47 protein-coding genes, 1 tRNA gene and 2 pseudogenes are annotated in these 47,745 nt (G+C 44.4%); 15 read left to right on the top strand and 35 right to left on the bottom strand.

What is annotated here, in order from left to right; translation table 11 throughout:
* A partial coding sequence (locus MMY95_RS11290) for a BRO family protein (protein ID WP_277602009.1) occupies positions 1 to 409 on the bottom strand: 409 nt, incomplete at its 3' end.
* Positions 410 to 421: 12 nt separating this feature from the next.
* Complete coding sequence (locus tag MMY95_RS11285) at positions 422 to 637, bottom strand: hypothetical protein (protein ID WP_003644552.1); 216 nt, start codon at positions 635 to 637, stop codon at positions 422 to 424.
* Between the two features lie 256 nt (positions 638 to 893).
* On the opposite strand from MMY95_RS11285, the gene MMY95_RS11280 reads away from it, so the two are divergent.
* The 7 genes from MMY95_RS11280 to MMY95_RS11250 all read left to right on the top strand — a co-directional run bounded on the left by MMY95_RS11280 (position 894) and on the right by MMY95_RS11250 (position 4,776).
* A complete protein-coding gene (locus MMY95_RS11280) occupies positions 894 to 1,220 on the top strand; it encodes a helix-turn-helix transcriptional regulator (RefSeq protein WP_003641361.1) in 327 nt (108 codons plus the stop codon).
* Positions 1,221 to 1,250: 30 nt separating this feature from the next.
* Complete coding sequence (locus tag MMY95_RS11275) at positions 1,251 to 1,640, top strand: ImmA/IrrE family metallo-endopeptidase (protein ID WP_003641360.1); 390 nt, start codon at positions 1,251 to 1,253, stop codon at positions 1,638 to 1,640.
* A 62-nt stretch (positions 1,641 to 1,702) separates the two neighbouring features.
* A complete protein-coding gene (locus MMY95_RS11270) occupies positions 1,703 to 2,581 on the top strand; it encodes an HIRAN domain-containing protein (RefSeq protein ID WP_241277647.1) in 879 nt (292 codons plus the stop codon).
* Between the two features lie 14 nt (positions 2,582 to 2,595).
* Positions 2,596 to 2,796: a hypothetical protein gene (locus MMY95_RS11265; protein WP_022638735.1), complete on the top strand. Its 201-nt coding sequence runs from the start codon at positions 2,596 to 2,598 to the stop codon at positions 2,794 to 2,796.
* A gap of 190 nt (positions 2,797 to 2,986) precedes the next feature.
* Positions 2,987 to 3,079, top strand: a tRNA-Trp gene (locus tag MMY95_RS11260).
* A 51-nt stretch (positions 3,080 to 3,130) separates the two neighbouring features.
* Positions 3,131 to 3,445: a hypothetical protein gene (locus MMY95_RS11255; RefSeq protein ID WP_087509054.1), complete on the top strand. Its 315-nt coding sequence runs from the start codon at positions 3,131 to 3,133 to the stop codon at positions 3,443 to 3,445.
* Positions 3,446 to 3,612: 167 nt separating this feature from the next.
* The gene (locus MMY95_RS11250; protein ID WP_016510998.1) at positions 3,613 to 4,776 is read left to right on the top strand and encodes a site-specific integrase; all 1,164 of its coding nucleotides are present in this window, start codon (positions 3,613 to 3,615) and stop codon (positions 4,774 to 4,776) included.
* 537 nt (positions 4,777 to 5,313) lie between these two features.
* On the opposite strand, the gene MMY95_RS11245 is transcribed toward MMY95_RS11250, so the two are convergent.
* Together MMY95_RS11245 and MMY95_RS11240 are read right to left on the bottom strand one after the other, a co-directional pair.
* Positions 5,314 to 5,520, bottom strand: a complete 207-nt coding sequence (locus MMY95_RS11245) for a hypothetical protein (RefSeq protein ID WP_003640763.1) — start codon at positions 5,518 to 5,520, stop codon at positions 5,314 to 5,316.
* 174 nt (positions 5,521 to 5,694) lie between these two features.
* Complete coding sequence (locus MMY95_RS11240; protein ID WP_003645641.1) at positions 5,695 to 6,456, bottom strand: methyltransferase; 762 nt, start codon at positions 6,454 to 6,456, stop codon at positions 5,695 to 5,697.
* Positions 6,457 to 6,567: 111 nt separating this feature from the next.
* Here MMY95_RS11240 and MMY95_RS11235 point away from each other — a divergent pair, with 111 nt between their 5' ends.
* The gene (locus tag MMY95_RS11235; RefSeq protein ID WP_003640765.1) at positions 6,568 to 6,915 is read left to right on the top strand and encodes a heavy metal-binding domain-containing protein; all 348 of its coding nucleotides are present in this window, start codon (positions 6,568 to 6,570) and stop codon (positions 6,913 to 6,915) included.
* A 216-nt stretch (positions 6,916 to 7,131) separates the two neighbouring features.
* Here the strand turns inward: MMY95_RS11235 and MMY95_RS11230 are convergent.
* Positions 7,132 to 8,223 (bottom strand): annotated as a pseudogene (locus MMY95_RS11230) (MFS transporter); the annotation flags it as partial.
* 115 nt (positions 8,224 to 8,338) lie between these two features.
* Here MMY95_RS11230 and MMY95_RS11225 point away from each other — a divergent pair.
* Complete coding sequence (locus tag MMY95_RS11225; RefSeq protein WP_045351400.1) at positions 8,339 to 8,914, top strand: helix-turn-helix domain-containing protein; 576 nt, start codon at positions 8,339 to 8,341, stop codon at positions 8,912 to 8,914.
* A 142-nt stretch (positions 8,915 to 9,056) separates the two neighbouring features.
* Here MMY95_RS11225 and MMY95_RS11220 read toward each other — a convergent pair whose 3' ends face one another.
* From MMY95_RS11220 to rnz, 5 genes are read right to left on the bottom strand one after another with little or no spacing between them, the layout of a single operon-like run.
* Positions 9,057 to 9,575 carry an adenine phosphoribosyltransferase gene (locus tag MMY95_RS11220; protein WP_003640768.1) on the bottom strand — a complete coding sequence of 173 codons (519 nt, stop codon included), beginning with the start codon at positions 9,573 to 9,575 and terminating at the stop codon, positions 9,057 to 9,059.
* Between the two features lie 18 nt (positions 9,576 to 9,593).
* Positions 9,594 to 11,930, bottom strand: coding sequence for a single-stranded-DNA-specific exonuclease RecJ (gene recJ / locus MMY95_RS11215; protein WP_003645643.1), 2,337 nt, complete (start codon positions 11,928 to 11,930; stop codon positions 9,594 to 9,596).
* 21 nt (positions 11,931 to 11,951) lie between these two features.
* The gene (locus tag MMY95_RS11210; RefSeq protein ID WP_003644563.1) at positions 11,952 to 12,302 is read right to left on the bottom strand and encodes a LapA family protein; all 351 of its coding nucleotides are present in this window, start codon (positions 12,300 to 12,302) and stop codon (positions 11,952 to 11,954) included.
* Positions 12,303 to 12,314: 12 nt separating this feature from the next.
* On the bottom strand, positions 12,315 to 13,106 hold the full coding sequence (locus MMY95_RS11205) for an SDR family NAD(P)-dependent oxidoreductase (RefSeq protein ID WP_087509059.1): 792 nt from the start codon (positions 13,104 to 13,106) through the stop codon (positions 12,315 to 12,317).
* Positions 13,107 to 13,115: 9 nt separating this feature from the next.
* On the bottom strand, positions 13,116 to 14,051 hold the full coding sequence (gene rnz, locus MMY95_RS11200) for a ribonuclease Z (protein ID WP_003645644.1): 936 nt from the start codon (positions 14,049 to 14,051) through the stop codon (positions 13,116 to 13,118).
* A 432-nt stretch (positions 14,052 to 14,483) separates the two neighbouring features.
* Here rnz and MMY95_RS11195 point away from each other — a divergent pair, with 432 nt between their 5' ends.
* A complete protein-coding gene (locus MMY95_RS11195; RefSeq protein WP_003644565.1) occupies positions 14,484 to 14,768 on the top strand; it encodes a hypothetical protein in 285 nt (94 codons plus the stop codon).
* A 146-nt stretch (positions 14,769 to 14,914) separates the two neighbouring features.
* Here MMY95_RS11195 and obgE read toward each other — a convergent pair whose 3' ends face one another.
* Positions 14,915 to 16,210 carry a GTPase ObgE gene (gene obgE, locus MMY95_RS11190; RefSeq protein ID WP_003644566.1) on the bottom strand — a complete coding sequence of 432 codons (1,296 nt, stop codon included), beginning with the start codon at positions 16,208 to 16,210 and terminating at the stop codon, positions 14,915 to 14,917.
* 247 nt (positions 16,211 to 16,457) lie between these two features.
* Between obgE and MMY95_RS11185 the strand changes: the two genes are divergently transcribed.
* From MMY95_RS11185 to MMY95_RS11170, 4 genes are all read left to right on the top strand, one after another.
* Positions 16,458 to 17,213 (top strand): DeoR/GlpR family DNA-binding transcription regulator, encoded by a 756-nt coding sequence (locus MMY95_RS11185; protein WP_003644567.1) that lies wholly within the window; start codon positions 16,458 to 16,460, stop codon positions 17,211 to 17,213.
* Positions 17,210 to 18,127 carry a 1-phosphofructokinase gene (gene pfkB / locus MMY95_RS11180; RefSeq protein WP_015380517.1) on the top strand — a complete coding sequence of 306 codons (918 nt, stop codon included), beginning with the start codon at positions 17,210 to 17,212 and terminating at the stop codon, positions 18,125 to 18,127. Before MMY95_RS11185 ends, pfkB begins: the two co-directional genes overlap by 4 nt.
* A 21-nt stretch (positions 18,128 to 18,148) precedes the next feature.
* A complete protein-coding gene (locus tag MMY95_RS11175; protein WP_202861044.1) occupies positions 18,149 to 20,119 on the top strand; it encodes a fructose-specific PTS transporter subunit EIIC in 1,971 nt (656 codons plus the stop codon).
* A gap of 139 nt (positions 20,120 to 20,258) precedes the next feature.
* On the top strand, positions 20,259 to 21,581 hold the full coding sequence (locus tag MMY95_RS11170; protein WP_202861045.1) for a metallophosphoesterase: 1,323 nt from the start codon (positions 20,259 to 20,261) through the stop codon (positions 21,579 to 21,581).
* A gap of 107 nt (positions 21,582 to 21,688) precedes the next feature.
* On the opposite strand, the gene MMY95_RS11165 is transcribed toward MMY95_RS11170, so the two are convergent.
* The 14 genes and pseudogenes from MMY95_RS11165 to MMY95_RS11100 all read right to left on the bottom strand — a co-directional run bounded on the left by MMY95_RS11165 (position 21,689) and on the right by MMY95_RS11100 (position 36,059).
* Positions 21,689 to 23,140 (bottom strand): polysaccharide biosynthesis C-terminal domain-containing protein, encoded by a 1,452-nt coding sequence (locus MMY95_RS11165; RefSeq protein ID WP_202861046.1) that lies wholly within the window; start codon positions 23,138 to 23,140, stop codon positions 21,689 to 21,691.
* Positions 23,141 to 23,219: 79 nt separating this feature from the next.
* Positions 23,220 to 24,188, bottom strand: a complete 969-nt coding sequence (locus tag MMY95_RS11160; RefSeq protein ID WP_003645648.1) for a glycosyltransferase — start codon at positions 24,186 to 24,188, stop codon at positions 23,220 to 23,222.
* Positions 24,173 to 25,447, bottom strand: coding sequence for a hypothetical protein (locus MMY95_RS11155; RefSeq protein WP_053267820.1), 1,275 nt, complete (start codon positions 25,445 to 25,447; stop codon positions 24,173 to 24,175). Before MMY95_RS11155 ends, MMY95_RS11160 begins: the two co-directional genes overlap by 16 nt.
* Positions 25,444 to 26,473, bottom strand: a pseudogene (locus MMY95_RS11150) (glycosyltransferase). Before MMY95_RS11150 ends, MMY95_RS11155 begins: the two are co-directional and overlap by 4 nt.
* Before the next feature lie 15 nt (positions 26,474 to 26,488).
* On the bottom strand, positions 26,489 to 27,580 hold the full coding sequence (locus tag MMY95_RS11145) for a glycosyltransferase family 4 protein (RefSeq protein WP_241277645.1): 1,092 nt from the start codon (positions 27,578 to 27,580) through the stop codon (positions 26,489 to 26,491).
* Positions 27,580 to 28,245 (bottom strand): sugar transferase, encoded by a 666-nt coding sequence (locus tag MMY95_RS11140; protein ID WP_003640784.1) that lies wholly within the window; start codon positions 28,243 to 28,245, stop codon positions 27,580 to 27,582. Before MMY95_RS11140 ends, MMY95_RS11145 begins: the two co-directional genes overlap by 1 nt.
* Entirely contained in the window at positions 28,232 to 29,173 is a 942-nt protein-coding gene (locus MMY95_RS11135; RefSeq protein ID WP_003640785.1) for an NAD-dependent epimerase/dehydratase family protein, read from the bottom strand. The genes MMY95_RS11140 and MMY95_RS11135 overlap by 14 nt, the downstream gene beginning before the upstream one ends.
* 15 nt (positions 29,174 to 29,188) lie before the next feature.
* On the bottom strand, positions 29,189 to 29,968 hold the full coding sequence (locus MMY95_RS11130) for a CpsB/CapC family capsule biosynthesis tyrosine phosphatase (protein WP_003644575.1): 780 nt from the start codon (positions 29,966 to 29,968) through the stop codon (positions 29,189 to 29,191).
* On the bottom strand, positions 29,949 to 30,656 hold the full coding sequence (locus MMY95_RS11125) for a CpsD/CapB family tyrosine-protein kinase (RefSeq protein WP_015640554.1): 708 nt from the start codon (positions 30,654 to 30,656) through the stop codon (positions 29,949 to 29,951). Before MMY95_RS11125 ends, MMY95_RS11130 begins: the two co-directional genes overlap by 20 nt.
* 17 nt (positions 30,657 to 30,673) lie before the next feature.
* Positions 30,674 to 30,871: a hypothetical protein gene (locus MMY95_RS11120; protein WP_225870351.1), complete on the bottom strand. Its 198-nt coding sequence runs from the start codon at positions 30,869 to 30,871 to the stop codon at positions 30,674 to 30,676.
* A gap of 2 nt (positions 30,872 to 30,873) precedes the next feature.
* Positions 30,874 to 31,431 carry a Wzz/FepE/Etk N-terminal domain-containing protein gene (locus tag MMY95_RS11115; RefSeq protein WP_016527126.1) on the bottom strand — a complete coding sequence of 186 codons (558 nt, stop codon included), beginning with the start codon at positions 31,429 to 31,431 and terminating at the stop codon, positions 30,874 to 30,876.
* Between the two features lie 422 nt (positions 31,432 to 31,853).
* Positions 31,854 to 33,668 (bottom strand): excinuclease ABC subunit UvrC, encoded by a 1,815-nt coding sequence (uvrC, locus tag MMY95_RS11110; RefSeq protein WP_003640789.1) that lies wholly within the window; start codon positions 33,666 to 33,668, stop codon positions 31,854 to 31,856.
* Between the two features lie 182 nt (positions 33,669 to 33,850).
* Positions 33,851 to 34,591, bottom strand: coding sequence for an amino acid ABC transporter ATP-binding protein (locus MMY95_RS11105; RefSeq protein ID WP_003640790.1), 741 nt, complete (start codon positions 34,589 to 34,591; stop codon positions 33,851 to 33,853).
* On the bottom strand, positions 34,584 to 36,059 hold the full coding sequence (locus tag MMY95_RS11100; protein WP_003640791.1) for an ABC transporter substrate-binding protein/permease: 1,476 nt from the start codon (positions 36,057 to 36,059) through the stop codon (positions 34,584 to 34,586). Before MMY95_RS11100 ends, MMY95_RS11105 begins: the two co-directional genes overlap by 8 nt.
* Positions 36,060 to 36,264: 205 nt before the next feature.
* Here MMY95_RS11100 and MMY95_RS11095 point away from each other — a divergent pair, with 205 nt between their 5' ends.
* Positions 36,265 to 36,435 carry an SPJ_0845 family protein gene (locus MMY95_RS11095; protein WP_003640792.1) on the top strand — a complete coding sequence of 57 codons (171 nt, stop codon included), beginning with the start codon at positions 36,265 to 36,267 and terminating at the stop codon, positions 36,433 to 36,435.
* A 57-nt stretch (positions 36,436 to 36,492) separates the two neighbouring features.
* Here the strand turns inward: MMY95_RS11095 and MMY95_RS11090 are convergent, their stop codons facing one another.
* The 10 genes from MMY95_RS11090 to MMY95_RS11045 all read right to left on the bottom strand — a co-directional run bounded on the left by MMY95_RS11090 (position 36,493) and on the right by MMY95_RS11045 (position 47,598).
* Positions 36,493 to 36,900, bottom strand: a complete 408-nt coding sequence (locus tag MMY95_RS11090; protein WP_003644577.1) for an iron-sulfur cluster biosynthesis family protein — start codon at positions 36,898 to 36,900, stop codon at positions 36,493 to 36,495.
* Positions 36,901 to 37,146: 246 nt separating this feature from the next.
* Positions 37,147 to 37,443 carry a nucleoside triphosphate pyrophosphohydrolase family protein gene (locus MMY95_RS11085; RefSeq protein WP_003640794.1) on the bottom strand — a complete coding sequence of 99 codons (297 nt, stop codon included), beginning with the start codon at positions 37,441 to 37,443 and terminating at the stop codon, positions 37,147 to 37,149.
* A gap of 1 nt (position 37,444) precedes the next feature.
* Positions 37,445 to 38,038, bottom strand: a complete 594-nt coding sequence (yihA, locus tag MMY95_RS11080) for a ribosome biogenesis GTP-binding protein YihA/YsxC (protein WP_003640795.1) — start codon at positions 38,036 to 38,038, stop codon at positions 37,445 to 37,447.
* Positions 38,039 to 38,196: 158 nt separating this feature from the next.
* Entirely contained in the window at positions 38,197 to 39,462 is a 1,266-nt protein-coding gene (gene clpX / locus MMY95_RS11075; RefSeq protein WP_003640796.1) for an ATP-dependent Clp protease ATP-binding subunit ClpX, read from the bottom strand.
* Positions 39,463 to 39,756: 294 nt separating this feature from the next.
* Positions 39,757 to 41,079, bottom strand: coding sequence for a trigger factor (tig, locus tag MMY95_RS11070; RefSeq protein ID WP_003645655.1), 1,323 nt, complete (start codon positions 41,077 to 41,079; stop codon positions 39,757 to 39,759).
* A 203-nt stretch (positions 41,080 to 41,282) separates the two neighbouring features.
* Positions 41,283 to 42,470 (bottom strand): elongation factor Tu, encoded by a 1,188-nt coding sequence (gene tuf / locus MMY95_RS11065; protein ID WP_003640798.1) that lies wholly within the window; start codon positions 42,468 to 42,470, stop codon positions 41,283 to 41,285.
* Positions 42,471 to 42,684: 214 nt separating this feature from the next.
* Positions 42,685 to 43,599, bottom strand: coding sequence for a hypothetical protein (locus MMY95_RS11060; RefSeq protein WP_241277644.1), 915 nt, complete (start codon positions 43,597 to 43,599; stop codon positions 42,685 to 42,687).
* A 62-nt stretch (positions 43,600 to 43,661) separates the two neighbouring features.
* A complete protein-coding gene (locus MMY95_RS11055) occupies positions 43,662 to 45,386 on the bottom strand; it encodes a ribonuclease J (RefSeq protein ID WP_003640800.1) in 1,725 nt (574 codons plus the stop codon).
* 19 nt (positions 45,387 to 45,405) lie between these two features.
* On the bottom strand, positions 45,406 to 46,278 hold the full coding sequence (gene dapA, locus MMY95_RS11050) for a 4-hydroxy-tetrahydrodipicolinate synthase (protein ID WP_003640801.1): 873 nt from the start codon (positions 46,276 to 46,278) through the stop codon (positions 45,406 to 45,408).
* Between the two features lie 117 nt (positions 46,279 to 46,395).
* Complete coding sequence (locus MMY95_RS11045) at positions 46,396 to 47,598, bottom strand: MFS transporter (RefSeq protein ID WP_085439395.1); 1,203 nt, start codon at positions 47,596 to 47,598, stop codon at positions 46,396 to 46,398.
* Positions 47,599 to 47,745 lie beyond the last annotated feature (147 nt).

Raw genomic sequence — 47,745 nt, 5'->3', positions numbered from 1 at the left:
CTAAGTCCTTTTGTTTGAGCTGGCTGCCTGCCTTCAATAGCAAGTCGCCTAACGCGTCCTTGTCGTGCGTAATGTCGTAGGCTGTCTGGTCAGTCATGTAAACGCCATTCTTGCGGATGGACGGGAGCACGTCATGAGTTACCCAACGGTTAAATCGTTTTGCTTCTGGTTTCCGACTAGCTCCGATTAACTTGTAAAGCCCAGGTTCACTGATGAAGTTTGTATTTCCAGATAAGCCCCCTAAGTTAAACTTAGTTACCTCATCATTGTCTAAAGACTTGATAGCAACGCTTGAATTTGAAAGCCCTAATGACTTAGAAATATCTGGCATTGCAAACCAAATAATGTTTTCACGTTCAATGGTACGTACTTGATGGCCTTCAAAATTAAATGGTGTAATTTGATTCATTGCTAGTCCTCCTTAGATTTTGTATTTTTTAACAAGGTAGTCATACACTTCATTAACTAATCGCTCTGCACCGTTTGTTGTTATCTTTTTATTCAACGCAAGATTTACAAAAGTGATTGATTTTTTGAAATGATCAGCGATAGTCCCTTGACTTTCTAACTGGCGATGATTTGCCAGCCACGATTTAATCGCTTCTGCTTTATTGTTTGTTTCCATACGAATAAACATCAGTTTGCCTCCTTTTAATATTTATTAAGAAAGATATTGCAAAAGTCTATAACATGTCTTAATATATAGACATAACGAAATAGCTGCAAAGCTCTTATTTATCGCCCGCCAAGATGATTAATAAGCTCTTTTAGTTTTGCTAATTTGTTAACAATATTTCTTAACAAAGATAATTCTACAACATGTTTTAGATTTTTACAACTATTTTTTATACATGTTGTAGAATTGTCTTGCCAATCATTGGAGGAACTCTACCATGACGCTGTTTGACAGGATAAAAACAATTTCGAAAGAACGTGGATATTCAATTGCTGAGGTTGAACGTAAAGCCGGGATAAGCGCAAATTATATGTATCAGTGGAAAAAACGTAATCCAAGCCCTAAAGCTTTGGCTTCCGTAGCCGATGTTTTAAATGTTTCTGTTGATTACTTATTAGGCAAAACGGATGACAATTCTACTTCAATGAAGCCCAAACAAGTTGATATTACAGATGACGACTATATTATGACCTATCAGGGTAAGCCTATCCCTCCTGAAGATATGGAGTACATCAAACGCATCTTAAACGGTGGGAAGGACTGATAATATTTGAATATCTACATCAAGCGTTTAATGCAGTATGCTTGGGATCATGGAATATCTTGCATCTTAACAGACAAACTAGATGCATACACTCCGTCGTCAGCCAAACCGGAAAATAACATCGTTCTAATTAACCTAAAATGGCACAATCCGTCTGAAATCGCCTTTCAAATGGCACATGAATTAGGCCACGTTATCAACCATGATGAAGGAATATTATATTTTTCTAGTTTTAGCAATAAATCTAAATACGAGCGCATGGCTAATTTAGAAGCATTGAAAATACTTATTCCAATTTATTTAAGCGAAGTTGATACGTATGCTGACAATAGTGTCATGCCGTTTATGGAAAATTTTGGTATACCCAAACGATTAGAAGATGATGTCGTTAACGCCTTCCGCACTAATGTTAGTAACTAGAAGTTAACTTACAGACCAGATACGGATGTCGGTAAAAGCTGGGGAATTTGGAGGAATGTAATATGTCAAAATGTGTGCTTTGTAAAAATAAGATTGGCTTCTTTGCAAAGTATTTTACCGTCGATACTGGAGAAAAAGTATGCAAAAATTGTCTTTCAAACTCTGAACCAGAAATATTAATCGAAAACCTTTCCTCTGCGGCGGACGTAGCTTTTCATATGGATAATTCTGTTGGTGATACTTATTTATCATCTATTGGTGAAAAGTCTTTGTCAGATTCTCGTAGAGAGAATGAAGAAGCTAATAAGAAGCGCCTCCAACAAGAACTAGACCAAAAACGTCATCTTGAAGAACTGGCTAAAAAGAGAAAAGAGGCCACCGATAAAGCTTCACGACAAGAAATATTTCATTTTAAAGTACGTGGTACCACCCACTATGACCTAGCAAAAATGGTCTCTTACGCACGTAAAAATGATTTGTTTGACCCTTACGATGGATATACCGATGCAGACATCAAAGAATTCTCACCTTACGAAGAAGTGTATGAAACAGACCTTGTAGGATTGATAAGCGCGATAGAATTTAGAACAGACCCAAATAATAAATATGATAAAAATGCAATCAAAGTCATTGCTACGCTTGACGATGGTGAATATATGTTAGGACATGTTCCTGCCGGAAGCACTAAAGATATAAGTGAAATAATAACGAAACAAAACAATGGAAGCATCGCGCTAAAAATAAACTACACACTAACTGGTGGTAAATATAAGATTGCTGAGGAAAAAGAAGAAGAATTCGATTTTGACGAAGATTGGGACGTTGAAAAGGAAATACAGCAAGAGGAAAACGAAACAGATTTTACCAAAAACCTTAGAATTAAGTCTGGAAAGAAAGAGTATGGTTTCAATATCCAATTATTTGATAATAACATTCAATGACGGAGGTTTCGTAAATGGGACTACTAATAATGATCGTCATCTTTCTGGTGCTCTGGAAGATATTAGGAACACTAGGCCACATCTTTTTGCCAATATTAGCCGTACTATTTATCCTGGCAACCTGGATTCCTTCACAAGCAATTGTTATGGTGATTTGGGTGCCAATCGCGATATTATATTTTATCGGCTTAGCCGGGTATAAACATGCTAAGTAGAACTAGTATAAATATATTTTAATCGGGGTAAAAACTATGGAATTGTATGTAGGAACGTACAGCACACACGTGTTCGACTTTACCATTGCAATTGGCATCATTTGCTTCATAGCGCTAGTCGTCATGTTAGTTTACTGGAATCACAAGCGAAAATAGTAACCTCGCCCACTACCATCCTAGCGGGCAACATGCGAGCGTAGTTCAACGGTAGAACATGTACACTCCAAAATAGAGTCTCCCACTCTTAACAACTACTATGCAGGTTCGACTCCTGCCGCTCGCGTTGACCAAATACTGATGTCATTAAAAGCTGACTTGTTTGGGGGTGATTAATATGACATATTTTGATCCTGACGAAATACTTCAAACAAAAGAAGAAGTTTTAGATTACATGGAAGTGCATGGCATTATGACAGATGCCACCTTTCCAAAGCTTAATGATACGGGAAACACTGATAAACACATGGCTCCTGTTTACAAATATCTTAGAGAAAATGGTATGTATATACTTCACACTGGTTTCTATGATAGAACATTTAATTTTGGTGCAATATACTTTATGTTTGATGCAAATCGCTTTGATTATCAAACTGCACCAGCTGAAGTTAAGAAGATTTTGAAAATTTGGTCAAAGTTTCAATCTAATTAAACTAAAAAGCACATCCCCTCCCGCCAAGAAGTAAGATGTGCTACCAATAAAAGCCAGTGGATTGCTCCGCTCTTTTTACATACATAATATTATCACAACTAAGGAGGTGATGCCTGTAAGTCCTTAAAATTCTACCCGCCTAGGTGAAATTTAAGGAGGAAATATAAATGGCAAGTATTAAAAAGAAAAATGGCAAATGGGCCGTTCGCGTTAGTTACTATGATGAATTTGGCAAACGGCACTTTAAAAACAAGAGTGGCTTTTCTCGTAAAAAAGAAGCTGAACAGTGGGCAACTAAATTGGAACAAGCTAAGTTTGACCAATCCATAGGAAAAACCGATACAACGACAGTCTTTACAGATTACTACGAGAAATGGTTAGAAACCTATAAATTTGGCAAAGTTTCCCGAATTACAGAACAAGAATATCGATATACTCTTCGCCAAATTGCTGAGTTACTACCCAACGTTCAACTGTCGTCAATGACAAGGCTGCGTTATCAACAATTTATCAATGAATTTGTGCACGGTAATGCCAAGCAACGTGCACAGCGACAACTGACAGATAATCAACCATATCATAGCAAGTCATCTGTTGAAAAATTGCATGGTCACATTCATGCTGCAATTATCGATGCCGTAGCTGATAATTTAATAAAGACCGATTTCTGCTTACATGTTGAATTAGGTGGCCACTCCGGTAAACCAGCACAACTAAAATACCTTGACGCGAAAGACATGCAAACACTAGCCGCTGAGGTCAATAAAAATATCAAGCTAATTTCTACTGGAAAATCAATGATCTACACCGGCCTACTAACTGGTATGCGAGTAGCCGAAGTTTCTGCGCTCACTTGGACTGATATCGATTGGCAAAATAAGACTATCCGCGTTAATAAGTCATGGGATTATGTTTATGGTCAAAAATTCAAGAAAACTAAAACCGAATCGAGTATTCGGACAATAACCGTAACTGACGATCTTTTAAATCATCTTAAGACGCTACACGCTTTACAGATGGCAGCTAAATTGGACAACCCAGATCATTTAGTTTTCATGAACAAACGTGGTCGTATTCCCTCTCCAGGAGCATGTGATAACCTGCTCAAAAAATACTCCGACTCATTGGGGATTAAACGGATTAGTTTTCACGGGTTACGGCACACCCACGCTAGCTACCTGCTCTACTGTGGCGTAAAGATGGAATACATTTCCAAACGGTTAGGCCATAAGAACAGTTCCATCACTCGTAACGTTTACGCTCATATGATTAAAGAAGACCAACGGCAGGAAGACAAACGGACCTTAAAAGCCCTCTCTCAGGTCAACTAACATGGTGCACTTTTGGTGCACTCAACAAAAATGATGGCGCTAAAAGGCTTGATATCAATGATTCGAGTGTGCACTTAAAAGTCTGTACTCTCCTTATTAAAATAGTAGAGACCAGCCAGTAAAAACAAGAATCCCAACAAGCATTGATTTGTCGGGATTCTTGTTTTTTATATAATTCAAATCAAACAAGTCAATATCAACATGGTTTGCTACCTACTATACTGTTTGGAAATGGTATGGATACTACTATTACAAAATAGGTTTTAGACTTGAGCTACTCTTGCCTGCTCCAAAATTTTGGCACTCAATATCAACGCTTTCTTGAACCACCTAGAGGTTTTCTATACTATTGGTTTAGTAACATGTTCTAAAGCTGCTTCTTTAATTGTTGAATGCCAATTCAAATTCATTCACATCAATGCCTTATTAAACATCGGCACTTGAAATAATCATAATGATCAACAACATCAATCAAGTAATACCATTCCCCACTAATCCACAAAAAATATCCGTCAGCCCTTGCCAACGGATACCCAATTACTTCTGTTCACGTGCGGCTTGACCAAAAACAAAGAACGAACCAAGAATACCCACGCATGATAGTAAAAATAAAATGCCATAGCACAGTACATCCCCCACTGTCACTAAAGTCTTCGGAAAACCGGCAGTTGAGACCCATAGAAAAATCACGCTTAACCAAAACCAAAATGAACGATAAAACCGAACCGGTCGACGTATCCGCATGACGCTCCCCCCTAACTCGTGATTCCAATGAAATAACCGATTGGAATAACGCCTATTATAGGCAGTGCGCAATTAGGTACAAGCTCTGAATACTCAAATCCGACGTTTAAGTTACAATTCATAACCGATTACGTTTGTTAAGTGCCAATCCGATTAATATGCCCCCTCGCAACCTCAATCACGACGAGCCAGTTTACGAGCGATAATCATAAATCGGTCTTCAAACGTCGTGACGCGACCATTAATGGCCAGTAAGGATTGTAACTGATGTAATTTGGGAAGCATCCGTGCCACGTCAAAATTCGGAAACTCCCATGGAATCACCGTGGCATAATAGACAATTGCGCCAATATCCGTAAAACTCAGTGCCGCGTAGGCTTGCTCAGCCCGCAGAATTTCAAATCCCGCAGCCTGCATTTGAGCCATTACCGTCAACAACTGATTGTCAGGATACGCCGGTTCGTAATGCTCATCAAAGAATCGTGACAACGCATAATTATTGGTCGCACCAACTTGCTGAATCACAAGTCGGCCCCCCAGCTTTAAAACTTCCGCAATTCGCTTCACTGGCATCGCACCATGACTATTCGTTACAATATCAAATGTCGAATTTGGTACGGCCGTCAACTGTTCGGCGGCATCTGGATATAATGTTATCCCCTTTTTAACCACCGTTTGCTTCAACAACTCAATATTTGGTTGCCACCCCTCAGTCACCGCAGTCAGCGCTGGCTGATGGTTAAAACGCCCCATCAATTCACCACCGCCCGTATCAATATCCAACCACCGATCATCGGCACTTAGATGCTCACGAACTAGGGCAGCGTAATCCCACGGTAAGTCCGCAGTCTGCCACCGGCCAGCCAGATGACTAAAGTCCCAGCCGTGCATGGATTGCTGCGCTTCTTCAAACCAACTGCTTTCTAAAGCTGTCATATTTTGCCTCCTTCGTTTCCTATAAACCAGACCACTCATCAAAGTCTCCGCTGGCCTATTTCAATACGAATTATGCTATGATTACAATATCTTTAAAAGGAGGTTCAGTCAATGACACAATTACTGGTCACAACCACTGAAAATATTCCGGGGCACCCCTATGAAGTTATCGGTGAAGTCTTTGGGCTAACCACTCAATCTAAGAATCTGGTCCGTAACATTGGGGCGGGCTTAAAGGGCCTAGTTGGCGGCGAAATCAAGGATTACACCAAGATGCTCGAAGAATCGCGCGATGTCGCGGTCAATCGGTTGCGCGATAATGCAAGTGCCATGGGTGCGGATGCCGTTGTGATGATGCGGTTCGACACCGGCTCCATTAGTCAGGATATGCAATCGGTTGCCGCATATGGTACCGCAGTTCGTTTTATCACCGAAGACTTGACCACTGACAATGCTTAACTGATTCGAGACTAACGAAACCGCCTGCCGGTAATCTGGGCAAGCGGTTTTTAGCATGGTGGCAGCTGTTTGTATAACACAATTATAATTTTCGTCACCGGCGAGAATGAACAGACAACCACCACAAGCTAACAGTAATCCCATGGCCGTCAAATAAGCCGCTTCTGGGCTCACGATATTATCCAACAAGACCAATCCAACACTGCCGATTGGAATCGAAATCGTCGCCAATGAATTTATGATGCCGCCTAAACTCCCAACGATACTTTGATCGGCCACTTTCAATAAACTCGCCATCAATTTAGGATTTGCTTGCCCCATACAAAATCCCCCAATCATCATGATTGTAACCACTATCCAATAGTTTTGCCAAAACAACAGATTAATAAATAAACCCTCAAACGCCACGACGGTAGTTAACATGACACCACGAAACGTCCACCTCTGAAAGTAACCTGTATGTAACAAATTCCCTGCAACCGATCCAAATACGTCAGCAGTATTCATCACAAGAATTGCGACTCCGAATGAAAGTGGTAACTGCGTCGCCCGGTGAATCAGGTATAAATTCAATAGTGCATCGACGCTTGCACCTACCGCATTCAAGAACAAGACGCTCCCCAATAGCGCCAAGACGTTCATGTGCACCCCCGCTTCCATTGCTTGTCGCACTTGTCGTAGCAGTTGACGAAATGTCGACGTCACGGTGACAGTTGCGGAAGGTAATTTTAGCGTTTCATACCCGGACAGTAGCACCAGACCGGCAATCAAGAACGTGATTGCATTCAAATATCCCGCGAGACGATAATCGCCCGTTGCGGCCAATAGACTGACACCCAACGCTTGGCCCATCGTCTGCATTAACACTCCGATACCTTGGTTGATCCCTAAGGCCTCTTCTTGTAACTCAGACGCGACTTTAGCTTGTAATAATGGCATTCGGAGGCTGCCGCTCAACATCCCCAACACGTCTGAACACAAATTGATGACAATAATAATCAACAGCAACCCGACCTGTTTTTCAGTAATAAGTTGCGCTAACACGAGATATAATGCCGCTTGAACAAATTTCAAACCTGCTAACCACCCCCGCTTATTGGTTTGCGAGTCTGCCAATCGACCAGTAAGCATACCAAAAATACCAGGAAGCACAGTAGCCACCGAAACTAGCGAAACCATCAAATTTGCTTGTGCAAACGTTCGCGCGTACGTTAATAGAATAATGTTAAATAGGCTGGTACCAATTGTCTCAAAAAGATCAGCTACTGTTAACGTGACAAACGCTCGATTACGGCCTAGATTTTTCATAACGCCACTTCCAATTTAATATTATTTATTGCTTAAATAAATTTAAATGATAAAGCAACTTTAATCGTTTGATTTCTATTTGTCAAATGGTTAAGCTAGTATTGAGGTGAAAAACATGTCCAAAAACACACTGGCTCAGTTTGCAAAGTTAATGGCCGATCCCAAGGTGGCCGCTATCTTAAAGGCCACCAAATCTAAAACTGGTTTAACAACTAAGCAAATTTCGGCCCAAACTAAAATTCCCAACAATCAGTTGTACTACACCATCAACAAAATGCAGGATGCCGACTTATTAACCATCGTTAATCAAGTTCAGGTTAAAAATCTAACTGAAAACTACTATTCCAGTGCCCACCTCTCCCATGAGACGCCACAGGATCTTGATGGTCTCGATACTGATCTGACTGACATCTCCGGTACGTGGACTCAAGCCCATGTCCAACAAGTTTTACAATGGATCATGCTATTGAACCACGACTTTACCGAAGCCTACCAGGAAGAGATGACCCGCAAGCAACCTGACAAGTCAGCCATTTTTTTCAGTAACGCGATCCTAAACCTTTCAGCGGCAGGCGAGCACCAGTTGCGCTTAGATTTGATCAAATTGCTTGGCGATGCTGAAAAGAATGATCCTGATCCTCAGTCAACGGACAAGCGTCAGGTTAAACTACTCATTGAAAAGTGGCAATAATTAGAATATGCAATTGTTAGTCTTTTTGGCTTGGCTACCAAAGAATCACTGACTATCCAAGCTAACTAACGACCAAAACAAGGGTTAGCAAAAAAGCTCCGAATGACTAATAAATCGTCATTCGGAGCTTTTAATATTGGCTTTAAAATTGCATCAAGCTCAACATATCATAATCTTTAATCTTATCGCGGCCGTGCAACTCTTTGAGTTCGACCAAGAAAGCCGTCCCAACCACGTTACCGCCTAATTCTTCAACCATTTGAATCGTTGCTGAGATGGTCCCACCAGTTGCTAATAAATCATCAGTAACTAGCACATTTTGTCCCGGCTTAATTGCATCTTTATGCAAATAAAGTGCAGACTGCCCGTATTCCAAATCATAAGTCGCTTTGACCGTTTCGCGTGGTAACTTACCCTTCTTACGAGCAGGTGCAAAACCAACGCCTAATTCATAGGCCACTGGACAACCCACGATAAAGCCGCGCGCTTCAGGCCCGACAATCATATCAACATGTTTATCACGCGCAAATTGCACAATCTGATCAGTCGCTTCACGGTAAGCTTCCCCGTCAGCCATCAGTGGTGAAATATCGCGAAAAATGATTCCAGGTTCGGGATAGTCCGGAATACTAGCCACATACTTTTTTAAATCTAATGCCATTTGTTCTTAACAGCTCCTTCAATTCTTAACCGCAGCCTGGTTCTTCACCCATACTTGGAGCGCTGCAGATTTACTATATAAAAGCGTTTCTTCAGCAACGATTTGTTGTTCGCGCAGCTGATAACTAGGGGCGTGATGTAAATCCGCTTTTGCCGGATTCGAAACGCCATTCATGACACCATCATTTATTTTAACAAATCCGACCTCAAAAAACACCTGAATCATGAAAATAAGCAAATTTCGTTCAATATGCAGATGCTTGGCCACTAATGTTAATTGATGATGAATATCAACATCATGGTGCGCTGCGGTAAACTGGAAAAGTTTCGCAAACTGCGCGCGATTTGGCATTCCCGTTAAATAAACCGATTCTTGCCGATATAAGTAGAGCGTCAGCTGATCGAGCGCAATTGTGCTGAGTACCTGGGTCATATCCGCCAGCGTGTCAGGACAATCGACAATGAAGACCGCTTGATTAGCCGTCACGGCAGTCAGATCCGTTTTCGTATCCCCCACCCATACGGCTTGCGCTTGGGAACCTAAATACTGTTCAACTTTTTTCAACAGACGCTGGTGGAAAAAGAGGTAAACCCCCGGTGCTTGAAACAAATGGGCCGAAAGATGTTGCGTCCGGGCGTCGATCACCTGGGTCCCCGTCACTGCAATATCCTTAACCATGATTTGGGGCTTCGTCTGACCGTTCCAAGTATTTTCACTCAACTCACCCACTAACGTCACATCGGTGGGACTCGCCTGAATAGCCGGCAAGGCAGTACCCATCGAAAAACCGATAGCATCAATCGTATTGGTGCCATCACCCAGTTGTAATTTCAAGTGTTGCTGATCACTACCGATCGCGCGTGCTTGCGGAACAGTCGTTGGAACTAATTCAAACAACGGTGCCGGGTTATCCGTTCCAAAGGGGGCCAACGCTTGAATATCTGCCAGAGTTGCCAAGGTTGCCTCAGCTAATGGTAACGTGCCGTCAATTGGTAAACTGACTTGCGCATTATCTGCTAATTGCTGACTAACCGCCGCCGCTTCCATCGCCTCTTTAAGCGTTGCTAACTGGTCGGCCATGACAGTTAGTCCAACCGCCATATGATGACCGCCAAAAGCCACCAATGACTCCCGAACTGGGTCGATTGCGGCAAATAAATTATACGCTTCGACGCTCCGACCACTACCTTTGAGCCGGCCATCATCATCCTCATTTAACACTAGGGTTGGTTTGCCAGTCGTTTCGACCACGTGGCTCGCGACGATTCCCAAAACACCCTCGTGCCAACCATGCCCGGTAATAACTAAGGTTTGGCGGGCCTCATTTTCCGGCGTCTGTGCTTGCTCGATTGCACTGGCACTGATTGTCTTGACCAAGCCTTGGCGTTTTTCATTCAATTGATTGACCTGCTTGGCCAGCGCGGTCGCCCGCTCATCGTCCAAAGTTGTCAATAATTCTACACCGCTCTGCGCCGACTGCAGACGGCCAAGTGCGTTTAGCCGAGGGGCAATACCAAACCCGATATTGGTCTCGGTCAATTTATCGGGAATCAGTCCGGCTTCTTGAATCAGTGCTGCCAAGCCTGGGCGGGTCGTCTGCTGTAAGACCTTCAGGCCGAGCGTTACCAAAGTCCGATTTTCACCAGTTAAGCTGACCAAATCAGCAACCGTTCCAATAGCAGCCAGATCTAATAGTTCCTCGGGTACTTCCTCAAGTAGCGCCGTCGCTACTTTAAACGCCACACCGGCACCAGAAAGACCACCAAATGGATAACTGCCCTCTGGATGTCGTGGATGGACAATGGCGTAAGCGTGCGGCAATTCAGTCGGTAACTCATGATGATCGGTCACTACGACATCGATGCCCTGTTCCTGCACTTGATTGATGACCGCATTTCCCGCGACACCGTTGTCCACCGTCACAAACAGCTTCGTTCCAGCCGCAATCAGCCGGTCAAAAGCGGCCTGATTAGGACCATAACCATCCTTGAAACGATCTGGAATATAGTAATTCACGTTAGCGCCAATTTGGTCCAACGTTTCATACATAATTGACGTACTTGTTAAACCATCTGCATCATAATCACCGTAAATGGTAATTTGATCCCCGGCAATAATCGCCTCTTGGATGCGGTCAACGGCTTTTTCCATATCGTGCATGGTCGTTGGGTCCAACAATGGTTGTTGATCCGCGTGCAGGAATGGGGCGGCTTCTTCCGCCGTATTAATGCCCCGCATTATTAATAACCGGGCAACTAAGGGGGTCACGCTGGCCGCCTCAGCTAACTTATCAACATCGGCTTCATCAACGGCCGTTGTTAAACGTGGCACCCACTTTTTCTTTGCCGCTAACATGGCATCCTTCCTTTCAACAACTTACTTATCTGCTGGCGTGGTTGGTTGTTCTGCCACCGCTCGTTTTTGTTTACCTTTATTATTCAAACGCAACGTTAATTGCTTATTTTCGGCAGTCAACTTGTCAATCTTAGCCTGGGCCGCTGCTAAAGCTTCACTATGGGCTGTCCGTTCCTTAGATTCATTGACCGTCGCCATCAGTACTGCGGTAATGACACCTAAGATCAACGTCACCACAATGACCAAAATCAGTGGCCAATGAACTGCTGTAATTCCAAAATTGATTCGAACTGGTTCTACGTTTAAAATTGCAAAAATAATCACTACTAGTGCAATGACTAGTGCACTCACTAACCGCCATTGATTCTTCATTAAATTCATCCCCTATTTAAAATTAAAAACCGTCCCCGTCAGCCAATCCCCGAGCTTGGGTGCCAGCTGATAACCTAAATTAGCTGCAGACATCACCCAAGGCCGATTCAGTTCGCGCCGTTGATGCCCGAGTTTGCTTACAATCAATTCAGCAAACTTAACGGGGTTCAATGCCAGCTGGTCGACCCGGTCTAAATAGTGCTCCGTGGGATCCGCAATTTTGAAAAAGTCCGTTTTAATGGGACCCGGATTGACCGTCAATACGTTGACATGAGCATCCTTGAGTTCTAAGCGCAACGCATTATCATAAGCAATAATGGCCGCCTTACTAGCCGCATAAACGGCTGATTTAGGTGTTGCGATTTTGCCAGCCATCGAGGCGATGTTGACAATTTCACCTGCATGTTGCTTGACCATCCGTTGCGCAGCCAGTTGGCTAACATACATGGTTCCCAATGTATTGACGCGCAACATTTTCGCCATCACCGGCGCATCCATGGTGATCACCGTGGTCATATCGCCAAAACCGGCAGCGTTAATGACCACATCCAATTGACCAAATAGCTCATCGATGGTCGTAAAGACGTGATCAACGTCCGCCACGTGACCCACGTCACAAGTAATCGCCACGGCCTGCCCTTTTGATAACAGACGACATTGATCAGCAACCTGTGTTAGCCGTTCTCGCCGCCGGGCGGCTAAGACGACATTGGCTCCCTGACTCGCCACAGCTAGGGCTAGTTGCTCGCCTAGTCCACTAGACGCGCCAGTAACCAAAACAGTTTTACCCACTAAGTTCGTCATTTACTTGACCTAACCTTTCTCAGGTAATGGAATATCAATTACATCAAAGTCACGAACGACTTTCGAGTGACTAAAGACTTTCTGTGCTTGTTTTTGTAGTTCCTTACTCAACTTACCCGTGTACCGAGCCGAGATATGGGTCAACAATAGCTGCTTAACACCGGCCTGTTGGGCCACCTGGGCTGCTTGGGTACTCGTTGAATGGTAATAGTTATGTGCCAACTTACCTTCATCTTTTCCGAACGTGCTCTCATGAACTAAAGCATCCGCATCCTGTGCCAAGCTGACCGCGTGCGGTGTCCGCCGAGTATCACCGAGAATCGTCACCGTCCGCCCCTTTTGTGGCGCAGCGATGTAATCTTGACCATTAATTGTCCGACCATCAGGCAACGTCACCGTTTTGCCGGCTTTTAATTGACCATAGACGGGACCACTCGGAATGTTCAGGGCTTTGAGTCGATCGGCTTGTAATTCACCCGGGTGGTCCGCTTCTTCTACCCGGTAACCAAAACAAGCGATCCGATGATCCAGAGGTTCGCAGCTTACTTTGAACGTCGTATCTTCAAAAACTGTCTCAGCTTTCGTGATTTCATGAAACTTCAATGGATATGACAAATGGGTGCCAGAGACCCGCAACGCCGTTTGAACGAAGTCGCGGACACCGACTGGCCCATAAATGGTGAGTGGTTCGTCCCCGCCTTGAAAAGAACGCGAGCTCAATAACCCCGGCAAGCCAAAGATATGGTCGCCATGCAGATGGGTAATAAATATTTTTGCAATTTTGCGTGGTTTTAACGTCGTGCGTAAAATCTGGTGTTGCGTCCCTTCGCCGACATCGAACAACCAGACTTCATTTCGCTCATCTAATAGTCGTAATGCTGTGCTAGTGACATTCCGAAATTTGCCCGGTGAGCCGGCACCGGTACCTAAAAATTCTAATTGCATATTTTTGTTCGTCCTATCTATACAGTCTGCTAACTATTTTACCGAATCTAGCGGCAATACACAATTGTTAGCACTGCAAAGTCATGGCCGGTCAACACCGTGCGCTCACCGACCGCAATTCTAAAAAGCAAGCGACGTTGGGCGACTCCTCACAATTAACAGGAAGAACACGAACAACGCTGCTCATTTTATTTTAACATGTCAGGCTAAAATTATCGCACTTGGTTTCAAGATTCCACGTGCCAAGACTGCCTGCCACCGGTGTTATCTATAATCAAAAAATGCACTTTTCCGGGCAAACTGACTATGACGGGTTGTGACCGTTTTCATTCAACTCGTCATCGCCGGCAAATGAATCCTCAGTCCATCTTGCTTAACCCAATTGATTATCGTATACTTGCTTACAAATCGTCTGAACAAGAGGTAACCGTTATGCGACTCATCGACTTTAACTTATCAACCGCTGATCTACAGCAAACTTTACCACTGTATTGGGAACTAACGACTAATCAAATCTGGCCAATCCAAAGTGTTACGCTCGTCGATCACCAGCTGGTTTTAGTAGCTTCAAAAAGCGCGCTCCCGCTGACACTCGACCAGTTCAATGCGCGGACGCGCCAAATCGATGGTCAAACGCAGCTCTGTATTCAAACCCCACCGCGCCCGCGCCGATTATTTGGCTATCGCTTAAGCCAGCAGCGCTTACTGTTTGGCTGAGCATCTAATCGCACGTCAGCTCAAAAACAGCGTCGTTAGTTAAAATTCTAACGGCGCTGTTTTTGGATTGTTCATTATTTTATCACTAGTCTACCTATCAGACTGTCGTAACGACAATCATCAACTAATTATGTCGTCACAAAAGTTTAGTCCATAAACTGGAAGGAGTAGTCCAAGATTTGAATCGTATCATCATTCTTGGCACCAGCTGCACGTAAGGCATCATCAACACCCATCCCACGTAATTGTCGAGCAAAGCGCATTAAACTTTCTTCATGATCTAAATTGGTCATCTTAAAGAGCCGTTCTAGCTTATCACCAGACAAGACGAACAAGCCCGGTTCTGGATTATCAATGCTAAAGTCTGCATCCGCTTCAGTCGTGTAATCACGGTGCTTCAAGTCGTCAACACCCTTGATTGGGAATTGTGGCGTCGTATCCAATAAATCAGCCGTCTTGGCTAACAAGGCTTTTAGTCCCTGTTGTGTAATCGACGATACCGGATAGACGGCTGGCGTGTTTGGCAACGTATCATCCGTCGCTAACTTCGCCTTAAAGTCTTCCAGATTAGCTTCGGCATCCGGCATATCCATCTTAGTCGCCACCACGATTTGGGGCCGCTTCAAGAGGTCAGGATCATAACTCGTCAGCTCGTGATTAATTTTGTGATAATCCTCAAACGGATCGTTTTCTTCTACACCACTCATATCAATCAGATGTAAAATAACGCGCGTCCGTTCAATATGCCGCAAGAATTGAATCCCTAAGCCGACCCCGTTAGCCGCACCTTCAATCAAACCAGGTAAATCAGCCATGACAAAGTCACGACCGTCATCCAAACGAACCATCCCGAGATTAGGCACTAAAGTTGTGAAGTGATAGGCCGCAATCTTGGGCTTAGCACTCGTGACCACTGAAAGCAGTGTCGACTTGCCAACTGAAGGAAAACCAACCAGACCAACATCGGCCAAGACTTTCAATTCCATTCGAATCGTTAATTCATCGCCGGGCTCACCATTTTCAGCAATTTCAGGAGCAGGGTTCTTAGCGCTAGCAAAATGAATATTTCCCCGACCGCCCCGGCCACCCTTGGCAACCACTAACCGCTGATCTTTATTGACGATATCGCCAATTAACTCACCAGTTTCAGCATCCGTCACCGTTGTCCCAAGTGGTACTTTGATAATTGTGTCCTTCGCGGAACGACCTGTCATCTGCTTAATCATTCCATTGCCACCAGCTGCGGCTTTGAACTTCCGCGTATAACGAAAATCCATCAGTGTCCGTAATCCTTCGTCAGCCTGCAATACGACGCTTCCGCCGCGACCACCATCACCGCCAGCGGGACCACCATTGGGAACAAACTTTTCACGGCGGAAAGCAACCATGCCGTTACCACCGTTACCGGCCTTTACATCTACTTTTACTTGATCAACAAACATGTTCTTTTCTCCCGTTTCTTCTATATTATTATCTACGAAATCCGATCGTGCGAAATTAGATACCTGACCTAGTATACAAATCTTCGGCCACTTCGTCAAAAGTTCCACGCCTAATTAGACAGATCATCTTTATTTGGATGTTAATGACGATTTGATGACAGGTTTTGGATTATTTTGACGGTTTTTGAAGGTTTTTGTTGCATTTTGACGTTTAAACAGGTATATTATTATGCGGAGGGATTTGAAAGTGCTTACAGAAGAACGTCAACAGTACATTTTAAATACGATCCGTTTCAAGGGCATTATTAAAATCAAGGACATCTGTTCTGAAACTCGTTGTTCCGAGTCCACGGCGCGCCGTGACCTCCAACAGCTAGAAGAACAGGGCGAGTTACTCCGCGTGCACGGTGGTGCGAAGTATATGAACTCACTCCAAGAGGAACCCGCGATGAATGATAAGGTTTCCCGTAACGTTAACGCCAAGGACCATATCGCGCAGCAAGCCGTTGCGAACATTCAAGTTGATGACGTCATTTATTTGGATGCTGGGACTTCAACCCTAGCCATGATTCACCATTTAAATCCGAGCTACAACTTACGTGTCGTGACTAATGGTGTTGTCCATGCTTCCGCTTTGGCAGACATGGGCATCCAAACCTACCTGCTTGGTGGCAATTTGAAAGGCACCACCAAAGCCGTGATTGGTCCCGAAGCCGTTAAATCGTTAGAGGAATACCGATTCAACAAAGTTTTTCTTGGTATCAACGGTGTCCACCCAAAATTCGGGCTCACAACGCCCGACCCCGATGAAGCGGTCGTCAAAAAAACCGCAATTCTACAAAGTGAAGAAAGCTTTATCTTAGCTGACAACACTAAGTTCGACCACGTTTCGTTTGCGCGCGTCGGTGATTTATCCAGTGCAACCATCATCACTGACCAACTCACGCCAAGCGTTGCCGAACAGTATCAACCATTAACTACGATTCAGGAGGTTCAATCATGATTTATACCATTACTGTCAATCCATCAATTGACTACGTGGTGCAACTACCCCAAATGACCCTCGGTAGTGTTAACCGGTTAGCACACACGGCGAAACTCCCTGGCGGTAAAGGCATCAATGTATCGCAGATTCTGAACGACCTAGACCAACCCAACAAGGCCCTCGGCTTTATCGGTGGGTTTACCGGCACGTTTATCAGTGATGCTTTAAAAGCCAAGGGCCTAGATTGTCACTTCACACCGATTGCCGATGACACCCGGATCAACGTGAAGATTCACGCTGAAGAAGAGACCGAATTAAACGGTGCTGGCCCGGACATCACCGCCAAAGAAACAGAAGCCTTCTACACCGAATTGGCCAATTTAACGCCGAATGACGTGGTCGTCATGTCTGGTAGTTTAGCGCCTAGTTTACCAGATAGCTTCTACTACGATATTATTCAGAAGGTCGAAGCTGCTGGTGCTAACTTTGTCATCGACACGACCGGTGAAGCTTTGAAGAAAACTTTACCCAGCCACCCCCTCGTTGTGAAGCCTAATAACCACGAACTTGCTGATTACTACCACACGACGTTTAATAGCCAGGCTGATATCATTGCAGCGGGCCAACGGATGCTAGCTGAAGGTGCACAACACGTGCTGATTTCAATGGCCGGCGATGGTGGCCTCCTAATCACCAAGGATGCGGTCTACTTTAGTCCCGCACCAAAGGGCCAGGTAATCAACTCAGTTGGTGCCGGTGATTCAATGATTGGTGGCTTTGTCGGCACGTTCGCCAAAACACACGATGCTGTTGAAAGCTTCCGCTACGGCTTAGCTTGTGGCTCCGCAACCGCCTTCTCAGAAGACATTGCGACCCGCGCCAAGATCGATGAAATTTTGCCACTCATTAACATTGAAAAACTCGCTCACTAAAGAAAGGACTGTTAACTAAACATGGATATCCGCGATTTATTACTAAAAGATGTCATGATCATGGACATGCACGCCACGACCAAGGACGAAGCGATTGATGAGTTAGTTCATAAATATGCCGAACAAGGTATCATCAATGATGAGGCCCTCTACAAGCAAGACATCATCAAACGGGAAGCCGAATCAACTACCGGGATTGGCGACGGGATTGCTATGCCCCATGCCAAAGATAAGGCTGTTAACCGGGCAACCGTGATGTTTGCTAAGAGTAAGGCCGGCGTTGACTTCAACGCGTTAGATGGTCAACCCGTTCATCTTTTCTTCATGATTGCTGCTCCTGAAGGTGCCAACAACACCCATTTAGCCGCCCTCGCCGCCCTCTCAAGCTTATTGATTGATCCTGAATTGGTCGCTAAACTTAAGAATGCACAGTCACCTGAAGAAGTTCAACAACTCTTCGGTGATGCCCAGGCTGCTAAGGAAGAAAAGGAAGCCAAAGATGCAGCTGCCAAGGCCGAAAAAGAAGCCGCAGCTGCCAGCACCACCACTGACGAAAAACGTCCCTATTTAGTTGGGGTTACCGCCTGTCCAAACGGAATCGCCCATACTTACATGGCCGAAGCAGCCTTGATCAAAGCCGGTGAAGCGGCCGGTGTTGACATCAAAATCGAAACGAATGGTTCTGAAGGTGTTAAGCACTTATTGACTGCCGATGAAATCGCTCGTGCCGACGGTGTTGTGATCGCCGCTGACAAAAAGGTCAAGATGGCCCGTTTTGATGGTAAGCACCTGGTTAACCGTCCCGTTACTGACGGGATCAACAAGGCCGATCAATTAGTTCAAGAAGCCTTGAGCGGTAAAGCTCCTGTCTATCACGACGATGCTGATGGTGGTGCTGCAGATGACGATGAAGGTGGCAGCGCTAATGGTAGTGTTTGGGGTGAAGTTTACAAAGACCTCATGAACGGAATTTCCCACATGTTGCCATTCGTTGTCGGTGGTGGGATCTTAATGGCCCTCTCCTTCATTATTGAGCAATTCGTTGGTAGTAAGAGCTTAGCCTTTACCTTCTTCAACCAAGCTGGTAACATGGCTTTCGCCTTCATGGTACCTGTTTTAGCCGGTTACATCGCCGAATCAATTGGTGATCGTCCTGCTTTGATGCCCGGGTTCGTTGGTGGGTTCATGGCCACGGTATACACTGGCGCTTACGGTGGTGTTTACACGGCCTCCATTACCGCCAATGCTAAGAGTCCCGCTGGTTTCTTAGGTGGTTTAGCCGCTGGTTTCTTAGCCGGTTATATTACTGTTTGGATGAAGAAGTGGACCAAGAACATGCCACAATCCTTAGACGGGATGAAGCCAATGCTGATCTTCCCAATTCTGGGCTTATTGATTATTGCTGCGCTAATGTTCTTCGTTGTTAACCCAATCTTCTCAGTTATCAACGCCTGGATTACCCACTTCCTAAACTCAATGGGTACTGGTAATGCCGTTCTCCTCGGGCTTGTCCTCGGTGGTATGATGTCGATCGATATGGGTGGTCCTTTCAACAAGGCCGCTTACGTCTTCGCAACTGGTGCCTTTACCGCAACTGGACATGGGAACTTAATGGCCGCTGTTATGGCTGGTGGGATGGTTCCACCATTGGCAACTGCGATTGCCACTGCCTTCTGGCCAAAGAAATTTACGGATGACGAACGTAAAGCTGGTATCTCTAACTGGTTACTTGGTATTTCCTTCATTACTGAAGGTGCCATTCCATTCGCCACAGCTGACCCCTTGCACGTTATCGGTTCAAGTGTGATTGGTGCTGCCATCGCCGGTGGCTTAACTCAACTTTGGGGCGTTGCCGTCCCTGCTCCTCATGGTGGCCTCTGGGTCTCATTACTCGCCACGAATATCTGGGGCTACATCGGTGCCACAATTATCGGTGCCGTTATCGCTGGGGTTATCCTTGGTCTCTGGAAACCAGCTAAAGCTTCTAAATAATGTGATATCTAAAAAGACGATCAAATTGATCGTCTTTTTTTGTTTTCAAAATTAACGAATCAGCCGTCTAACCCCGCAATAAAACGGGTATAATGAAAGTAATATACTGATTATGTTAACGAGAATCGAGACGAGTTTGATGAAACTACGAAAATCTATCTTTGGCATCAGCTGTGTATTATTCGGCATGATGCTGCTTTCCGGTTGCCAAAAACAAACTAAAATGACCCTGCCCCCTGTCAGTCACAAGACCTTAACAGCGATGGTGATCAGTGATGACCATGTCATTGCGCCCAGGCTGCATGATAATGGTAAGGCTTTCACGCAGTACGCGGCTAACGATGCCGGTGCGGATTTAAAATACAGCGCGACGATTTTTCGCGCTTTTATTGCTAAGGCGTTAATCACCAAGCCTGACGTTGTGCTCATCAGTGGCGATATTACTAACAACGGTGAAAAAGCCAGTCACGAGTACGTTGCCAAGCAGCTTCGCCGACTGACTGCTAAGCACATCCGCGTCTACGTCGTCCCCGGTAATCACGACTTGAACAACCCCATCGCCCGTCGCTTCAAAGGAAAGCATCAATATAGCACCGAGGCGACTAGCCCGACCCAGTTCAAGAAGATCTATCATCAGGCCGGCTACGGCCAAGCCAGTGAAACTGACCCAAGCTCATTGGGATATTTGGTAAAACCTAGTAAACACACTTGGTTTTTAATGCTAAACTCCGCCATTTATAAAAGTAATTATCAACAAGGTAATTCAACGGTCGGTGGTGGCCTGACCGATGGGACCTTACAATGGCTTACTAAAGTCGGTAAGCAAGCAAAACAAGCCCATGCGACTCTCATTCCCGTCCTACATCACAATACAATGGACCACACGGTGATTCATCAGGACTATACAATCGGTTATGCCGAAGATGTCCGTAAGGCCTTTACCACTGCGGGTATCAAGTTATCGCTCAGCGGCCATATTCATGCTCAAAATATCAAGTCTACCAAAGTCAAGAACCAGTCACTGACTGATATTGCCAGTGGCGCCCTGATACTGGGATCTCACTATTACGGTACGCTTAAGATCAACCAGAGTAACGGGACGGCCACGTACCACGCGACCCCGTTAAACGTGAGTGCTTACATCAAGCACCACCGTGGTAATAAAGCGATGCGCGCCTATCAAAAGTACGATCATGACGTGTTATATGCGGCTGGCTATAACGCAGCACTGAGTCAGTTATATGAGGACCGTGACGAAACGCAACTATCAAGCGCTAAAGTTAATCAGCTAGCCCGCGGCATGGCGGCCGCCAATATCGCGCTCTTTCGGGGCACCCCAGTCAAAAATAGCGCCGCTATTCAAGCTTGGCAACAAATGCCCCACAATACAAGTTTGCACGGCTTCGTGTTAGCCACCAAGAAACTACACGGCAACGTGACGTGGTCTGGGTCCGTACAATAACCACTTTATAAACTAAAGACGACAGCGAATTTTCAGGCTGTCGTCTTTTTGATTAGTCACTACTTATAGCTGGTCAGTCACACCGGCACCACCCTACTTCGATTCGGCTAGATTGGTTTTCGCACACGTAGCATTTGGTTAACAATGGTCATTAAATAATCACGCTTGCTAAATCCGACGACGGCCGTTATCAAAATCAATAGATAACGGAGTATAACACTGTGATAGCCTCCTAAAAATAGAAAGCCAACCGCCAAAAAAGTGAGCGTAATCAGCCCCAGTATCTTGCGATCATATGGAAGCGTGCCAAGTTTTTCGCGACAGATTCGATTCATAAACCAATAATGAACAACCGCATACATCACATAGCAAATTAATGTTGTATATCCCGCCACCTCGTATCCTAAAATTGGAATCAACCAATAATTTAGCGCCACATTCAATACTGCGCCAATAACACTGGCAATCATGATTAAAGATGTCCGTTCATAATAGAACTCAAACTTTGCAAATAAATCAAAAGCAAAAATGAAAAAGACGCTCATTGCGATTGGTGGAACGATCCAGGTCGCCTTAGCATACGCTCGTGGTGCGAATATCGAAACGATTTCGGGCGCAAATGCAATCAATAGCAGGTTGACAACCGCAATTAAAACTAAGGCACCGTAAGCGACACCCGCAATATCGGCCACCCGTCGATCCTTGATTTTTTGATATATCCACGGACTCAGCGTTTGCGACAATGCAACGTTAAATAAAATCATGATTTGTGAAAGTGAGTACGCCAAACTATAAATGCCCGCACTTTTCGTATTTACCATGTTCGCAATCATAATCCGGTCAGCACTACTCAGAACGATTTGTGAAAGATAATGTGGGGCCAACGGGATGTTGAACATTAATGCGTGACGCCAAAAATAGCGCGAGAAAAACGTTTTGCCACGATACATTTGCACAAAAAACAAGCCCGTATAGCCTACCAGTTCCACTAATGCTAGCCCTAAAAATCGAGCCGTCACTTTATCATTCGCATACACAACGAGCAATACGCCTACTAACGGTTTGGCGATTGCAACCAGCAAGGTCACCATCACCAATGATTTGTATTGCAAGGCAACTCGGCGCTCACCAGCCCAAAAATTAAAAACTGACGAGGTCCATACCATTAGAAGCATCGCCAACATCTGCGTCGTCGTTAAAGAAAAGACACTATTCCAAAAATCACGAAAGCCAAGATAAACTAGTGTCCATGCTAATACCAACACAACCGTTAATCCTTGTAATTCAGCCGAATATCGACGTCGATCATGGCTGAATTTGATGAGACCTTGAGTATAAACGCCGTAGCACAGATTTAGTGAGACGATGATCGTGACGATAGTCAGCCAGGAGTACAGCACATTAAATTGACCATACTCGGAAGTAGACATTATTCTGGTAAAAATGGGCGTTGCGATTATTGAAATGCTCTTTTCAAAAAAAGCACAGACTAAGAACCAAAGTGAGGCCTTAACTTGCTTTGGCAAATGCCGATATTTATTTCTAATACTGACTAACATAAATTCCTTTCTCATAGATCTGAACTGAGCATCACATCCCGTGCTTACTAATAACAAATCTCATAAGCACCGCACACGTTCAATCACTTGGTTGTTGTCGATACCGGCGCCCATTTACCGACCAAATCGTTCTTAAACGTAAATAGTTGATCACATAGTAACAATTATCTGGGGATGTCACCATTGCGCGGACTAACGCAGCCAGGGCCTGACCAAGTTTTCGTTTGCGCATACTGGCCATCGCCATCGTAAAATATTTTTGCCCACGATTAAACGTACTTTGGGCACGGACGTCATTTATTTTGTCTGTTAACGCCGACATCCCGCGGCCGAAACTGTCTGCTCCCGTCCGTTTACGTTCCGCATACAATTGTTGAATATAGCGCGATACCAGATACGTTTTCCACGCGTCGCTGGTCATACTATTACCGCGTAACCGATAGTTCAACACTCGGCGGTTAATTGACCCGATTTTGAATCCATTAGCAAGCAGCCGCAGCCAGAGATCATAGTCCTCAGCCGTTGGTAATAAACGGTAACCACCGACTTGTTGGACGGCCGTTTTCCGCATTAAAACGGTGGGATGAATAATTGTCGAACCATAGGGCAGGATTTTTTGAATTAGTGGTTCAGCCTCGGGAATGGCCGATTTTTCACCGACAACCTCATCCTGCTCATCAAGATAAGCAATATTTCCGGAAATTAAATCCAAATCGCGCGTTTTTAGCGCCTCTAATTCCACTTCGAGCCGATTAGTGACAGAAATATCATCCGCATCCATCCGCGCAATCAACTCATTACTTGCTAGCTCAATCGCCTTATTGAGACTAGCGGCCAGGCCGAGGTTTTCTGGATTGCACACTAGTTTGATCATTTCCACACGGCAATCGTAATCCATTAACAAGTCTTTTAAATCACTCCGTTCTGGATTATCCAGTACGATCACAAACTCCCTCGGCAAATAGGTTTGCTTCAAAATCGAGTCAACCGCTTGCTGGACTTGCTCAGGTCGTTCATTATATACACTCATAATTACGCTGATTGCCATTTTTTCTCCTCAATCTTCAATTCAGTTGAAAGTAAATACCCCAAGAATATTATTGCCGTCAGTACCATGCCGCTGCGCGCAACCTCACCTTTATAATTTGCGATTAGTAGAACTACGCCAAAGGCTAGAAAGATTTTACTATCACGAACAACCTTTCCAGACTTTTTGTGGCAAGCCGTCAACGAGGCTATAATCGTACCGTACAGTAGCGCCATGTAAATGATGCCCCCCATAAATAAGTCATTAATAAAGCCAATGTCGGACGTTCCGAACCAAATATTGCTGGCATTGCCACCATATACGCGAACGCCATAACCAAACACCCAGTCTAAAAGCTGACTCGGAAACATCAAGAACGAGCCCGTCAGTTGTTCGTAATTGCCCTGCTTACTACCTTCAAAGACGAGTGCAAACGTATCTTCGAAGCCACTGACGATCCAGGTATACGTATCAGGTTGGATGGATTGCAAAAACGCTAAACCCAATATGATAAAGGTCACACTCAATATGATAATCAACACAACTTGAAACAGCCCTCGAACACTGGACAGCATTCGTTTGACCAGCATCAAGGCAAAACCAAAAGCCAGCGTGATCAAGCCAGTTCGGCCGTTTAATACGATAATAAAGACACAAAATGGCAGGAACCAATAATACTTTTTGCCAAGGTTCATTCCCATATATATCGCAACTAGTCCCATCAGACTATGGTAGATTGGTGTAAAAAATGTGTAGTCACTGCTGATTCCATACAAACGTTCACCATAAATAAACTGATTCTGAATAATACCGGTGGCTGTTTTTGCTAAAATCGCAGCGCGAATACCCGAACTTGCCAGCATGACCAAAGCAAACAAGCATTGAACAACCACCATCCATAGCATCCAGGTCAAGACCGTTTCACTTGTCACGTTAAAATACTTACGAAGAACTTCTAGCCATAACACTAAGGCAAGGACATTCAAAATAATCACAACATTTTGAAACACCCGGGGATCAGTTCCTGCCAGCTTCGCTCTGAACGCAAAGTAAATCACTGATAGCATCACACCAATCACAAAAATGTGCAGCCGATTAATAGCAATCGATAAGCCCTTTGGCGACAATAGCAAGACGCAACCACCAGTAATCCCCAGTGTAACAATCAGGGGCACATAACTACTGCTCCAAAAGTTGGGTTGGTAAATCAGGTAAAATCCGGCAATCAATAGTCCTAGTCTTAAGAATGGCCCACCAATCTGACGATTTACTGCAGTCATCGTTCCATTACTCCTTTATAAACTTGCTGGATCCGCTGAATGAATTGCCTTTGTTCATAGTCACTAAAATCGACCGCTGCTATTTTAGCCTTGGTTTCCTGATAAAATTTCCCATCCGAAAAGAGACGTGTCAGTACTGCCAATAATTCAGCATCACTCGCATAAACCAGGCCATTTACCCTTGCGGCCGTTTGAGAGATGCCCCCAATGCGGGGGGGCAAACGGAATCGCACCCAATAAGGCTGCCTCGACCATGGTCAATCCAAACGCGTCTGATTTGGACGTCGACAGCACAACTTTTGCATGCCGCATGTATTTGTAAGGGTTACTTTTAAACCCTAACCACCGTATTTGCGGGGTGGCTGCAATCTGTTTAGCGATGTGTGCGCTCAAGCTACCATCGCCGACAATCCCAATCTTTAGTTCAGGGATTGCGTCTAATAATTTATGCGCAATTCTCACAAATCTTGCGGGATCTTTAACATCTTCCAACCGTCCCACGAATAACAGGTCAAATGCAGTGGTTGTACTGGCAGTAGCCAGTTGGCAAATCCGTGAACTGTCGATTCCATTGGGAATAATCGCCGTATTGGTTAAATGTTTGTGGAAGCGATACGATTCTTTAGCCCAATCTGAAACATATAAGACTCGTGAGCTCTTGTTGCCAATATATTGAAACGCCAAACTTTTCCAGTTCACACTAGTCTGCCATATCGGGGCTTGATGGATATGGGTGATAATTGGCACATGGTGAAAAAGCAGGTTGACCAAAAAACTCGCTTTGAAATCGTGTGCGTGAATAATATCTGGCTGGAGTGCCAGAATAGCTCGCCGAAATTTAAAAAGCTGTTTCGGCGAAAAACTTTGATACGCGATTCCGACAGCTTGCAAGCTTTCTTGTATCGATCCTGATTGTGAGCAGTAGGTGAAATCATAGGATCCACTCAAACCCCTACTGATATTAATGACCACCTGCTCAGCACCACCTAATTTGGCGGAAAACAAGACATGAACAATTTTTGTCATCGACAATCGTCCCTTCTAGGCCAAGCAACGCAAATAGTACGCCTGCGTTTGTTCGAGCATCTCATGCTCAGTATAGTGACGTTGATACATTTGATAGGAATTAGTCTTGACCTCGGCGATCTTTTTCGATTGATAGAGTGTCAGAATTTTTTCAGCAATCTGGCGCGCATCATTGGTGACCAAAAAGCCATTATGATCAATCAATTCCTGAATGCCCCCAACATTCGACGCAATAATCGGCAGACCTTGGGCTAAGGCTTCCACTAAACTGATTGGGAGTGCTTCATAATCAGAAATCAGCACCCCAACGTCCGTTTGAGAATAATATTTTTGTACATTATCCACCACCCCATAAAAGTTCACTTTACCATCCAGATTCAACTGGTGCGTTAGCGTTTTACAGGCTTCAATCGAAGGGCCGTCACCCAGAAAATGACACACGATTGGTAGATTTTCCGGCAAGTATGTCAATGCTTGAATCAGGATATCCTGCCGTTTTGGTGTATCAAAGCGTGCCGCCATTGATAGTACAAAGACCTCGGAACTGGTCGCCTTGTTTGCGCCCGTTAATGCTGTCACGCCATTATGGATAACACGAGCAGGATGAGCACTAGTAATCACACCACTTTGGACACCCAAATCATAATCAAACTGCGAGACACAGATGTAAGCCGTTGTCAGGCGACTTAATGCTTTTTCAATAGTTTTCATCAATAGCTGCCGTTTCTTCCCGACACCAGGAGTAAAGCCCCAGCCATGGACCGTAAAAATGACTTTCATTGGCAATCTAATCGTGGCGAGCCTCCCAATCATACCAGCCTTCGAAGAATGCAAATGAATAATATCTGGCTGCCAATTTTTTACTAATTTCCTTAACGTGTAGATTGCTTTCAAATCACTCAGCGGTGCAATCGGATGTACCAGGCTGGCAACTCTGACAACTTGCACGTCTTGAAATTCTTTCGCGACGCTTGCACTCAGGCGTCCTTCAACGCCGTATACTAAGGAAACGGCATTGCCACGCATCACTTGCGCTTTGATCAAACTATATAGATGCGCCTGGGCCCCACCCCAAGTCGCTTGAGTAATGATGTAAACAATCTTCACTACCGCGCACCATCCCCGGAAATAATCACCCTAACCGTTCCCATCAGCATCTTGATATCAAACCAAATCGAAAAGTGCTCAATGTAATAGTTATCGTACTGACACTTGGCACCCGGTGTAATATCATAGCCACCATTGATCTGCGCATAGCCGGTAATGCCAGGAATGATTCGTAGCCGTTTCGGAAAATCAGGATAGCGTTCACTGAATTGTTCGGTTAGTTCTGGCCGTTCCGGGCGAGGTCCGACCAAACTCATATCGCCCTTCAAAACATTCCAAAATTGTGGTAACTCATCGATCCGAGTTTTGCGCATCCAGCGTCCAACCGGCGTCACCCGAGGATCATTTTTTTGTGCCCAGATCGCACCCGTCTGCGCCTCAGCGTCCTGATACATTGATCGCAGCTTAATCACGTCAAAGGTCGTCCCCATCCAACCGACTCGCGCCTGCTTGTAGAAAACGGGACCGTCAGAAGTCAACTTGATAAGTATGGCAAACACAATTACGATGGGAACGCTGAGCAGTGTGCCCAATAAGCCGACTGCTAGATCGAAACACCGCTTTAGATCCATCTTCCAGCCGGTGACCGGAACACCAATTTTGCTAATAAATTCACAGTGTTGTTCGTCAGCCACGATTGATTCATTAATCTCAACTTCGTGCATGCTCACATTCCCCTTCCCAGTACTTGGTTAATCCTCTTCTCAACGGCCACTCTGATTCATAATTTAAGCGTGCCAACTTGCCAATACTTGCAACTGAATGATCAACTTCACCACCCCGCTGCTCGGCCCGTTTGATTTCAAGTTGTTGACCAGCAATCTCTTGATACATCTGAATAATGCCATTTAAACTAGTTTCTAAGCCATTGGCAATATTGATCACTTCATGTTGCACTTGATGTTCTGTAATCAACCATAATGCCTTGATAACATCACTTACATATACAAAATCACGGGTCTGCGTTCCATCACCGAATAATGTAAATGGTCGCTGTGTTTTCAAACAATCCGTCAAAATCGACAAAACCCCCGAATACGGTGAGCTTGGATTCTGACGCGGTCCATAAACGTTGAAGAACCGCACACAAACGGTCGGCAAATCGTACAACTCACCGTATGCCAATACAAAACGTTCAGTCGCATACTTATCAATAGCATACGGTGACACGGGTGCGACGCGCGAATCCTCGCGTTTTGGTAATTCAGGTAGATTGCCATAAACCGCCGCCGAAGAAGTGAATAGAAATTGCTTAATAGGCAAGCGAATTTGGCGAATATGTTCGAGCAAGTTAAATACCGCGGTATGATTGACAGCATGCGTTTCTGCCGGCCGCTCAATCGAATCCGCCACACTTGCAATCGCTGCCAGAAAATAAATATAGTCTGGCCGTTCGTCTGCTAACAATTGTTGCATGAATTTATCGTCACAGACATCCGCGACGTATATCGTAATCTGTTCCCAATGCTTGATATTGCTGATGGCCCCCATTGACAGATCGTCTACCACCACCACCTCAAAGCCAGATTCAACTAAATGATCAACCAAGTGCGAGCCAATGAACCCCGCACCTCCCGTTACCAATGCCTTCATAACTATTTACCCCTCTCAAAAAAGCCAAAATTTTCGTCGTTGATTTGGTCGCAAGACTTCCCCTAACACTACTGGATCCCCGTTCAGTAGCAGTCTTGCATTCACTGCAAAAGATGCAGGATTGGTACTATCTAACCGTGCTAATGCCTGATAACCTGCCCGCATCATAAATCCTCGTCGTGCCATCAAATGCGCATCTGAAGCAATCACTTGGACCAGCCCGCATTCAACTAATTCCAGCGCTGTACTTTTAACCGCTCGCCCAAATTGCCCAACGAGACTCCCCGCTGTTAGCTGTGCCAAACAGCCCTGCTGCACTAAATCATAGAGCCGCTCTGGTTGTGCCATAATCTGAGCATTTCGCTCTGGATGGGCAATCACCGGAGTCGTCCCTTGCTGTAAGAGCTCAAAGATTACTTGCGCCACGTAATTAGGTACCTGCTCGTGTGGCAACTCTAGTAACAAATAGCGCCGACCAACATCAATTCCTAGCAAGTGCGGCAGAGCTGTCGCCAAATCATCTCGCAAATGGACCTCCTGACCGGCAAAAACGGTCAGTGGAATTTGTTGCCGCTTAAGTTCGGCCTGGAGCTCGGCAACGGCACGCTCGACTACCAGGCCGGTATTCTGATAACGCCGATCTAGATGATGTGGCGTTGCCAAGACGTAATGAATGCCATCAGCCACCGCTTGTCGCGCCATTTCGACTGCCTGAGCAAGCTGCTGGGGGCCGTCATCCAATCCCGGTAATAAGTGACAGTGCAGGTCAATATACTCAGTTGGTCTCAGTCCCATAATAGCCGTACCCATAACCGTGAGTTTTAATGTCCACGTCATTTAAAATAGTCCCGAGTAATTGTGCGCGAGCATTCTTCAAGGCACTCACTGCCTGGCGCACCGCAACTTTTTCGACAAAGTTTTGGCGAACGACTAGGACAGTGCCATCCACTTGACCAGCTAAAATCCGAGCGTCGGTCACGGGCAGTATCGGCGGCGCATCAACAATCACTAAATCTAACTTACGTGTTGCGACCGTTAAAAACTTGGTCATTCTATCGCTGGCTAATAACTCAGCTGGATTGGGTGGTTTAGGTCCACTCGGCATGACAAACAAATGATCAAGTACGGGATAAATGGCTTCGTTCACGTCCGTCAGTTGCCCGCTTAACCATGAACTCACTCCCCGTTGGTTACTGATCGCAAACGTCTGATGAATCGTCGGCCGCCGCAAATCAGCATCGACAAGTAAGACTTGCAGGCCTTTCTTGGCGTATTCCACGGCTAAGTTGCTGCCGACCGTTGATTTTCCCTCGCCCTGAATCGCTGACGTGATCATTAGTGTTTTCAACGGTTTACCGACCATCGCATAGTTAAGATTTGTTCGGATCGTTTTGACTTGCTCAGTTACGACTGACATCGGTGCCGTCAAAGTTGTTAACTGTATGCCGGTATGCATATTCGCTACTCTTCGCCTCAATTTCATAACCGTTCCCCCCTATGTTAAACTCGTTTGACTGCCGCTTTAACAACTGACGTCACCGGCTGTGGTTTAATCGCCGGTTGGTCGTGAGTCGCTGTGACCGGCTGCTGATGATTAATGATTCCTAGACTTGTCAGCATTAATTCATCTGCTAGGTATTCGAGTGTCTGCACCCGCCGATTGGACAAGATTCGGACACTTGCATACACCAATCCCAAAATCAGCCCCCCACGAAACCAATTAGGATATTGATGATTTTTTTAGGCGCTACCGGCTGATCCGGCGTCTCTGCGGGTGCAACGATCGTTACATTATTGACCCTAATAATATGCTGGACCTGATCTTTAAACGTTGCAGCAATTTGGTTCGCAATCATTGCACTAGCTTTCGCATTTTTATCACGAACAACGATTGAAAACACCTGCGAATTGGCCGTACTGGTCACGCTGACCGTTTGCTTAAGCGACTCAAGTGAGCGTCGAATGTCAGTTTCTGCCATTAAAGTCTGCCGTGCCGGCTTCAACACGACTGGTTTTGTAATTAATTCCTTATAAGTCGTAATCATCTGCACATCGGCTTGCTGGCCCGTCAAATCCGCGCCCGCACTACTGTGTTTGCGGTTAACTAATATTTGAACATTGGCTTGATATTCGGGCTGAATGACCCACAAAGTCACCACTGTTGCAATCGTCCCGCCCAAAATCATTAAACTCAATAATACCTTCCAATACTGACGAATGAGTTTAACAATAAAATCAAAGGTTATTACTTGCTCCATTCCACACGCTCCAATATTTCTTGACTGACTTTTATTAAACGATTGACATTATTGTAGAAAACCAGTTGCAAACGACGCAATAGTTTTCACGAATTTTCATGAAACTCATATAAATACAAGCGAATATTCGACAATCTCTAAATTTAAATTGACATTATAGACAATAATGTTATATTTATTGATAGTTACTAATCAAAATAATATAAATCGTATAATTATTTGACTTTATTTTAGCTCGTATTTACCCACAATTATTTCGATTAAATCATCGGTTACTCCAGCAACCAATGTGCTTTTCAACTAATCACAAAATCGACATTTTTACAAATCAATGATGCTTTCAAGCATCAAAAAAGACCACCTAGTTCGTGAAAACTAGATGGTCTTCTTAACATTAATTACATTAGTTAGCCAGATGACAACTATGTGGCGCCCTTTTGATAATGCTTCGGTGTTACACCACCACCGGCTAATGAAAATTTGACAGTTTGTGCAACGTTTTTAGCAATTCCCAGGGACTGAATCTCTTCCAGTGAGGCACCAGCAATTTTACTCATCGATCCAAATTTACGTAATAATTTATTACGCGTCTTCGGCCCAACACCAGGAATCTCATCCAATCGCGAACTCAATGAATGTTTGGTATGCACTTGTCGGTGGAACGTAATCGCAAAGCGGTGCACTTCATCTTGAATCCGTTGTAACAAATAGAATCCTTGACTCTTCGGATCTAGATGTAGATGCTGATCCCCGGCCGAAGCGAGTAAATCCGCCGTCTTATGGTGGTCATTTTTGACCATCGCCGCGACTGGCGTTGCAATCCCTAATTCGTTCTCTAAGACGTCCTTAGCAGCTTCCAGCTGGATCTCGCCACCATCCATCAAAATTAGGTCAGGCAATGCTGCATGCTCCTTCAGTAGCCGTGTATAGCGCCGCCGAATCACTTCACGGGTCGATGCAGCTTCATCAGCATGATCGACCGTCCGCAACTTATATTTCCGATACAATTTTTTATTCGGTTGCCCGTCCGTGAAGACGACCATGGCAGAAACCAAGTCGGCCCCTTGAATATGAGAGTGGTCAAAAGCCTCAATTTTATGACCAGCGGGAATACCTAAAGCATCCGTGATTTCTTGCATCGCCCCCGTCGTCTTGCGCTCATCCAATTCCAACAACCGGAACTTCTCTTCTAAGACGATCCGAGCATTTTTTTGTGCCATGTCTAGCAAATCCTTTTTCTGGCCGCGTTGAGGCGTCCTTACCGGAATTCCGAGAATGTCACTCAGGACCTGCTTATCAAGACCGTTGGGGACTAAAACTTCGCGTGGTAAAACGTTATTTTTACGATTATAAAATTGCAAGATAAAGCTCGTCATTTCTTCAGGTGCAGTTGACACTACTGGAAACAAGCGTTTCTCGCGCTTCATCAACCGCGCTTGCCGAATAAAGAAGACCTGAATCGAAAGCCAGCCTTTATCAAGATAGAAATTAAACAGGTCGCGGGGCGTATTATCGTTTGAAATAATTTTCTGCTTTTCAACCGTCATTTCAATATAATTCAGTTGATCACGTAATTCAGCGGCTCGTTCAAATTCTAGGTCAGCGGCCGCTTGATCCATTCGTTTAGTTAACTGCTTCTTGACCGTTTCAACGTGACCATTCAAAAAGGATTTAATCCGCTTGATCTGAGCGTCATATTCTGCCACCGGCACCGTTTTAAAGCAAGCTCCCAAGCATTGGCCCATATGATAATAGAGGCACGGCCGCTTCTGGAAACCATGGCAACGCCGCAACGGATAGACCTTCTGGATAAAATTGACCGTTTCCTGGGCCGCGTAAACGTTGGGATATGGCCCAAAGTAGTAGCCACCGTCTTTACGAACATCACTGACGATCAGAATCTGGGGGTCTCGTTCATTGGTAATCTTAATGTACGGATAACCGGTTCCCTTTTTTAATTTAATATTAAAATACGGTTGATGTTTTTGAATTAACGTAATTTCTAGCAGGAAGGCTTCCTTATCTGTTGAGGTCACAATAAACTCAAAATCCGCAATTTCTGATACTAACCGCGCGGTCTTACCAGTATGGCTGCTTTTGAAATATGAACGCACTCGATTTTTCAAGTTCTTGGCCTTACCCACATAAATGATCTGACTGTTTAAGTTCTTCATCAGATAACATCCTGGTAAGTCTGGTAACAAGGATAACTTATGTTCAATATGCGCGGATGCCATAACACACCTTCCCTTCATTTAGATTAGCATTATTAGTATACCGCCTGCTAGCATGGGGCTCAACCAAACAGCCCGGAAATATGATTTTTATTATGACCGACTATTCATCACTGTCGCTACTGATCACAGTGTAGCAAAAAACCGGTAATCAGCAACTGAGCTGATTACCGGTTATGTGTTGTTTACATCAAAATTTTAGAAAGAAAATCTTGGGCCCGCTCTGTTTGCGGGTTCGCAAAGAATTCCTCAGGCGTATTATTCTCCTGAATATAGCCATCAGCCATGAACCAGATTCGATCCGCTACTGACTTAGCAAAACCCATTTCGTGAGTGACCACAACCATGGTCATCCCATCCTTAGCAAGTTCTTGCATCACGTTTAACACTTCCCCAACCATTTCCGGGTCCAAGGCAGACGTTGGTTCGTCAAACAGCATCACTTCAGGGTTCATCGCCAACGCACGAGCAATCGCCACCCGTTGAGCCTGACCACCTGAAAGACTACTTGGAAAGGCATCCGCATGATCGTCCAACCCAACGCGTTGCAATAATTCGTGCGCTTGCTTAGTCGCCGCGGCATCATCGACATGCTTGACCTTCATCGGCGCCAATTTAATGTTTTCCAATACAGTCATGTTGGGAAATAGATTAAACCCTTGGAAAACCATTCCCATTTTTTCACGTAGCGCGTTAACACTCTTCGTATCCAAAGTTGTGAGATCTTGACCTTCGAAAGCGACTTGACCACTTGTGGGCGTCTCGAGTAAGTTTAAACAACGTAAGAAGGTACTCTTCCCACCACCAGAAGGACCAATCACCACGATCACCTGACCGGGTTCAACTTTTTCTGTAATATCCTTTAAAACGTCATTTTCACCGAAGCTCTTCGCAAGGTCTTTAACTTCAATTACTGGTTTAGTCATGTTGCATTCTCCTTTCGAAGTAGTTCAAGATCCGTGAAGCGGTAAAGGTTAAGATGAAGTATAGCACCATAATAACAACGATCGGTGCAACCCCCCGGTACGTATCTGAACGAACAATGTTACTTTGATAAATTAATTCAGTGACCCCAATAATCGAAACGATGGAACTATCCTTGATCAGCGTAATAAATTCGTTCCCAAGTGATGGCCAAATATTTTTCAATGCTTGTGGCAAGACCACGTAACGCATCGTTTCACCGTTGGACATTCCTAAACTCCGAGCAGCTTCCGTCTGCCCAACATCGACGGAATTAATCCCGCCACGAATATATTCAGCAACGTACGCACCAGAGTTTAAGGAAATCGCAATAATCCCAGAAGTCAGTGCTGGTAAATTGACGAATAACCCAAGTCCGAAGTACACAAACATCACTTGGACCATCATTGGCGTCCCACGAATAAATTCAACATACGCAGTTGCTAACCACCGAATGGCAGTCTTAAGTGGATTTCCTTTAGCCATCCGTGCTAATGCCAATAAAATACCGATGATAAAACCGAAGAAAACGGAGCAAACCGTAATGATTAACGTATATTCGATCCCGGTTGCAAAAGCCTTCCAGTAATGTCCCATTGACGTATTAACGGTATTGGTCTTCAAATACTTGCCGGCTGCCGGTAAGTATTGCTTTTTAACGAGGTTCTGTTTCTTAATCCGATCAACGGTCTTATTGACTTTGTTAACAAGACTAGTTGAACCTTTCCGAAATGCGATCGCCGAACTCGTTGCACTAGAGCTCATGTTGAAGTCACTAGGAATAGCAACCAAACTCTTATTGTTTGCAACATAGGCTTCTGCAGAAGGCTTTTCCATAGCAACCCCATCAACTTTGTGACTCTGAAGTGCCAAAATCAGATCAGATTGTGAAGTCATCCCTTTAGCCTTGGCAGTCGTTTGGTTTTTGACGGCATTATATTGAGTCGTTCCAGTTTGGGCACCCAACGTGCCATTCTTGAATGAATTCTTATTCTTGTACTTGCCCTTATCAGTCTTATTGATGACAATATCGTAGCCACCTTGATAATAAACGTGGGTAAAATCAACATTTTTCCGCCGTGAAGGGGTTGGGTTCATCCCAGAGATAATCATATCAACCTTGCCAGTTTGGAGTGCCACTAGCAATGAGTCAAATGACATGGATTTGATCTTCAGCTTCACGCCCAGATCCTTAGCAACTTGTTTCCCAATCTGAACATCCATCCCAACGATCTTACTCTTACCGTTGACCGTTGCTTGAAACTCATACGGTGGATAATCAGGCGACGTCCCCATTACTAAGACGCCCTTTTTCTGAATTTGTTCTAATGAATTATCGGCCGCTTGCGCATGTTGCGTCTGTCCGAGTGGGACGACGGTCATGATCAGGGCCACAATAATGGCTAAAAACCACCCAAATCTTTTTTTCATAGGTATTCTCCTCGTTTTGTAATTTACAAGAATAAAGTATAACCGCATATGATTATTTATGCAAGTATTTTTGAAAATTTCTTTATTTTATGCATAAATAAGTCGTTTATACACGTTTTAGCCCATTGATTATGCATAAACGACGAATAACTGACAAATTGTCGGAAATTTGCTATGATAGGCGTTAATCGAAAGGAATGATTTTATGAGTTTAAAAGTACAGCGTCAAGATAACCTTGATAAGCTATTCGACAAGTTTGCCATTGGTCCTGACGATAAGGATAAACTCACCACTAAAGCGGTTCAGGATACTATTGACGAACATGCTAAACGCAAAGAAAATAAGGCAGCTGATAAAAAGGACGCCCATAAATAGCAGTCAAAAAAAAAACGCGATGGCAGTTAGCCATCGCGTTTTTATTTGAATAACTATTTAGCAAATTTTAGTCCCGATTGTTTGCATCTTTTCGCGCCGCTCTGCTTCCGTTTCTGGTGAAACATCGCGCCAATCAACAACAGCCAAAGCACCGTCGAGCATCCCGCTATCATCCTTGAGCGCTAAAGCATTATGCCAGCGAGAAATGTTGAGGCCGTTCCCCAAGTAGGCTTCATCAGCCGGTGCAACGTGCATCACATAACCAGCATTATTTTCTAATGGCGTGGTATAGTCGGGATCAGCGGCTTTAAGAATAACTAACTGAAACTTATTACCAATGGCACAGCTACCGCCTAAACTCGAATATTTGTTAGAACCATCGTCAGTTGTTAAAATTACTTGACTCCCTGCCGGAATCTTATCTGCAAGGTAGGCTTGAGCATCGTCTTTGATATTAATCTTCATAGTTAAGCATCCTTTCCGTTTCAAAAACATTTAAGTTGTGCACAACTCTTTTACAGTCTTTAATTTACGCTATTTCAGCTGCAAATGCAATTAATTTACCTAGAAAAGTGAAAATAAACAGCCGAACTCAATAATGACACAATTTTTGCAAATGATATGTGGTCGTTCGTCGCAATAAAAAAGAGTTGGGCTGCCAGCCTTACCTGCTGACAGCCCAACTCTTCAGGTTAGACCACTCTTCACCGACTATTTAACTGGTTTACCATTCGGGTACTTATCGTTGAGTTTAACAATATTTTGTTGCGCAACTTCTTCGAACGGAATATCCGCCCATTCAGCAACTTGTGATAAGTACCATAACACATCGCCCATCTGTTTCGTCAGCTGATCTTTATTCAAACGTTCACCATGAAACGTATACTTTTTGACTAAGTCAACGACTTGACCAGTCTCTGAAGCTAATCCCAGCGATAAGTTCGTCAGCACCTGCTCATTACCATATAATGTCCGATTTGCTAACGACTGATACTCATTAAATTCCAAGTTAGTTGCCTCCCACAGTGTGCGCTTCGATCCATTGCCAAACAGCATCCTTGCCTTCTTTGGTCTTAGCTGAAAAGGCGATAAAATCGTCTTCAGCTTGGAAGTTAAGCGTCTTTTTAATTAAACTTTCCTGTTTGTTCCACTTACCACGCGGAATTTTATCACTTTTAGTTGCCACGACCAGTAATGGCATCTCATAGTAACGCATCCACTCGTACATTGCGACATCGTCTTTAGTTGGCGCATGACGTGCATCGACTAGAATAACGACACCTCGCAGTGTCTCTCGGCTTGTTAGATACGTCTCAATCATTTGTCCCCACTTCTCACGTTCCTTCTTAGATACCTTAGCATAACCGTATCCCGGAACATCGACGAAGTATAATTGATCTTCAACTTTATAAAAGTTCAGTGTTTGGGTCTTCCCAGGTTGACTAGACGTCCGCGCATAGCTATTGCGGTTAATCAACACATTAATCAGGGATGATTTTCCGACGTTAGAGCGCCCCGCTAACCCAATTTCTGGAAACCCAGTAGTCGGGTACTGGCTCGGCGCTACCGCGCTCATGACAAGTTCAACGTTATGCACTTCCATCGAATTAACTCCTTCTGCAATCGTATTGCATTCATTTTACCATAATTTTTGCAGCGGGTTGTCATCCGCGCTCAAATTCGCTTTAAACAGCACTCAGGACCGCGAATGAAAACTCATCGCGGTCCTGAGTAATGTCTATTGATCTTCTGAACGAAACGTTAGGAAGCTTTTTGATCAGCTAAAACCAGTTCTGGTTCAGCGTGATCAGCAACCGTCTCGCGAGTAATAATCACCTTTTTAACATCTTCACGACTTGGAATATCATACATAATGTCCCGCATCGTGTCTTCAATAATCGAGCGTAGACCCCGAGCACCAGTATTACGTGCTAAGGCTTCTTGCGCGATGGCACGTAAAGCGTCATCGTTAAAGTCTAATTCTGCACCGTCTAGAGCAATTAGGCGTTGATATTGCTTGACAAGCGCATTCTTTGGTTCCGTTAAGATCCGGACCAAATCATCTTCCGTTAAACGTTCTAGCGCAGTCAAGATTGGAAGGCGCCCAATAAATTCAGGAATTAAACCGAATTGTAAGAGGTCTTCTGGCACAACTTGTTGCATGAGACTCTTGGAATCGTCTAGAACGGCATTCTTACCATCGGTGTCCGTACCGAAACCAATCGTTTTATCGCCTAGGCGACGTTTGACGATGTCTTCGATTCCATCAAAGGCCCCACCAACGATGAATAAAATGTTGGTCGTGTCAATTTGAATAAACTCTTGTTGGGGATGCTTACGCCCACCCTGCGGTGGCACATTGGCAATCGTACCTTCCAAAATCTTCAAGAGGGCTTGTTGAACCCCTTCACCGGAAACATCCCGTGTAATTGAGACATTTTCACTCTTCTTGGCGATCTTATCGATTTCATCAATATAAATGATCCCTTTTTCGGCACGTTCAACGTCGTAATCCGCATTTTGCAGTAATTTCAGCAAAATATTTTCAACGTCTTCACCAACATAGCCGGCTTCGGTTAACGTCGTGGCATCCGCAATAGCAAATGGCACATCCAAAATTCGCGCTAAACTCTGAGCTAAGAAAGTCTTACCAGAACCAGTTGGTCCCACTAAGCTAATATTACTCTTTTGTAATTCAGGACCATCTTCGGTCTCTTCATCATTATCAGCCATGGCCTTAACCCTCTTGTAGTGGTTATAAACCGCAACTGATAGGGTCCGCTTAGCTTCATTTTGGCCGATCACGTATTGGTCTAACTCGTCTACAATTTCCTTTGGCGTTGGGATATCTGTTAATTCATGGGTTTGTTCTTCGCTAAACTCTTCATCGATAATTTCTTTACATAAATCGATACATTCATTACAGATATAAACGCCGGGGCCAGCCACGATCTTTTTAACTTGATCTTGTGATTTACCACAAAATGAGCAGTTCACAGGGCCGTTTGTCTCGGTATTTTCAAACATTCATTCTCACCTCATCGATGTATTTACATAGATTAATCATAACAGAAAAACTGAGCTAAAACCAGCTTAGGCACTGTCTTCTACGTCCACTACTATAACATGGACGAACCTAAACCCGAAATTATCTGTTCAATCATCCGGCTAACCACTTTGAAAACCGAATGATTCTCGCAGTAAATCACAGGCGTCAGCCAAATAGCTATTAAATTAATCTTACGATTAGCTGACGCTATGTAAAAGGGTCTCGGAAGAATTATTCTTCCAAGACCCTCGACTTGTATCTAATTGAATTAATTAGTTCTTGTCGCTGTCGTCTTTTTTGTCTTCTGCTTTGGCATTTTGCTTAGCAGAATCCGCAATCAAGTCAACGGCTTGGCGAATCGCAATGTCATGTGACAACATGTCATCCGTTAAAGCACCACGAACAGCACTTTCTTCCATGTTGTATTGACTAGCTAAATCCTTAACTTCGGCCGCAATTTCATCCTGAGATGGCTTGATGTTTTCAGCTTCAACAACCGCTTCTAAGACCAAGTTAGTCTTAACCCGGCGTTCAGCATCAGCAGCAAATTGCTTGTGCAAGTCGTCTTCAGTAGTACCAGTCAACTTGTAGTAAGTCTTTGGATCGATACCTTGTTGTTGCATATTAGCCAAGTATTGATCCATTTGACGATGAATATCGTCTTCTTTCATGGCATCAGGAATTGCTTGAATTTCAGCATTGTCAACCGCTTGGTTTAAAGCTTCGTCTTCAATTGCATCATGCGCAGCGGATTCCTTTTGTTCCTTAAGTTCGTCCTTGATCTTAGCTTTTAATTCTTCAAGTGTGTCAACATCTTCGTCAACATCCTTGGCAAATTCGTCATCTAATTCAGGGAGTTCCTTAGTCTTGACTTCATGAACTGTCACTTTGAAAGTGGCTTCTTTGTCTTGTAAGTCTTCAGCTTGGTAATCCTTAGGGAACGTTACCTTAACTTCAGTTTCGTCGCCAGCCTTGACACCAACTAATTGGTCTTCAAAACCAGGGATGAATGAGTTAGAACCTAATTCAAGTGAGTAGTTTTCTGATTCGCCACCTTCAAATGGTTCGCCATCAACGAATCCTTTGAAATCAATAACCACCGTATCGCCCTTAGCGGCTGGTTGGTCTTCCTTCAGAACTAATTCAGCTTGTTTTTCACGCCGTGATTCTAATTCGGCATCAACATCCTTAGCATAAACGCGAGTATTTTGACGCGTTACACTAAGTTCCTTGTATTGACCAAGCTTAACTTCTGGTTTAACCGTTACAACGGCCTTTAATACCCAAGGCTTACCTTTTTCCATGCTATCAACATCGATTTGAGGTTGATCAACTGGTTCGATTTCAGTTTCCTTGATTGCTTCTTCATATGCCTCTGGGAGCACGATGTTTAAAGCATCTTGATAAAGTGCTTCTTCACCATACATTTGATTGAAGATTTGACGTGGAACCTTACCCTTACGGAAACCAGGAACATTTAAGTTCTTTTTAGTCCGTTGGAAGGCCTTGTCGATACCTTCACTAATTTTATCAGCACCAATTTCGAATGTTAATTCGCCTTGGTTGCCTTCTTTCTTTTCCCACTTTGCAGCCATTGTATTCCCTCCGAAACATTATAATTTCTACAATTCTAGTCAATTGCATACTTGTTAAGTTTAACCTATCGACACCGTAAAGTAAACCAAATTGGCTAAAAAAGCGCGTAAGCTCGCGATTTATTGTTCGTTTTTCTTAAAAAAAGCGACTTGGAAGAAGACTTCCAAGTCGCTTAGATCAATCAATGAAAATCAGTTAGAGATTAGTCATCAATTTCTGAAACAACACCGGCACCGACAGTATGACCACCTTCACGAACCGTGAACTTGGTACCCTTTTCGATGGCAGCTGGTTGAATCAATTCAACAGTGAACGTTACGTTGTCACCAGGCATAACCATTTCAACGCCGTCTGGCAATTCAATAACACCAGTGATATCAGTGGTGTGGAAGTAGAATTGTGGACGATAGTTTGAGAAGAATGGCGTATGACGGCCACCTTCTTCTTTGCTCAAGATATAAACTTCACCCTTGAACTTCTTGTGAGTTTGGATCGAACCTGGCTTAGCCAAAACTTGGCCACGAACAACTTGTTCACGGTTAACACCACGTAATAACGCACCAACGTTATCCCCGGCTTCACCTAAGTCAAGTGTCTTACGGAACATTTCAAGACCCGTAACAGTTGACTTAAGAACATCTTCGTGTAAACCAACGATTTCAACTTCGTCGCCGACCTTAACAGTCCCACGATCGATACGACCAGAAGCAACAGTCCCACGACCAGTGATTGAGAAGACGTCTTCAACAGGCATCAAGAAAGGCTTTTCAGTATCACGAACTGGAGTTGGGATGTATTCATCAACAACATCCATTAAGTGCATGATAACCTTTTCTTGTTCTGGGTCGCCTTCAAGTGCTTTAAGCGCTGAACCACGGATAACAGGAATATCGTCACCAGGGAAATCGTATTCTGAAAGTAATTCACGTACTTCCATTTCAACCAAGTCAACTAATTCGTCATCGTCAACAAGATCAGTCTTGTTTAAGAAGACAACGATATAGTCAACACCAACTTGGCGAGCCAAGAGGATGTGTTCACGCGTTTGTGGCATAGGACCATCAGTTGCGGCAACAACTAAGATCGCACCGTCCATTTGAGCGGCACCAGTAATCATGTTCTTAACGTAGTCAGCATGTCCTGGGGCATCGATATGAGCGTAGTGACGCTTTTCAGTTTCGTATTCAACGTGGGCAGTGTTGATAGTAATACCACGTTCACGTTCTTCCGGAGCAGCATCGATAGAAGCAAAGTCTTGTTCTTTAGCCAAGCCCTTAGATGCTAATACCTTAGTGATTGCAGCGGTCAAAGTAGTCTTCCCATGGTCAACGTGGCCAATAGTACCAATGTTTACATGGGGTTTTGTTCTTTCATAATGTTCTTTTGCCATTAATGAAACCTCCTGTGATTTTCGCAAGAATAACGTCGAGGCCAAAATGGTCTCAACAATTCTTTAGCTAGTATTATACTACATCCTAGTGAAAAGGCCAAATCGCGCACCCATCACTGAGAATCCTTAAATATTATATATAGCCTAATCTGATTTGTAAACAGATATTATTCAAAAAATTGAATTTTTGTTAGTAAATTCTTATTACGCACGCTTATGATTGTAAATCAAGGCTAAATTGCTGAATTTTTTGCTGAATTTTCATCATTTTTTCAGTTTGGTCATCAGACGGCGTTATCGTCTGCCCAGTTTGCAAACTAATCAAAAGATCGATCCAAGCCGTGGAATCTGTAATAACCTGTGCAGCGCATGGATATAAATACATTAATTGCAATTGTAAAAGGTCTCGTAAGCTTTCATATAAAAAGACATCTTGATTACCAAGTCGCACTTTCAAAGCATGGTAAACGGCCTTGCTCGTCTCGTCCTGACCGAGTGCGACTAACTTTGCTGGACACAGTGTCAACATCTTCTCATCCAGTAGCCACTGCATCTTGACCGTCTCTGATACTTGCAATTGGTACAGTGTATATAACACTTCTACTCGTGTTAAGGGATGCAAAAACGGATCTACTAATAGAAACTTGGCTGCCGTCAGATAGTGCTCATATGGCAGGTGACGGGCTGCTCGCAAACCTGCCACCTGTTTCTGGACGGGCTGGTCAGATAAATGATAAAAATGACGCATTGTTGTGGTCAATGTCGATCCTAGCGTTCGCTCAGCCGTACTCTCCGCCGCTTTTAAAATTGTGCTTGCAGCCGTAGTCCACGCACTCGTTGGGCGTGCCTTGATCATAATGTGGGCAGAAATGAAGTCATGATTAGCAACCAATGCATTCAGATACAGATCTGCGGCCGCATCGGTTGCTAAATACTGCGCTTCAAACTCACTGGCATAATTAGCTGCTGCCACATATTGTTGATCAGCAACCAACGCTTGGACCAATTCGTAATTAACTGGTGCCGTTTGCTGTGCCTGATACACTTGCTCCCACAAACTAGCCGCCTTGGACCAATCCTGAGCTCGACTGGCTTGTTCGGCGGCCAATTGTGTTTCAGCTATTGTCATTGAACCTTCCTCCTCTTCATTGTAACCAAAAAAGTCGGAAGTAGCTTCCGACTTTTTTAATACTAAGCTTTAGATTCAGTCTCGACTGGTTTGGCTGGTTTAGCCTTCTTTGTACGCCGATGATGCTGATTAACTTCCATAATAACCGGTAAAATAACTGGGTGCCGCTTGGTCTGGTCCCATAAATAATGGTTCAACTTCTCACGGACAGCCTGTTTTAAATGGCCCCAATCAAACTCTTTATTATCGAGATTTTCTTGCACCGTCGTTTTGACTAACTCAGCGCTCTCTTGCATCAAGTCTTTACTAGTCTTGACGTAGACGAAGCCCCGTGAAGTAATCTTAGGAGTCGCAATAATCTTCTTCTTTTTGCGATCAATCGTGACCACTGCCACGAAAATACCGTCTTCAGACAAAATCTTGCGGTCACGTAACACAATGTTTCCAATGTCACCGACCCCGATGCCATCGATCATCGTATCGCCGACTTCGATTGAACCGGCCAAGTGCATGGTATCACCGTCATAACGTAACTGGTCACCCTTGGCTGCGATCAGGACATGGTCGTCCGGAATTCCAACTTCACGTGCAAAGTCCGCATGAGCATCCAACAGACGATACTCCCCTTGAATCGGAATGAAATATTGGGGCTTCATCATGTTGATCATCATTTGCAAGTCACGTTTAGCGGCATGGCCGGAGGAATTCATTTCATCAGCAATCGCCTTAACGTCCGCATCAGCACGATAAATCATATCACGGGTCTTGGCAACCACGGTTTCCATCGAATGTGACGGTGTGGTAGTAATAAATACCAGATCACCCTTTTCGATATTGACCTTGCTCTCCTGCTTATTAGCCATCCGTTGTAAGGCCTTAATAGGTTCGCCCATTCGGCCCGTTTGTAAAATCACGATTTGTTCAGGTTTAAGTTTATCAATGGCTTTAAGTGGCACGACAACGTCTTCAGGCATGTGTAACTTTCCTAAATCGATTGCGGTCTTCACGATACTCTCAACGTCACCAGGCATTAAAGCGACTTTCCGATTAGACTTTGCAGCGGCATCTAAAACTTGCTGAATACGCAAGATATTGGATGCAACTGAAGCGACAATGATCCGTCCTGGATGATATTTAAACGTTTCTAAAACATAGGCCGCAATTTCACGTTCACTGACCGGCTGTTCATAATTTTCTGCATTAGCTGAATCACTAAGTAACGCCAAGACGCCTTTTGATCCAATCTCCGCCAACCGCGCAAAATCAGTCTGATAGTCGCCTGCGGCCGTCGGATCAAACTTAAAGTCACCGGTATAAACGACCTCACCGGCACTGGTTTGCAACACGATTCCCATTGAATCTGGAATCGAATGGGTCGTGCGGAAAAACGAAACCGTGACCGTGCCAAAATCAATTTCTGTCTTCTCATTAATGATGTGGAAGTCATTAAAGTTTTTAGCTTTAGGGTCCTTTTGCAATTGAATTTTTGCCAACTCAATGGTTAGCTCTGAACCAAACACGGGAACGTTGAACTCATTCAAAAAGTACGGTAACGCACCAATGGCATCAGCGTGGCCGTGGGTCAAAAAGACACCGACGATTCGATCAGCATTTTCTCGCAAATAACTGAAGTCCGGAATCACGATATCAATTCCTAATAACTCATTTTCTGGGTACTTTAACCCACAATCTAAAATATAAATATCACCATCGACTTCGACAGCATACATGTTTTTGCCGTTCTCACGGACCCCACCAAATGGGGTAATTTGAATTTCACTACTCAATTATTTCACCTTGATTCTTCTAAATGTTTAATGTTTTAAAAAGCTGAGCCGTTTGTTCAGTACTCAATGGTAAGATTGGTAACCGTGGTTCACCCACCGGCTGACCCAAATGATTTAAGGCTGCTTTAACTGGCGATGGCGATGGTGCACTAAACAAGGCACTCATCTTGGGTGTTAAGTCCCGTTGATACTTAGCGGCCGTGGCAATCTCACCCTGGTCGATGGCACTAAACATCGCCGTCATTTCGTCACCATAGATATGACTTGCCACTGAGATAACCCCAGCACCACCAATTTCCTTGGCAGCCAAACTCTGAGAATCTTCACCAGTATAAACAAGAAAATCAGCCGGTGCATTTTCGACAATCGCACCAAACTCTTCCATCGTCGCACACTGCTTAATCCCAATAATATTGGGATTTTGTGCTAATGTTAAGATCGTGGCCACGGTCATCTTCACAATAACCCGGCCCGGAATATTATAAATAATAACTGGTAAGCCACCTTGATCAGCAACCGCTGTAAAGTGGGCAATCATACCAGCTTGATCAGGCTTGTTGTAGTAGGGAACCACCACTAAAGCTGCATCAATCCCCTTAATCTGACTAACCTTCTTAGTAAATGCGATGGTAGCAGCGGTACTGTTTGAGCCGGTCCCGGCCACGATTGGTACCCGACCATCGACAATCTCAGCTGCTTTCTTTAGTAAGGTTAATTTTTCATCTTCGGTTAGCGTTGGTGCTTCACCAGTTGTCCCACCCACCAGAATACCTTGGGTGCCGTGTGCCAATAAATGTTCAATCAAACTTGCTAACCGCTTTTCGTCCAATTGTTGGTGATCATCGAAAGGGGTCACCATTGCGGTCATCAAATCAACGTTTGCAAAGTTCATGATCTAAAAACTCCTCTATTAAAATTTACAAGTACCAGCGTACCTGTTCCGATTAAGTAACTCTCCCCAGTTTACCACATTTTAAAGTAAAGCAATAGTTAGACCATTCAATGCAATCTAATGTGGTCGTTGCTGACTAAAATACGCGACCCACAGCATCAATGCCATCAGCTGTAATCCAGCCGTAACAATAAAGATTGACTGATACCCCCACCAATTGGCAACAATCACGGCTAACCCGGGGCCGACCACGTTACCACAAGCTTGCGCGGACTGATTTAAACTAAACACACGCCCAAACGCTGCGTGTGGGACATGCTCGACTGTCATCACTTGAAGCGCGGGCAATAGTGCCGCATCCGCAATTCCCAGTATTAGCCGTAGCCCGACCAGCCACGCGACCTGATGTACCAAACTAGTCAACAATAAGTCAACAATCGCTAAAATCAAAAAAGTAACTAAGCAACGGCCAGCGCCCAGCCGATCCAGAATGCGCCCAACACGACCAGCCATTAGAATCGTGGCAAGTCCCGGCGCAGCCGCCACAATCCCCGTCATCAAGATAATCGTCTGCGCCGTTGCTTGGGGCACTAACTGTCCGACCAGCAAGCTTAACAGTGGTGTTATCGCATTGGTCGTCGCCTGAACAACTAGTAACGATGTCAGCAAGGCACAAATAAAGCGACCACCCAATTGATGTAAGATTGGTCGCAATGGTGGTAACGTGGCGCGACTAACTGCCGTCACCTTCTCTTGAACACCCCACCAGGTCATGACAAAGACAAGCGCCATCAAACTACTGGTAGCCACGAACGCCCCCCGATAGCCAACGGTATTAGCCAGCAAGCTTCCCAAAAGTGGCCCCATCAATGTGCCACTGATGCTACCAGTGACCAGTTTACTTAACCACTGGCCACGTTGTTCCGCAGGTACGGTAATCGAAATCAGTGCGTTAGCATTATTGATGTAACCTGAAAACGCTCCCTGTGCGGCTCGTAAAATCAAGAGGACGATCACGTTAGGTGCTAGTCCCACACCGAGAATCGTTAAGGTCATCATGCCAGATGCGCGTAGACACATCAGCTTACGCCCCTTTTGATCCGCCAATCGGCCCCACAATGGTGCGACTAAAGCTTTGCAGGCGTATGTCACGGCAAACGCCGCTGCCCCTAGAAAATTCAACTGGGTCGTTGAATAATCGCCTAATGTCTGAATATACAGCACAATAAACGGTAACGTCATTGCGTTACCTAAATCAGTGATTAAACTGCCAAACCATAAGACCCGAAAGTTACGAGTCAACGTTGCCATTGCTTCCATGAAATCCCCTCATTCACTTTTGAATAAACATAAGTATAGCGAACGGTTGTTTGGGTTTAATAAAGTTTATGTATCGTTTCTGTAATTTTTTACGGCGAATTTACAATTGAAATGCAACACAAAGTAAAAAAATAAACCCATACCGGG

Source organism: Lactiplantibacillus sp. ME-2, from assembly GCF_022549155.1.
Taxonomy (GTDB): Bacteria; Bacillota; Bacilli; order Lactobacillales; family Lactobacillaceae; genus Lactiplantibacillus; species Lactiplantibacillus plantarum.
This window is presented reverse-complemented; position numbering and strand designations above follow the sequence as displayed.

Excerpts from the sequence above, each read along its gene's own strand:
- MMY95_RS11285 (WP_003644552.1), bottom strand. The coding sequence starts at position 637 with ATGTTTATTCGTATGGAAACAAACAATAAAGCAGAAGCGATTAAATCG.
- MMY95_RS11280 (WP_003641361.1), top strand. The coding sequence starts at position 894 with ATGACGCTGTTTGACAGGATAAAAACAATTTCGAAAGAACGTGGATAT.
- MMY95_RS11275 (WP_003641360.1), top strand. The coding sequence starts at position 1,251 with ATGCAGTATGCTTGGGATCATGGAATATCTTGCATCTTAACAGACAAA.
- MMY95_RS11270 (WP_241277647.1), top strand. The coding sequence starts at position 1,703 with ATGTCAAAATGTGTGCTTTGTAAAAATAAGATTGGCTTCTTTGCAAAG.
- MMY95_RS11265 (WP_022638735.1), top strand. The coding sequence starts at position 2,596 with ATGGGACTACTAATAATGATCGTCATCTTTCTGGTGCTCTGGAAGATA.
- MMY95_RS11255 (WP_087509054.1), top strand. The coding sequence starts at position 3,131 with ATGACATATTTTGATCCTGACGAAATACTTCAAACAAAAGAAGAAGTT.
- MMY95_RS11250 (WP_016510998.1), top strand. The coding sequence starts at position 3,613 with ATGGCAAGTATTAAAAAGAAAAATGGCAAATGGGCCGTTCGCGTTAGT.
- MMY95_RS11245 (WP_003640763.1), bottom strand. The coding sequence starts at position 5,520 with ATGCGGATACGTCGACCGGTTCGGTTTTATCGTTCATTTTGGTTTTGG.
- MMY95_RS11240 (WP_003645641.1), bottom strand. The coding sequence starts at position 6,456 with ATGACAGCTTTAGAAAGCAGTTGGTTTGAAGAAGCGCAGCAATCCATG.
- MMY95_RS11235 (WP_003640765.1), top strand. The coding sequence starts at position 6,568 with ATGACACAATTACTGGTCACAACCACTGAAAATATTCCGGGGCACCCC.
- MMY95_RS11225 (WP_045351400.1), top strand. The coding sequence starts at position 8,339 with ATGTCCAAAAACACACTGGCTCAGTTTGCAAAGTTAATGGCCGATCCC.
- MMY95_RS11220 (WP_003640768.1), bottom strand. The coding sequence starts at position 9,575 with ATGGCATTAGATTTAAAAAAGTATGTGGCTAGTATTCCGGACTATCCC.
- recJ (WP_003645643.1), bottom strand. The coding sequence starts at position 11,930 with ATGTTAGCGGCAAAGAAAAAGTGGGTGCCACGTTTAACAACGGCCGTT.
- MMY95_RS11210 (WP_003644563.1), bottom strand. The coding sequence starts at position 12,302 with ATGAAGAATCAATGGCGGTTAGTGAGTGCACTAGTCATTGCACTAGTA.
- MMY95_RS11205 (WP_087509059.1), bottom strand. The coding sequence starts at position 13,106 with ATGACGAACTTAGTGGGTAAAACTGTTTTGGTTACTGGCGCGTCTAGT.
- rnz (WP_003645644.1), bottom strand. The coding sequence starts at position 14,051 with ATGCAATTAGAATTTTTAGGTACCGGTGCCGGCTCACCGGGCAAATTT.
- MMY95_RS11195 (WP_003644565.1), top strand. The coding sequence starts at position 14,484 with ATGCGACTCATCGACTTTAACTTATCAACCGCTGATCTACAGCAAACT.
- obgE (WP_003644566.1), bottom strand. The coding sequence starts at position 16,210 with ATGTTTGTTGATCAAGTAAAAGTAGATGTAAAGGCCGGTAACGGTGGT.
- pfkB (WP_015380517.1), top strand. The coding sequence starts at position 17,210 with ATGATTTATACCATTACTGTCAATCCATCAATTGACTACGTGGTGCAA.
- MMY95_RS11175 (WP_202861044.1), top strand. The coding sequence starts at position 18,149 with ATGGATATCCGCGATTTATTACTAAAAGATGTCATGATCATGGACATG.
- MMY95_RS11170 (WP_202861045.1), top strand. The coding sequence starts at position 20,259 with ATGAAACTACGAAAATCTATCTTTGGCATCAGCTGTGTATTATTCGGC.
- MMY95_RS11165 (WP_202861046.1), bottom strand. The coding sequence starts at position 23,140 with ATGTTAGTCAGTATTAGAAATAAATATCGGCATTTGCCAAAGCAAGTT.
- MMY95_RS11160 (WP_003645648.1), bottom strand. The coding sequence starts at position 24,188 with ATGGCAATCAGCGTAATTATGAGTGTATATAATGAACGACCTGAGCAA.
- MMY95_RS11155 (WP_053267820.1), bottom strand. The coding sequence starts at position 25,447 with ATGACTGCAGTAAATCGTCAGATTGGTGGGCCATTCTTAAGACTAGGA.
- MMY95_RS11140 (WP_003640784.1), bottom strand. The coding sequence starts at position 28,245 with ATGCACGAAGTTGAGATTAATGAATCAATCGTGGCTGACGAACAACAC.
- MMY95_RS11135 (WP_003640785.1), bottom strand. The coding sequence starts at position 29,173 with ATGAAGGCATTGGTAACGGGAGGTGCGGGGTTCATTGGCTCGCACTTG.
- MMY95_RS11130 (WP_003644575.1), bottom strand. The coding sequence starts at position 29,968 with ATGGGACTGAGACCAACTGAGTATATTGACCTGCACTGTCACTTATTA.
- MMY95_RS11125 (WP_015640554.1), bottom strand. The coding sequence starts at position 30,656 with ATGAAATTGAGGCGAAGAGTAGCGAATATGCATACCGGCATACAGTTA.
- MMY95_RS11115 (WP_016527126.1), bottom strand. The coding sequence starts at position 31,431 with ATGGAGCAAGTAATAACCTTTGATTTTATTGTTAAACTCATTCGTCAG.
- uvrC (WP_003640789.1), bottom strand. The coding sequence starts at position 33,668 with ATGGCATCCGCGCATATTGAACATAAGTTATCCTTGTTACCAGACTTA.
- MMY95_RS11105 (WP_003640790.1), bottom strand. The coding sequence starts at position 34,591 with ATGACTAAACCAGTAATTGAAGTTAAAGACCTTGCGAAGAGCTTCGGT.
- MMY95_RS11100 (WP_003640791.1), bottom strand. The coding sequence starts at position 36,059 with ATGAAAAAAAGATTTGGGTGGTTTTTAGCCATTATTGTGGCCCTGATC.
- MMY95_RS11095 (WP_003640792.1), top strand. The coding sequence starts at position 36,265 with ATGAGTTTAAAAGTACAGCGTCAAGATAACCTTGATAAGCTATTCGAC.
- MMY95_RS11090 (WP_003644577.1), bottom strand. The coding sequence starts at position 36,900 with ATGAAGATTAATATCAAAGACGATGCTCAAGCCTACCTTGCAGATAAG.
- yihA (WP_003640795.1), bottom strand. The coding sequence starts at position 38,038 with ATGGAAGTGCATAACGTTGAACTTGTCATGAGCGCGGTAGCGCCGAGC.
- clpX (WP_003640796.1), bottom strand. The coding sequence starts at position 39,462 with ATGTTTGAAAATACCGAGACAAACGGCCCTGTGAACTGCTCATTTTGT.
- tig (WP_003645655.1), bottom strand. The coding sequence starts at position 41,079 with ATGGCTGCAAAGTGGGAAAAGAAAGAAGGCAACCAAGGCGAATTAACA.
- tuf (WP_003640798.1), bottom strand. The coding sequence starts at position 42,470 with ATGGCAAAAGAACATTATGAAAGAACAAAACCCCATGTAAACATTGGT.
- MMY95_RS11060 (WP_241277644.1), bottom strand. The coding sequence starts at position 43,599 with ATGACAATAGCTGAAACACAATTGGCCGCCGAACAAGCCAGTCGAGCT.
- dapA (WP_003640801.1), bottom strand. The coding sequence starts at position 46,278 with ATGAACTTTGCAAACGTTGATTTGATGACCGCAATGGTGACCCCTTTC.
- MMY95_RS11045 (WP_085439395.1), bottom strand. The coding sequence starts at position 47,598 with ATGGAAGCAATGGCAACGTTGACTCGTAACTTTCGGGTCTTATGGTTT.